Raw genomic sequence first — 57671 nt, forward strand, 5'->3', positions numbered from 1 at the left:
TGGAAATGAAAAAAATAAGCACTTTTAGTATTGGTTTTCTAATTTTAGTTATCATGACACTTGCAGGCTGTAGTAATGAAGGAGAAACAACAACAGGAGGAAGCGAGGACGACAGTAATACTCTTGTCATAGCACAAGCTGCTGACATTCCGTCAATCGATCCACAAAATTCTTTAAGCACTACAGGGGACCGTGTCCATCGTAATATGTTTAGCCGATTATTTATGTGGGATAACGAACTGGCATTGAAAGAGGACCTTGTGGACACGTACAAACAAATCGATGAAGAAACTTGGGAGTTTACATTAAAAGAAGCAACTTTTCATAATGGAGAGGTAGTTACGGCAGAAGATGTAAAATTTAGTTTGGAGCGCGTTATGACTGATGAAACTTTAAAGGAATATCCATACTTTAAACAATTGAAGGAAGTAAACGTAAAAGATGAGCAAACGGTGGAAATTACTACAGATGGACCAATGCCTACAATACTAAATCTTCTTGCGAAAAGTGGGTCCGATATACTTCCCAAAGCTTATTTTGAGGAAGTAGGAATAGAAGGATTTCAAGAGAAACCAATTGGGTCAGGACCTTATCAATTTGAAGATTGGATTCGTGATGATCGCGTAACACTGGTACCGTTTGAAGATTATTATGGGGATAAACCTAAATGGGATAAAGTTGAAGTACGTGCTATTCCAGAAAGTTCTACCAGAGTTGGTGAATTGCTGACAGGTGGGGTTGATGTTGCAACAGATATCCCACCGAACGAATGGGAGCGTGTAGAGTCAGAATCAGGCGTTGATTTGGTAAATGGTGAAACAACTAGAGTTAGTCTTTTAATGGTTCGCACAACGGAAGGGTATGTAACCTCTGATCCAAAAGTTCGGGAAGCGATTGATCTTGCTATCGATCAGCAGGCAATTGTAGATTCAGTTCTTCAGGGTACAGGAGTTCCGGTTCGTACCAGAGTTCCAGAAGGCGTATTTGGAACAAACCCGGATTTAACAAATACACGGGTTTATGATGTAGAAAGAGCAAAAGAACTTTTAGCAGAAGCTGGACATCCAGATGGCATTGATATTACTTTTACTTCATCGAGAGGTCGTTACCCATTGGATAGTGAAGTAGCACAACTAATTGTAAGTATGTTAAGTGAGGCAGGCATCAATGCAGAGCTGAAATTACTTGAATCAAGTTCGTTTTTAGATGAATACAATTCAAAGTCGAACGAAGAATTAATTATGATTGGCCTGGCAGATGGTTTGCTTGATGCATCTTATTCCTTAGTTCACTATACTGAGGAGCGAGCGGCCGGTCAGACGGATTACAAAAATGAAGAAGTCGAGGAACTATTTAACGCTGCAGGCCAAAATTTAGACGAAGAAGAGCGTAAAGAACAGTATCAATTAATTCAAGAAATCGTAGCTGAAGAGAGACCACATATTTTCCTTTACCAAAATGCCGTGAACTACGGGGTAAGTGAAAACATTACTTTTACACCACGTTTGGACGAAGCAATCCGCTTTGATGATCTAACGAAAAAATAATGACAGGGGGAGCCGCCTGGCAAACGTTGGCTCCCCAAAAGGAGACTTGATATGAAGAAGTATCTTGTGAAACGCCTACTACAGATCATCCCTGTCCTATTCATCATCTCGTTTGTTGTATTTGTACTTGTGTATATGGCAGGGGACCCCGTTGCTTTAATGCTGCCAGAAGATGCTTCGGAAAGTGATCGGGAAGCAATGCGAGCGGCGCTTGGACTGACTGACCCATTCTATATTCAGTACTTTCGCTTTGTGGGTGATTTAATTCAAGGTAATTTCGGTACATCTTTCCGTTATAACCAAGCTGCACTTCCATTGGTATTAGAAAGATTGCCAGCAACATTTGAGCTTGCTGCTGCTTCTATGGTAGTAGCAACGTTAATGGCGATTCCACTAGGGATTTATTCTGCACGTAAACAAAATTCGTTAGTAGATTTATTTATTACAGGGGGTTCTGTATTAGGGAAAGCAATGCCAAACTTTTGGCTGGGTATTCTCTTAATATTATTGTTCGCAGTCAACATCCAATTTTTCCCTGTATCTGGGAGAGGTACAATCGTACATATGATTCTTCCCGCTATTACTTTAGGAACGGGTATAGCAGCAGAAATGACAAGGCTTATTCGTTCCAATATGCTAGAGATTCTTAACCAGGACTATATTAGAACTGCAAGAAGTAAAGGTGTTTCTAGCAATATATTAGTTTATAAACATGCTTTCCGTAATTCCTTGATCCCTGTTGTGACGATAATGGGTTTACAAGTTTCACATTTAGTCAGCGGGGCACTCATAACTGAAAGTGTATTCTCTTGGCCAGGAATTGGTTTATTGCTTGTCCAAGCAGTAAATGGGAGAGATATGGCAGTAGTTCAAGCGGCGGTGTTTGTCATCGCATTGCTTGTTATCATTGTGAATTTAATAACGGATTTAATTTATAGATTACTGGACCCAAGAATAAATTATTCATAAGGAGGGGCATCATGCAAGGAAATGCTGAAGCAAAAACAGTAGGGGGAATTCGACCAACAGTGCGAAAAGTAAAGGCCTACGGAGGCTTAAAACGCTGGTGTCGTCTCCTCTTGCAAAGCAAAACAGGAACAGTTGGATTCTTTATAGTGCTAATCGTTGTGTTGGTAGCTATTTTTGCCGATCTTATAGTACCACATGATCCTGCGGAGAATAATTTATCGGGTATGCTGTTGCCACCATTTTGGATGGATGGTGGGTCTACTTCCTATTTACTTGGGACAGATAATCTTGGAAGGGACATTTTTAGCAGAATTATTGTAGGTACGAGGGTTTCCTTATTAGTAGGTATCTTTTCCGTGGTACTAGCAGGAATCATTGGCTTACTTGTGGGAGTAGCGGCAGGATATTACGGTAAGTGGGTAGATACTATTCTTATGAGGATTGTAGATTCATTTCTTGCCATACCAAGCATTCTATTTATTTTAGTAGTTTTAGCAGTCTTTGAACCTAGCATTATGACCTTGATAGTGGTCATTGGTCTAACCAATTGGGTATCTTATGCTCGTGTAGTAAGAAGTGAAGTATTGAGTGTTAAGGAAAGAGATTTTGTACGAGCCTCTCACTCTATAGGAACTAAAAACACTACGATTATTAAAAAGCATATTGTGCCAAACATCATTTCTTCCTTTATTGTTATTTCGGCATTAAGTGTAGCAACTACGATTATACTTGAGGCATCACTAAGCTTCCTTGGATTAGGGATTCAGCCACCTGACGTATCGTGGGGAGCCATGCTAACTGATGGACGGAATTATCTGGCTACCAATTGGTGGATCGCGACTTTTCCTGGAATTGCTATAACGATCACTGTACTGGGCATTATTTTCCTCGGTGACTGGTTACGGGATGTGCTAGATCCTCGAAACTACTTTAGTAAAAAGGGAGGAGCTTAGAATGACAGATAACTTATTGGAAGTTGAGAATTTGCATACCCATTTTTTCACCGAGAATGGTGTAATTCCATCTGTAAACGGCGTAACTTTTTCAATCAAAAAAGGGGAGATCATTGGTATCGTTGGAGAATCAGGATGTGGGAAGAGTGTTACATCTTTATCTATTCTTCAACTTATTAATAAGCCCGGAAAGATTGTGGAGGGGGAGATTAGGTTTCATGATAAGGACTTAACGACATTATCAGAAAAAGAGATACGTAAAATACGTGGGAATAAAATTTCCATGATCTTTCAGGAGCCACTAACTTCTCTAAACCCTGTGTTCACGATTGGCCATCAAATTTCCGAGGCAATTCGCCTTCACCAAAAAGTAGATAAGAAGGAAGCAAAGCAACGGAGTATTACTCTTTTAAGCAAAGTAGGAATGGCTAATCCAGAACGCCAGTATCATGCCTTTCCCCACCTGCTTAGTGGAGGGATGCGGCAACGTGTGATGATTGCTATGGCTCTCTCATGTAACCCTGAACTACTCATTGCTGATGAGCCGACCACAGCATTAGATGTCACCATTCAGAAGCAGATATTAAAGTTAATGAAAAATCTAAGTAGTGAACTTAACACGTCGATTATCTTAATAACCCATGATCTTGGTGTTATTGCAGAAATGGTGGATAGAGTTGTAGTTATGTATGGAGGAGAGATTGTCGAAGAAAATGACGTATATAGTCTATTTGAAAATCCGAAGCATCCGTACACAAAAGGTTTGTTGAACAGTACACCTAAAATACACCAACTTAAAGAAAAACTGCAATCAATTGAAGGGAATGTACCAACACCAGATCAACTACCGTCCGGCTGTAATTTTCAAAATCGGTGTCCATTTGCAATGGAGAAGTGCCGAGAAATATCGCCAGACCTAGTTGCTTCTAGTGATGGATCTTCTGTCCGTTGCTGGCTACACCAGGAAAAGGAAGTGGTAAATGTATGACACAACAGGTGCAAGTCAAACAAAGTACAATAAAAGCTCCATTACTTGAAGTGAAAGAGCTTTCAAAGCACTTTGTTGTATCTACTAATCTATTTGGGAAGCCGAAGGAAAGCGTCAAAGCGGTGAACGAGGTGAACCTATTACTGGAAAAGGGTGAAACACTTGGCATCGTTGGGGAATCTGGATGTGGAAAATCTACCATGGGAAATACCATTCTAAGGCTTATTGAGCCCACTGAAGGGAGCATTTTTTTTGAAGGGCAGGATGTGTTAAACATGACGCGAGCACAGCTGCAGGAAATGCGAAAAGAGGTTCAAATGATTTTTCAAGACCCGTTTTCTTCTTTAAACCCAAGGATGCGAGTATTTGATATTATTGCCGAACCGTTGCGGACCCATAAAGTAGCTAATGGGAAAGAATTACATCGGAGAGTTTATGAACTTTTAGATCTGGTAGGACTTGACCAATCACAGGCAGATCGTTTCCCCCACCAATTTAGTGGGGGCCAAAGACAGCGAATTGGGATTGCTCGGGCTATTGCTTTAAACCCAAAATTAATCGTTTGTGATGAACCCGTCTCTGCTTTAGATGTTTCAATCCAGGCACAAATACTGAATCTATTATTAGAGTTAAAGGAAAAGTTACAATTAACTTTAATATTTATTGGACACGGAATCCCTGCTGTTAAATATATCAGTGACCGGATTGCTGTGATGTATCTGGGGGAAATTGTGGAAATGGCTGACAAGGAAAGCCTATTTTCAAAGACGCGTCACCCATACACCCAAGGACTTATTTCTGCAGTTCCGATTCCGGACCCTTCTTTAAGAGAAGTTTCCGAGGATGTAATACTTGAAAAGGATTTGCCCGATCAGCGCAACTTACCAAAAGGGTGTAGTTTTTACTCGCGTTGCCCATTTGCGACAGAAAAATGTAAAGGGGAAAAGCCGAAATTGAAAGCAAACGAAGAAGGACATCTTGTAGCCTGTCATTATCCATTGCATGCATAAAAAGGGAGGAGAATAAAATATGAAAGTCGTCGTAGTTGGAACTGGGATTGTTGGATCAAGTGCAGCTTATTATCTTGTCAAAAATGGAGTAGAGGTTGTGATGGTAGACCGAATTGAGGACGGGAAAGCAACTTCCGCTGGTGCTGGAATCGTCTGTCCGTGGATCTCCCGTGTAGATGATCCAGATTGGTACCAAATCGCAAAACGTGGTGCCAGATTCTATCCTGATCTTATTGCACAATTAAAACAAGATGGTGAGTCGGAAACGGGATATAAAAAAGTAGGAGCACTCAGCGTCAGCTCAGACCCTACCAAACTGGACGAAGTTGAAAAACGAGTTAGAAAGAAACAAGAAGAAGCTCCTGAAGCCGGTGAAATTAGAAGGTTAGATGCAAAACAAGCTCAAGCAATGTTTCCTGCCCTTTCTGATGATTTGGAGGCTGTTTTTGTATCTGGTGCAGCTCGTATTGACGGTAGTTATTTACGTGATGCGCTAAAGCGCGCGACTCAAAAACACGGTGCACGCTTAATTGAAGGAGAGGCATCACTCCAGACATCGGCGAAAAAAATAATGGGTGTTACTGTAAATGGCGAGACTATCATAGCTGATAAAGTGCTTATCGCAGCAGGAGCCTGGGCGCCGGAACTATTAAAACCACTAGGACTTGAGCTGGCGATGGAGCCACAGCGTGGACAGATTGCCCATATTAATTTACCTCAACAGGATACGTCAGATTGGCCAGTTGTTTTACCACACACTAGTCATTATATGTTGGCATTTGATGATTCTCGTGTTGTTGCCGGTGCTACAAGAGAAACTGGATCTGGATTTGATTATAGATTAACAGCTGGAGGAGTGCACGAAGTATTGGGAGCCGCTTTAGATGTTGCTCCTGGTTTGAATGAAGGAACCTTAAAAGAAGTGCGTATTGGTTTTCGTCCGATGGGGCCAGATATTCTGCCATTAGTAGGAGCAGTGGACGCCATTACAGGGTTATACATGGCAAATGGGTTGGGAGCATCTGGATTAACGATGGGTCCTTATGTTGGCACATTGGCAGCAGAGTTAATGATGGACGAACAAATAGAAGTGGATATGAGCCCATATCAGCCAATGCGAGCAATTACAGTGAAAGAACCAATTTAACATGTACATGAGAGGCTGATAGAAATGGCGAACTATAAAAAAATAGGAACATTACAGGTGGAAGAGGGGTTATATGATTTCCTTCACGAGGAGGTCTTTGTAAACATTGACCTTCATTACAACAAATTTTGGGATGATTTTTCTGATCTAGTGAGTGAGCTAACACCTATCAATGATGAATTACTTAAGGAAAGGGACCAATTGCAATCAGCAATTAATAACTGGCATGTTGCCAACCCTACGTTTAGCCAACAGCAATATAAGCAATTTCTTGAGAGAATTGGATACTTAGAAGAGGAACCTGAAAAAGTGAAGGTTACCACTGATAACGTGGACGACGAGGTAACTGTTGCAGGGCCACAATTGGTTGTTCCTGTAAATAATGCTCGCTATGCCATTAACGCTGCCAACGCTCGATGGGGAAGTCTGTATGACGCATTATATGGGACAGACGTAATTTCAGAATCGGATGGTGCTGAAATAAGATCTAATTACAATCCTATACGAGGAGAAAAGGTAGTAGCGTTTGGTCGAAGCCTTTTAGATCAATTTCTTCCATTGGAGAAGGGAAGTCATCACAATGTAACGGACTATCATATTAGGGGAGAAGCCCTCATTTTTACACTGGAAAATGGAGGGAGCGCTTCATTAAAGGATCCCTCCTTATTCCGCGGGTATCTTGGAAATAAGGAGAATCCTACTTCTATTCTATTTAGACATCATGGTCTCCATATTGAATTGGTACGCGATGAAAAGGATCCAATCGGCAGTAGAGATAAGGCTAATGTAAAGGATATTATCTTAGAAGCCGCACTTACTACTATCATCGATTGCGAAGACTCCGTTGCAGCAGTTGATGCAGAGGATAAGCAGGAGGTCTATCGGAACTGGCTTGGTCTAATGAATGGTCACTTAAAAGCTTCCTTTAAAAAGAATGGCAGTACGATTGAACGGCATTTGCATGAGGATCGAGAATATATCGGGTTACGTAATGATAGGTTTATCCTTAAGGGGAGATCATTATTGTTTATACGGAATGTTGGTCACTTGATGACAACTGATGCGATATTAGACGAAACTGGTAAGCCAATTTACGAAGGTATACTAGATACCGTCGTCACCAGTCTTATTGCCCTGCACTCAATGAATGGAAAAGAGAAATATGCCAATTCAGAGTTAGGCTCTATATATATTGTTAAGCCTAAAATGCATGGTCCTAAGGAAGTAGCGTTTAGTAATACATTGTTTAACCGTATAGAAGATATACTTGGCCTAACACGGCATACGATTAAAATTGGCGTCATGGATGAGGAAAGGCGAACTTCCCTTAACTTAAAAGCATGTATTAAGCAAGTAAAAGAGCGTATTGTATTTGTAAATACAGGATTTTTGGATCGTACTGGCGATGAAATTCATACGTCTATGCTTGCTGGTCCGGTGCAAAGAAAGAATGACATGAAGCATACGGAGTGGATTAAAGCCTATGAATCATCGAATGTCTATGCTGCCCTTTCATGTGGGTTCCCGAAAATTGCACAGATTGGGAAGGGTATGTGGGCTGCGCCAGATCGAATGAAAGCAATGCTTGAAGAAAAAGTGGTTCATCCACTATCTGGTGCTACAACAGCGTGGGTCCCATCACCGACTGCTGCCATACTACATGCTCTTCACTACCACCAAGTGGATGTTTCCAAGGTTCAGGAACAGCTTCTAGCGAAGACAGAGCTATTTTCCTATCGTGACGAGCTCTTAAAAATACCTATTATGACTGAAAAATTGTTAGCTAAAGAAAGCATTCAACAGGAATTAAATAATAATGTTCAAGGGATACTTGGGTATGTTGTCCGCTGGGTGAATCAGGGAATTGGTTGCTCTAAAGTACTTGATGTTCACAATGTTGGTTTAATGGAAGATCGTGCTACACTTCGAATATCCAGTCAGCATATTGCAAATTGGCTGCATCATGGAGTTTGTACAAAAGAAGAGGTCTACGATACATTCAAGAATATGGCAAAAGTGGTCGATCAACAGAATCAGCTGGATGCTTCCTACGAGCCAATGGCAAATAACGAAGCAAATTCGATTGCCTTCCAGACCGCATGTAAGCTTGTCTTTGAAGGACATAAGCAGCCAAATGGCTATACAGAACCTATTTTGCATGAGGGAAGAAAAGCAAAAAAAGAAGAAATTATCTGATGATTAAATAGAGGGTGAAAATGTGAAATTTGTTCGATACAAGGATAAAAATCAAGTGTTTCAAGGTGTTTTGGAAAAAGACAAAATCATCCAAATCTCTGGGGACCCCTACAGCAATTGGGAGAAAACAAGTGGGGTTCATCTACGTAGTGAAGTGAAGCTACTTGCACCAATCCTACCAAATCAAATTATAGGTATTGGGGCGAATTATGTAGCAAGTGAAGAGGAATTACCTAGTGACCCTGTACAGCATCCAGTATTCTTTTTTAAGCCAGTATCTTCCGTTATTGGTCCTGATGAAAACATTGTTATACCGGAGCAGGTTGAAAATGTGAAATTTGAGGCAGAATTGGCTGTGGTTATTGGGAAAGAGATAAAGCAATTACAACCAGAAGATCCTGTGGAACCGTATGTATTTGGGTATACAATTGCAAACGATGTTACAGCACCGGTCATGTTTCATCCGGATGGCCACTGGACCATTGGAAAAGCCTTTGATACATTTACACCGATCGGTCCAATAGTAGAAACGAACCTTGACTTAAACAAGATTCGAATTGAAGCCACAGTGGGCGGTGTGGAGAAGCAAAATAGTCCAACACATTTAATGATTGTCACCATTGAAGAGATGATTCGTTACTTATCTCATGTGATGACATTACAGCCAGGAGACGTTATCTTAACGGGAAGCCCTGTTGGTGCAGAAATGGTTGGGGGAAATATAATGGTAGAGTGCACCATTGAAGGCATAGGGACATTACGTAATGAAACGAAGGTTAGTTATTAGATGAAAACTTGGTGTTTCTCTGTTATAAGAATTGGTACCGAGCCAGCATAGTAGATTCTAACTTTCGTGGATCAGTACCTAACCACAAAACTTGAATTTTTTCTATAATAAAAGGTTCTGAGTTCGGAACTTATTTTCCAGGTGCTATTTGCCGTATTACACGTGAAATAGCACCTTTTATTTTCTGAGAAATTCGCTATCAGTTAAATTCACTTGCTTCTTTCATTTAATAGCTCAGATAAATTTTTCTATCTTGATAAAAAGCCCTCTAAGGCTTGTTTATTTTGATCAAAATCTATATCTAATACAGCCCCGACATTGACACGTTGGTTTGTGAAAGATCCGTCAACTGGTAGTCTCAATGTCTCGACATCTTGATCTGAAGTTAGTAACCCTTTTCCAATTGAAAATAAGATATTATTACTAATATTTGTATCAACATAGCCTGTTGCTATACCTAGTGTCTTAGGTAATTTTACTATACTATTCACTGAAATTGCCTCATCTTTTAGTTTTGACAGAACTTCCTGCTGGCGTCTTACCCTTCCGAAATCACTTTCGCTATCTTTCCGAAAACGTACATAACCTAAAAGTTCCTCGCCGTGTAAGGTTTGTTCTCCTTTTTCTAGAGTCATTCCAATATTCTTTGACATTTTTTTTGCTACATTTATATTTAGACCTTCCGGTGCAATTAAATCTACTATTTTAGGGAACCCGTTAAAGTCTACAATCGCATAATAATTTATATCTGTATCAAAGTTTTGTTTAATTGTTTGTCTAAGTAGTTCGGGGCCGCCAAAAGAATAAGCTGCATTTAACTTATTCATTCCGTATCCTGGGATGTCTACATAAATATCGCGCATTAAAGATACTACTTTTACTTCATTCGTATTTTGATTATAGTAACCAATCATTAAGGTGTCTGAACGACCTTGCTCTCCCTCTCTTGCGTCTGATCCGATTAAAAGCACCTTTACTTCTCCAAACTTTACTTCCTCTCCTGAAAAGTCTGTATGCACTGCTTCGCTATCCGAGGAATTTTCCTTTTTTGCTGCAGATAAACCTTGATTAAACTGAATGATGCTATATGTAACTACTCCTCCAATTATTAGAATGAAAGTAAGCATACTAAGCTTTATTCTTCTCTTTAATTTTGATTTCTTTTTTAATCTCCCCATGTAAATGACACTCCTTGTATTAATTTATGTAAACTATATGATAATGTTGGCAAAATGTCAAAATACTAATTCTTTGGTAAATTAATATGTAATTAAATGCTTGCTTAATAGATTGACAAATTGTCAACTATGCTGTAAATTGCGATATAGATCAGGTATTCAAGACAGAATAGGTAGGTGGACATAAAAAGTGACTACAGAATTTGGTGGGTTTTTAAAAAAACAATTACAGATAAACGGTCTCACCATGCGTAAATTTAGTGAAATGACCAATATAGAAACTTCTAGCATTTCTAGAATTATTAATGGCAAGAGGAAAGCTAACATTCATCATTTAAGGGCTTTTTCTGAAGCCTTAGATATACCAATAGAGGAGCTTTTAAAGGTTGCTGGTTATGCTGATTATTCTATTTCGGATAATAATGAGGAAAAAGTAGAAAAGCATATCCAACAGTTAATAAAGGTTATAGAAACTTCCGATATGGACCACCATGAATTTTCAATTGATCGTTTGGAGAAACAGTTAAAAAATCACCGACAACACGCAATGACAGAAGAGGGGCAGGAAACGATAAAGGAGAAATTTAAAAGTAAGATAAAGCGTATTGGTGCTGCTGGACCGTTTATACGGCAATTAGAAGAGATGTATGAGCAGTTTACTTCTGGGAATGTAACAATAAAGCATCAACTCATAATGGGCGGAGCTCTACTATACTTTGTTTTAACATTGGATTTAATTCCTGACTATCTCTTTCCTATTGGATATATAGATGATGCTATTGCAGTTCAATTAACGGTAAGCATGCTGGCTAAACAAGGATAGGGTTTGACGTTTATGAACTCGAAAAAACATGTAATCGATTATACATTACTATTTATTATATTTTGTTTCTTCCTATTTAGTTTGATAGCAGTTTATAGTGGTTCTGGACAATATGAGTCGGCTGACTCTTTTTATTTTTTGAAACGACAAATATTTTGGTATATATTGGGCTTTGCTGTTTTAGCTGCTTTTGCGTTATTGGACTATGATCTAATAAAGCGATGGAGTTTTTATTTATATCTATTTAGTGTTCTATTACTTATTTATGTACATTTTTTTGGTGTGATTAAAAACGGTTCACAACGGTGGATTAACTTTGGTTTATTTGAATTACAGCCTTCTGAGTTTTTGAAGTTTTCTCTTGTTATATACCTTGCGACCCTTTTAAACAAGGTTGGTAACAAAAGGCTTTCATTTAAAAAGAGTATACCGATTATAATAAAAATTGGCATTGTTACCCTTGTTCCATTCATTTTGGTGTTAGTACAGCCAGATTTGGGTTCTGCCCTCATGGTAGGAGTGACTGCCGCTACTTTGGTGTTTATATCGGTGATTTCGAGCAAGATGGTTCTGCTTATTCTTCTTGGAGTAATCGCGCTAGTTTCTGTAATTGTATGTCTCTACTTTGTTGCACCAGAATTATTGATGCAAATCTTTAAACCCCATCAGCTATCTAGAATTTATGGTTGGTTAGACCCTGAACATTTTCCTTCCAACTCTGGATATCAGCTGAAACAAGCAAGAATGGGGATAGGATCAGGGCAGTTAACTGGAAATGGTTTTAATCAAGGAGTGCAAATTCAAAGCGGAAAGGTTCCTGAGGCACATACAGACTTTATTTTTGCGGTGATTGGTGAAGAATTCGGCTTCACTGGTGCTTGTATTTTAGTATTTCTCTATTTCTTTCTTATTTATCGAATTGTACTAGCTACTTTAAATGCAAAGAACCTTTTTGGAGCATACATAGGAATAGGAATTATAGCCTTAATAGCTTTTCAAGTATTTCAAAACATTGGAATGACAATCGGATTAATGCCAATAACAGGGCTTGCCTTGCCATTTATAAGCTATGGAGGTAGTGCATTGTTAACTAACATGGCAGCGATTGGTCTCATACTCAGTATTCAGATGCGAACTAGGAAACATAATTTGTTTGATAAAGGTTTTTCAAACAACTCCGATTAAGGCGTTGATGAAACGTTAAATGAATACTCTGTACACATGAATTGTTTTTGAATAGAAAAAAGTATATTATTAATCTTATATTGCATTAAACTTGAAGGACTTTATTTTTGTGAAATACATCACTTGTAAAATAGTAGAAATTTAGTAGTAAAGGAGCAGGACATTGAAAATAGGTATTGATAAAATTGGTTTTTACGCACCACACTTATATGTAGATATGAATAAACTAGCAATTGCAAGAGACGTGGAACCTGCTAAATTCACGATAGGCATTGGACAAGAAGAAATGGCGTTTGCTCCAATGACACAGGATACGGTAACACTTGCAGCCAATGCTGCCTTAAATATTTTAGATGAAGCGGATAAACAAAAGATTGACTTTGTCATTTTCGGTACAGAAACAGGTATCGACAGCTCAAAAGCATCAGCTGTTTATGTGCATGATCTGCTTGGGATAAATCCTGATGCACGTAGTATTGAAATGAAACAAGCCTGTTATGCAGCTACCGCAGCCATCCAGATGGCTAAAGGGCATATTGCGTTAAATCCAGAAAGCAAAGTATTAGTACTTGCATCGGACATTGCTCGATATGGACTTCGTACTGGTGGGGAAGCTACACAAGGAGCAGGAGCGGTTGCCATGTTAATCAGTGCTGACCCGAAAATACTTGCGCTTGAGGAGAAAAGTGCTTACCATACGAGTGATGTGATGGATTTTTGGCGCCCTACTTATACAGATAAAGCAATCGTTGATGGTAAACTATCAAATGAACAATACATTGAATTTTTTGCGAAGGTTTGGGAGCAATATAAAGTAAAAACAGACGCTTCCTTCTCTGATTTCGAAGCAATTTGCTTCCATCTACCATATACCAAGATGGGGCAAAAAGCATTAAAGCCACTTTTACCTGAGACTGATGAAGTTACACAAAACAGGTTGTTAGAAAATAATGAAGCAAGCAAAACGTATAATAAGCGTATTGGTAATATTTATACCGGCTCGCTTTACCTTAGCCTGCTATCTCTATTGGAAACAAAAGAGGATTTGGAAGAAGGGGCAAGAATCGGGTTATTCAGCTACGGTTCTGGTGCTGTAGGCGAATTCTTTTCAGGTATTTTGCAGCCAGGCTTTAAAGGTGCTCTGCAACCTACTAGGCATAAAGAAATACTTGATTCAAGAAAAGAGATTGATGTTGCCGAATATGAGGAACGATTTAATAACACACTTCCAACCGATGGCTCTACTCTAGAACTAGAGAAGGAAGATGATCCTTCATCAATTTACTTAGCTGGCATAAAAGATCATATGCGTCAGTATGTAAATGATAATAGGTAGTACTATACAGGTGCTTACTGTTTAATCAAATAAAATCCCAAGATACAACTCATGTATCTTGGGATTTTTGTTCTATAATATCTTATTAAAATGGATACTCTCGATTTTCTGCCTGTACACTAATCCATTGCGTGGTTGTGAATTCATCCATAATCCATTCGCCATTAAAGCGCCCGATGCCTGATTGCTTTGCACCACCAAATGGCATATGTGCTTCGTCATTAACGGACATATCATTAATATGAACCATGCCAGTTTCAATACGTTTGGCAACTTGCATGCCTCGATAGCGATCTTTTGTAAAGATAGACCCACTTAACCCAAAAGGAGAATCATTGGCAATTTTAATTGCCGTTTCTTCATCTGATGCACGAAGAAGGGAAGCCACAGGTCCAAACACTTCTTCTTTCGCTGCTGGCATATCGTTAGTAACTTCTGATAAAATAACTGGTTTTATAACATTTCCCTCTGTCTTAAATTCTGTGTGGAGCTTGGCACCTTGATCGATTGTACCTTCTACAAGCTCCTGTATATGCTCTATCTGTCCCTGGTTAATAATCGGACCGATTAACACATCGTCTTCTGCAGGATCTCCTGCCTTAAGTCTTTTGGCAGCTTGCGTGAATGCTGAGACAAAGTCATCGTAAATACTTTCGTCTATGATAATACGATTCAGTGATAGACAAATCTGTCCTTGGTGAAGGAAAGAACCGAAAACAGCTGCTTCGGCTGCTTTCTCAATATCTGCATCCTTCAGTACGAGCATTACATTATTTCCGCCAAGTTCAAGAGAGGTCTCTTTTAAATGTTTACTTGCAAGTTGAGCGATATGCTTTCCTACCTCTGTCGACCCTGTGAATGAGATGAGTTTAGGGACTGGATGCTCGACAAATTCATCTCCGATCTCAGAACCACGTCCAGCTACTACATGAATGACGCCATCTGGAAAGCCTGCTTCCTGTAGTAAATCAGCAATTAACAAACCTGATGTTACGGGTGTGTCGGAAGCTGGTTTTACTACTACCGTATTCCCTGTCGCTAGAGCTGGGGCAATCGTACGCATTGCCAAATGGAATGGGAAATTCCACGGACCAATTACCCCAATTACACCTTTGGCTGAGCGAAATGTGTAATTTTCTTTTCCTTCTGTATTAGAGGTCCCAGTTGTGCCTTGCATTCTTGTTGGGAAGGAAGCTGATTCACGGATAATTTGGATAGCTGACTGTATCTCAACTTCCGCTTTTACTTTGCTGCTTCCTGCTTCTTTGATAAGCCAATCCACAATATGTGCTTTATTGTCTTTTATTATTTCGATTAAGTGAAGTAAATATTCCTGCTTTGTAGCCGGCTCCATTGCCTCCCATTTTGGCTGGTAGGCAGCAGCAGCTTCATATGCTTGATTTAGATCTTCAGGATTTGCTGATTGAATGGTTCCTAAGGGTTCACCATTGTATGGATTATAATTTTCAACTTTTTTGCCAGAAGACCCTGTCGTCCATTTTCCATTAATAAATAGTTCCGTATATTGGTTTTGCATTTAGACTCAATCTCCTTTCCGTCGTTATATTGTAGTTTCCCTAGGAACGATACCTGCAAACACATAGAGCATGTCAGGATAGAGATAATGCTCTTTGTCTGGTCTGTCTCCTTTTCTAGAATCATAGGCTATCCATAGGAAATAGATTGGGGGAGACTCGTTATGGAAATCATAGAGCCATTACTAAAGATACTGCTTGTCAATATCATTCTAAGTGGAGATAATGCTGTCGTCATCGCGATGGCAAGTAGAAAATTACCAGATCACGTGAAGCGAAAGGCTGTTATCTGGGGAACGTTTGGGGCAATAGCATTTCGAATTTTATTCGTCTTTCTTGTGCTCTATCTTTTGAAACTGCCGTGGATACACTTGATTGGAGGATTGCTTCTTTTGTTCGTAGCTTATAAATTATTGGTGGACAAGCCGGATAATCAGCAAATAAAGGTTGGCAGCTCCTTGCAAGAAGCGATCACAATTATTATTTTTGCGGATATTTTAATGAGTCTGGACAACGTCCTAGCTATTGTAGCCATTTCCAATGGCCAGTTTTTGCTTATCATGATTGGTATAATGATTAGTATTCCAATTATTCTTATGGCCAGTGGTCTCATTATGAAAGCTATGGAACAATATCCAAGTATCGTATATGGAGGGACAGCATTACTGGCGTGGACTGCGGGAGAAATGATAATGAAGGAGGAAAGAGTGACCCTGTTATTGGACATCTTATCTTTTCCCAAATCTATATTTCTACTTGCTCTCATTTTTCTTGTTCTAATCATTGGTGGAATTCGTCGGAGAAATCAGATAACATGATAGAATAGAAGAAAAGGAGGTGTTTATGAGAATGATTGAAACGGATAGACTACTTCTAAGACCGTACACGGAAGGAGATTTAGATTTCTATGCAGGATTATGGGCTAATCCGAATATTGTGCGTTACATTGGAAAAGGAAAAACGAAAACATTTGCAGAAGCTAATGATAGTTTGGGACACTGGATTTCCGAGTACGAGTATGGGTTTGGATTGCAGGCTGTTAAACTAAAAGCAGAAGATAAGCTGATAGGCCATGCCGGTCTGGTGAGACAAACAATTGAAGGAAAGGAAGAAATAGAAATTGGATATTGGTTACTTCCAGATTTTTGGGGGAGAGGACTAGCTAAAGAAGCGGCTATTGCATTACGAGAATATGGATTAGAGGAAAAAGGTTTAAGCAAGTTAATTAGCTTGATTAATCCGAATAACCCCGCATCCATTTTCGTTGCTAAAAAGGCAGGGCTGATCTATGAGAAAACAGTAAGGCTTTCTGAAGGGGATACGTTAGTATATTCGATCAAGAATGCTTAGACAGTTCTCCTCTTCATGAGGTTCGTATATCTAGCGTTTTATATGACTCCATTTTGTTAGGAAAGGAGCAGGTTTAATTGTTAAATCGCATTCTGGATAAATTCGGGCTACAGGTTCAATCATTTCTTGAAGTAGATGATTCGCATAGCTCCACGGTATATAAATGTATTTTACATAATGGCGAAACTGTTTATTTAAAAATACCTTTTACAAGATTAAAGTACCAAAGAGAGTTAGAGGCTTATATTATTTTAACGGGCAAGGTCTCTGTCCCGGAATTGTTAGATTATTGGTCTGGTGATGAGGATTGCCCAGGAGCCCTTTTATTATCTGAATTACAAGGCAACCCATTAACACCCAATGTAACTAAACCAGCAGCCTATCGCGTTGGGGAACTTCATGCCTCCGTTCATGAAATTCAGCCGCCTGATGGTTTAAAGGGAATTGAAAATGAATTTGTGAACTGGTCTACTTTTATAGAAGAAAAGTTTTATAGTTTTGCAGAAGATGTAGAAAAAGTACTTGAGGAGCGTTTATACAATATAGCTATTAAGAAGTTTGAAAAAATGAAACGACAGCTTCCTAAACCAGACGGCCCAAGTTTTATACATATGGATTTTCGCCCAGCAAACATCATTGTGGCTGAGAATAATGATGCTGGCGTTATTGATTTGGAAAGTGTACGTTTTGGTTCAACAGAAGTTGATTTCACCAAGTTGCATCGTGATTTTTTGCGCTTCGATGTTGCGTTATATAAAGCCTATCAAGATGGCTACAACAGTGTGAGGCCGTTAATTGAATTAGAAGCAGTCCTGCCTTTTTATCAGTTCACAGATGCTTTTAATAGTATCGGTTGGTGTAAACGACGTGGAATTGAAAAGAATGCTTTATTTCTTGAAGAAAATATCGCGATTTTAAAAAGGCTTGTTCAGTAGTGTAAGAGTTTTTAAATAACTTAATTGTGTTACGATGAAAGGTGAAGGCAAGTATTACTTAGTGTTAGTTGCACTTCTAATTACATAGTAAGCACTATTAAACGATCCTAAAGTAATAGTTTTTAAAAGCAGGAGGCAGCACGATGTTTGAATTAACGTTATTGGAATGGATTTTGGTAATCTTTTGTGCGCTTTGTATTGGTTTTTCAAAGTCTGGATTGCCTAATTTAGTTATATTGGTTGTCACATTACTTATGTTTGTCTTCCCTGCAAGAGATTCTGTCGGTATTCTGTTGCCGATGCTCTTAGTGGGGGATTTTTTTGCAATTATTTATTATCGTAGAAATGTAAAATGGAACCATTTAAAAGGGTTAATTCCGTGGGTGTTAATTGGGATTGTTGCGGGTTACTTTGTACTTGAACATGTAAACGATGCACAATTGAAGCCGTTGATTGGGATTATTGTGCTTGTCATGATCACCCTGAATTTTGTGCGAGAGCGATTTGGTACGAAGTTTAATACTTTATTACCTAACTCACTGGGTTTCACGTTGCTGATGGGGATTTTGGGCGGTTTTACCACTATGGTAGGAAATGCTGCTGGAGCAATCATGACAATTTACTTATTAGTGAAGGGGCTACCTAAGAAGGAGTTTGTTGGAACGGGAGCGTGGTTCTTTCTGTTTGTTAACCTCATTAAGGTACCGTTCTATGTCCATTTGGAGCTCATTACAGTAGAATCAATTTCGTTTAATGCATGGTTAGTCCCTGCTATTATTCTAGGGGCATTTGTTGGTATTAAGGTACTACCAATTATTCCGCAAAAAGTTTTTACTATCCTTGTGCTCATTTTGGCGGCACTTGGGGGAATTAATCTACTTTTGAATTAGCTTTACTATTTCGATTAAAGCTTAATCTGAACCACCGAACTTATGACAGTATCTTCGGTGGTTCGGATTTTTTATATTTGCTTGAATGAACGGGGTACTACAGGGGTATACAAGTAAAAAGCTTGAAATCGAGGTGGTATTATGGATACGGAAGATCATGCGAAGATGATAATAAAGTATGCCGGTCGGAATTTGTTATCTGGTATATTATTTGGCTTAGGAATTGCTGCTTTTATTGATGAAACAGTATTTCATCAGTTACTGCGATGGCACCATTTTTATGATAAGTCTACGACAGATATTGGTCTTATTTCCGATGGGCTTTTCCACGCATTCAGTTGGTTCGCTACCATTGGTGGTCTTTTTATGTTTGCGGATCTGCGGCGTAGACGGGCTCTTTGGCTAAAGCGTTGGTGGGGCGGGTTGCTCCTGGGAGCAGGTGCTTTTCAATTATATGCTGGATTGATTCAACATAAGGTAATGGGACTGCATCAAATTCGTTATGTTGATAATGTCTGGATTTATGACATAGTTTGGAACGGTGTTGCAATCCTCATGATTTTGGCTGGATTGATCATTCTTTTCCAAACAAGAAAAAGAATGCATAAGAGGAAGGAGTCGAGTTCGGGTGCATAATGGAATACAAGGGGGGTGGACTATTATCGTCCTAGCTCTATCTATTGCTGGGATTGCTGTTTATTGTCTAGCAGGCTTTCTTTCCAACCGAAAAAGCCATTTACAACCATGGCCAATGTCCAGATATATTCTCTGGACTTTAGGAGTAATTGTAGCCACCTGTGCAGTCATAGGGCCTTTAGCAGAATGGGCCCACACAAATTTTACTGCACATATGCTGGGACATCTCCTACTCGGAATGCTTGCGCCACTTTTATTGGTACTCTCTGCACCAGTGACTTTAGTGCTTCGAGCGCTTCCTGTCAGGCAGGCGCGTTTCATTGCCAATTTCTTAAAAAGTTTCCCTGTATCGGTGCTTAGCAATCCGATTATTGCTTCTATATTAAATATAGGAGGACTATGGCTGCTCTACACAACAAATTTATATCACTTCATGCACCATAATCTTCTCGTTTATTTGCTTATTCATTTTCATGTATTTGCAGCTGGATATTTATTTACAGTAGCGATGATTTATATCGACCCGACACCTCATCGCTTTTCTTATTTATATCGTAGCATTGTCCTCGTGTTTGCTTTAGGAGCACATGCGATTCTGTCTAAATATATATACGCACATCCTCCAATTGGAGTCCCCACTCACGAGGCAGAGGCAGGAGGAATATTAATGTATTATGGTGGGGATGCGATTGATTTGGTGTTGATTTTTATTCTCATGTTACATTGGTACCGTTTTGCTGCACCACGCCAAGCGTTGGCAAAGTTCGAAACTGTCTAGGCATTAGAAATGATTTTGCCCCTGTGGATAATACCCGCCATAGTAAGTGGAGGAATTGTCGCTTCTAGAATAGGTCTGTTTTACTTGGTTTTGCACACATTCATCGGTAGGACCAATAATAATGGTTTCATTGTTAAGTGGAGAAAGTGTTTTGCGTAACTGATCAGCATTCAGGCAATACGTATGTGCCAGTACTTCAACTGGTGTCTTTGTCAGAATGTCAGATCCAAAAATATACTCAGGATACGGGGCGTCAAATATGGCCAACAAATGTGTTTGGTCTGTTGTTGCTTCCTCCCAGTGCCACCATCCTTGAGGAATGTTCGCCACTTGTCCAGGTCTTATGGTAATGTTGCTGACCTCATTATTAAATGGGTTAATAAAGGATACACGTGCTGCACCGGAAATACAATAAACGAGTTCGGCGGCGTTCTGGTGATAGTGTGGTTCTACAACTCGCCTATCACTTAAGTAAATATCTAGTAGCGAAACATTTCCTAAAGTATTCAACACATCTCTTCCTAATCGGTTAATGTAATTCTGTCTATTCCTTGTAAATAATCGATTTTTATTCAAATCGGCAAAATATGTGTCATTCTCACTTGTGTAATCCATGTATGAGACTGTCATACGATCACAACTCCCCGTCTTCGTTTTTTCCTCACAGTTTATGCCTCATAAATTGAAGTCGTGACAAACGCGGAATTTTCCCTTCAAATCTTTTTCCAGAAATTTTCATGCATATTTTTTTGCTAATGTGGTAAAATAAGAACAGATGTTCTGAACAAGTGTTCCGGAAAGGATGTTCTCAATGAATGGAGTATTCAAGCGTTCGATGGAAACAAAACAAAAGATTGTAGTGTTCTATATGGATGGAAATCAACAGATTACGCAACGTTTTATTCGTGTGCTAAAAATGGATGATACACTAGTTCTTGCATATTGTTATTATCGAAAAAGCGTACGCACGTTTAAACGCGAAAACATCCTTTCCGCTGGACTAATCAAGAAAGTGGGGGCATAACAATGAGTGTCAATGACAGAGGTACGATAAAATGGACAGCGATGATGCTGCCAGAGCATATAGAATTACTAAAAAAGATGTGGGCAGAGGAGGAGTTTAAAGAAAAACCGATGCTTTCCGAGTACCAGATGGAAGAGATTAATTTACAGCTTCAACTGGCATTGGCGAACGATTTGACTATTGAGTTGGAATATTTCAGAGACCATGACTACCAGAAAGTAAAAGGCAAGCTACTGGGTGTTGATGTCTTAAATAGGTTTGTGAAAATTAATGAGGAGTATTTGCCGCTTGATCATTTGACGGGAGCCTGGATTGATTAACAGTTTCAGTTTCTGGTTGTGAAACGAGAAGGGTAATTCTATACTGATAGTATTATAGCTAAGGGGGAAGCTACATGCAAATCGGTGTAATGAGCTACAATATTAGGTGCCTGACAAGTGAGGATGGAACGCCACATACATGGGCGGAAAGACTACCAGAAGTAATTAAGGTAATCAAGGATAAAAATCCAGATTTTATAGGAATCCAAGAAGCAGTACCACAGCAAATGAGCGATCTAGAAGTAAATCTGTCCGACTATCAGTGGATCGGGGAGGGGAGAGATGGTGGTGAGAAAGGAGAACGATCTGCGATTTTTTTCCGAAAAGCTGCTTTTAAAGCAATCGATACAGCTACATACTGGTTATCAGAGAACCCGGAGGAGCCTGGATCCAAAGGGTGGGGTAGTTCCTGTGCGCGAATTGTGTCATGGGGAAAATTCCGTAGTCTAGATAATGGAGAGGAACTTTATATCCTAAATACACATTTTGATCATATAGCTTCCAAAGCACGAGAGAAGGCTGCAGCATTACTGGGGGAAAGGTCAGATTTGAGTGAAGGATTGCCTACAGTATTAACAGGTGACTTTAATGCGAATCATGAAAGTACTCCTTTCCAAATTCTAAAGGAGAGTGGCTATTTAAACCTATGGGAAACCGCAGCGGAACGAAAAAATGACACACTGGGAACGTTCAATAATTTTCACGATCCTACAGGTGGAGGGAAGGAATTCCGAATTGATGGGATATTGGCAAAAGGAGAGGTCACAGCTCGTTTTATAGAGGTCGTTAATACAAGAAATGGAGATCAATTCCCAAGTGATCATTATCCGCTATATGCTGTGTTAGAGGCAGGAGGAAATGCTTAACATGGTAAGGAGCAGCTACTATGCTGCTCCTTTACGTTTTTATAAAGTCTTATTTTTATATAGCCCTTATTACCTTCCCAAATTATTTACTCGGGATCATCCTCTTAGTACGATATTGTTTACAAATCCCGTCAGATAGGAATAGTATTAAATTAGCAACATAGACTGACATTTAAACAAGGCATTGCAGCAGAGAAAGGAGCACTAATTATGCTAGACTACTTCCTATCATTGCACCCAGTTGCCCAAGCAGGGATTGCGACATTATTTACTTGGGCTATGACCGCACTTGGGGCTGCACTCGTATTTACAACTAAAAATTTTAATCAAAAATTAATGGACAGTATGCTCGGATTCGCGGGCGGGGTTATGATTGCGGCCAGTTTTTGGTCTTTACTTTCACCGGCGCTAGACTTGGCAGAAGAAAATGGCTCCATTACCTGGGTACCCGCAGCAGTTGGATTTATGCTCGGTGGTATTTTTCTATGGGGAATTGATAAAATTTTGCCACATTTACATCCCACCTCTCCAATGAGTGAGGCCGAGGGATATCAGCCCAAAAAGAAAAAGCGTAGTACGTTACTTGTTTTGGCGATAACCTTGCACAATATTCCAGAAGGATTAGCGGTTGGGGTTGCCTTTGGGGCTGTGGCTGCAGAATTTCCATCTGCTTCAATTACAGGAGCCATTGTTCTTGCGTTAGGTATTGGGATACAGAACTTTCCTGAAGGGCTAGCCGTCTCCATGCCACTACGAAGAGAAGGTATGTCCCGCCGGAAGAGCTTTATGTACGGGCAGTTTTCCGGGATGGTTGAGCCAATTGCCGGGATTATCGGGGCGATGGCTGTTACCTTTATCCAGCCGCTTCTTCCTTATGCATTAAGCTTTGCAGCAGGAGCGATGATTTTTGTTGTAGCAGAAGAGGTAATTCCTGGTTCGCAGGAAGAAGGAAATAAAGATCTTGCAGTGATGAGTTTAATGATTGGGTTCACCATCATGATGATACTTGATGTTGCCCTTGGATAAGGCAAAGAGGAGCTTGGGTAACCAAGCTCCTTTTGCTGTGGATTGAATGAATTACTCAAATAACTCATCATTAGATTCTTCATAAGGATATGCATATAAGTCTATATCAAATTCAGCTTCAATAATGGATGCAAATCTAATAATATCTCTATCCAAATATATAGCAGGAGTATCTCCATCTTCTATTTCCGCAACAATAAAGATTTTACACTCAACAGAATAATTCATTTTAATCTCATTAATTAGAAATACTTTATTTTGCAGTTGGGCTAAGATTTTTTGTAATTGGTCATTTACATCAAGAGATTCTTGGTAGCCAGTATCTAATTCCCAACAAGTTTCTTGTCTAACCAAAACAGTAGGAAGATGGGTAATGGTATCTCCTTTTGTATAAGTAGTAGAGGGTGTAATGTCTAATTTTACTGTCACATAATCTAAGGGAAATGTATCCCCAAATAGACTAAAATACACTCTTACCTTTGTTCTCTCCACAAACACACCTCCGAAAAGTATAAAAATTCCTATTAATCGAAATTGCTATGCTAGATTAAGGGTGATATTTTCACAATATTTATACTTTATTTTATCATAGCTCCTTGGAAATGGTTATAACTAATTAAATTTACTAAGTCCATTGCCTGTAGTCAGGTCTCCTCCATATAAACAATCATCTTCTACTATGCTACGCACCAATGTATAACTTTCTCATTTTACTAGTTAAAAAAGGCTAACTCTCATAATTTTACAGAAAGTGTGGATACTGAATAGTAAAAAGGAAGAATGGTGAAAAAATGCATATAAATGAATCCTATCAACCTGGAGAGGTTGTTTATATTATTATCCGCAATCCCCATGCCCAAGACGTGGCACATGTGCAACAGGCTGCTGTAGTTAAGAATCCAGATCAAAACGGTGAACTTGCACTATTTATACACGAGACTTATTTTCCATTAACAGAGGAGTTTGCGGTATACAAAAGTGCTGAAGAAGCAGAGGAAGCATATCAGATTGCTTTTGGACTACCGGAAACAGAGGATTATTATGGTTAAGCCTTTTGTGCCGCAACTTGTATACGTAGAGCCACGAGCTATGGAATATCCGCTTGCCAAGGAGTTAATTGGAAAGTTTGAAAAGATGGATATTGAGATAAGGGAAACAACATCTCATAACCAAATTCGTAATTTACCTGGAGAGAATCATTTTCAAAAATACCGGACAGCAAAGTCAACGCTCGTACTCGGTATCCGTAAAACACTTAAATTTGATACATCGAAGCCATCTGCAGAGTATGCAATTCCATTTGCAACAGGCTGTATGGGCCACTGTCATTATTGCTATTTGCAAACAACAATGGGAAGCAAGCCTTATATCCGGTCGTATGTAAATGTTGACGAGATTTTTGATGCCGCAGAGGAATATATGCAGGAAAGGGCACCTGAATTCACCCGGTTTGAAGCATCCTGTACCTCTGATATCGTGGGGATTGATCATCTGACCCACACATTAAAAAGGGCAATTGAATACTTCGGGAAATCGGAGCATGGCAAGCTCCGTTTTGTTACGAAATTTGCGCATGTCGATCATTTACTAGATGCAGAGCATAAAGGTAGAACACGCTTCCGTTTTAGTGTAAACGATGATTACATTATTAAATATTTCGAGCCAGGTACGTCCCGACTGAAAGAACGGATTGAGGCAGCAGTAAAGATTGCCGAAGCTGGATACCCACTCGGTTTTATTGTTGCTCCAATTTATTTGCATGAGGGTTGGAAAGAAGGCTATAAAGAGATGTTTGAAAGGCTGGAAGCGGCCTTGCCAGCAAAAGCAACGAAGGATTTAACTTTTGAATTAATTCAGCATCGCTTTACCAAGCCGGCCAAGCGAGTAATTCAGGAAAATTACCCGATGACAAAGCTTGAACTTGATGAATCAAAACGAAAGTGGAAATGGGGAAGATACGGAATTGGTAAATACGTCTATCAAAATGAAGAACAAGAAGACATCAAAGATACGCTTGGTGGCTATATCAACCACTACTTCCCTGATGCCAAAATAGAATATTTCACATAAAAAAAAGAAGCCTGCCAGCCTTACTGGCGGGTTTCATTTATTCTTGTATTCTTGGCAATTCAATGCCTTTTTCGCTCAGGTTATCAAGACATTCTTTTAAGTAGACAGGGGAATGCTCAGGATAGAGTGGTCTTTCTAGTTCGTCTACATGCTCATTTGCGTAAAGGCTATTTTCATTATGTGCTTCAGAAATCTTTCCTCTATAAAAAGGATCTTCCCATAAAGGATCGACCCGATATCCTCGTTTTTGCATCTCCCTCATAATTAATTGATGGTAGATAAACAGACGATATGGTGAATAATCGAATACATAATTTACTGTAGAATGTGGCTTTCCCCAACCATTACCTCTAAGAGCACAGCATTCGCGATGCTGTCCAAGCAGTTGTTGCCTAGGCAGGTGGGAAATTAAATTTTCGTGCCAAAGTCGCATGGTGATTCCTCCTGGTGTGGTCTTTGTTACTTGTAGTTTAACGATAGACAAAGATGATGGCAACTAGATCGTTTCCCATGAGACTCATTATTTGTTGTAATCCTCACACCGCTATACTTAATTAGAGAACAAAGCTTGAAAATAGTTATACGTACGAAGTTGTTCTTCATTGGATACACGCGGAATGAAGGGGCCCCCTATTCGATGAATAAATTGTTCATAAAGCTCCATCATTTTCAATTGCTGTAAGGCCATTTCTACGTGAACATTTCGCACGTTTTGGTTTTGCATCATTAAGGCAGAAGTGAAATTCGTATTGGCCATGTCTTTAGCTGACGTATGTGCCTCCCTGGCAATCCAGTGGTCAGCCTGACTAATTCCGAAATGCCCAATGGAATTTTGTTCGAGCAAGGTCATATTGATTGGAGCAAGTTCTACATAAGAAGTATGATTAGGATCAATTAATTTAAGCATAACGCGCACGTGATCAGACATCACATTGTATTGTAGGGCAAGAATTCTTTTAAGATCATGGCTTGTGGCTATTTCCTGATACGTTCGTAATTTTTGTAGCATTCCCTCATGTGCCATTAAATGATCTGACATGAGTCCAACGTCTACAGCTGGTAAATGTTCCATATGCTCACCTCACAGAATAGGTTAGTTCCCTATAAATTATGGTGGGGGAGTAAAGTTTGTTCATCCCATTGTTTAGAAAGATTACAAACTTGGGTAGAAACTATACTATGAGGTGAAAATGATGTTAACTACTATATCTTGGATCGCATTATCCATTGGAATAATATGTTCCGCTATTATTATAGTGGATGTTATCAGGCATCCTCAGCACATGAAAGTAATGAACTTGGTGTGGCCGATAAACGGATGGTTTTTTGGGCCATTCGCACTTTGGGCTTACTTTAAGTGGGGACGTCTAAATGCAAAAGACTCAGAGCGTGAAGATCGACGGAATACGCCTGCAAAGGTCTTTGTGTCGACAAGTCATTGTGCTGGGGGATGCACAGTAGGGGATGCAGCAGGTGTGCCGTTTGTGGCACTAACTGGTTTCGCGATAGTAGGTTCCACTTTGTTTGCACATTATTTGGTTGAATTTATCCTAGCATATTTAGTCGGAATTATATTCCAATATTATGCGATATATCCAATGAACAAAGATCTTGGTAAAAAAGGTGCGCTTAAGTCAGCGATAAAAGCAGATTCCGCTGCACTTATTGCATTCGAAATCGGCATGTTTGGCTGGATGGCAATCGTTCATTTTGTTCTTTTTGCGGTGCCACCAAAACCTGATACTGCTGTATATTGGTTTATGATGCAAATTGCCATGATACTCGGTTTTCTTACAAGCTATCCAGCCAACTGGATACTTGTTAAAAAAGGAATTAAAGAAGTAATGTAGATTAAAATGTCCCAATTATTGGGGCATTTTTCCTTTCTAGGCAGGATTTTATGGTGAAAACAAGAAATATATAGATGAGGAGGGTATCCCATGGAAATTATCTTTATGTTTGTAGCGGGATTCATTGTCTTTCTTATCGCTATTATCACTATTTTTAGAAGTGCGGTATTCAGAATGAAAGAACCAGCAAAGCAAAATGAGGAGAGAATTAGTAGACTGGAGAAACGTTTAGAGAAACTAGAAAATAAATGATCGTTTAGGAAGCATGGCAACATACATAGGAGAATAGAATGCGGATGATTGAATTAAAAGATGTAGACGTTAAAATAGGTGACCAGGTTATTTTAAATAATGTTTCCATAAGTTTAAAGGAAAAGGAATGTGTTGCTGTTATTGGAGAGAACGGGACAGGAAAAAGCCTGCTCTTAAAGCTTTTAGCAGGCGTTGTTTCTCCAACTAAGGGCCAGGTGAGAAGGGATATTAAAGAATATGGTTATGCCCCGGAAATCCCCCCAAAATCACTCCATTTCACTGCCAAGGAATACTTAACACATATGGGGAGAATAGAGGGAATGAGTAGGGAAGAGCTTGAAAATCGCGTCACACTTCTTTTTAAGCAATTTAATTTCAATTTCCATTTCCATCAAGATTACATTTATAAACTTTCTAAAGGCAACAAACAAAAAATAAATCTTATGCAAAGTTTGCTTAGGGAGCCGTCTATCCTTTTACTCGATGAGCCACTTTCTGGACTGGATCCTCATTCGCAGGAAAATTTATTACAGTATCTGAAACAATTGAAGGAAAAAAAGACTACAATTATTTTCACTTGCCATGAGGGCGTATTAAAAGAAAATTTGGCGGATCGTATTCTTCTTATCGAAAATAAAGAGGTGAAAGAAGGGGAGATGAAAACAGAAAAATCGTATCGTACGGTTCAGTTTTCGGGAAACCTTGATGAAATTTCTCCTCTAATTAATAAGACAGTAGATATGCAAACTCTACGTAGACTCCAAGATGGAATCTTTGAGGTAAATGTAGAAGCTAACAACAGTGATAAACTACTTTTAACAATTATTAACCAGGGTGGAAAGATTAAATTTCTATCAAAGAAAAGCCGGATATAGGTGGACAAACAGAAAGCCAGGTGAGATTTTGAAAGCACTCGTTTCCTATATGTTAAAAGACTATTTAAGGTCCTACTTATATGTACCGCCCGTCAGTTTATTTTGCTTGTGGACATTTGTAGCATATACATATGTTCCCAATCCCATTTTCAGTAGCTATGCTGTTTCATGCGCAGTTCTATATTTTGCCGCCGCCTGGTTAACGATAACCTTGGTGAATAGAGAGGATGCAACCCAGTTTCATATAACAGCTGTACATGCTAGAAGTTTTAATACTGTGTTTCTTAGCAAGGTAATTGGTGTTCTTATTATGATAAGCTTTCTTATCATGTTGGCTGTTCTATATCCAATTTTGATTGGTGCTTTCCATCGTTCTGTTACATTGTGGGACGTTTTGATAGCAATTACTGCACATTTCCTTATTTCTTTCTTGGGCGTCGCCGTTTCGCTATATTTCACAAAAATATGGAGCAGAAGGAAACTTAGTACTTGGCTATTACTTGTGTTGATTTTAGTAATTTCACTTGTTAAGGGTGGCGTGGTAGACAGTCTTCCAAGTGGATTTTCTTTTGTTACATGGGTTTTTCCTCCTTCCTTTGCAATAATAGACGTGCTTTCCCAGGATACCGTAACAGCGAATGGTCAGCTGTTTTTCACTTTTATCTACATACTTGGTTATGCATCTTTGTTAACTGTAATTTTTTTGGTTTTAGTACGAAAAAAGAACGCCTTTCTAACATGAAAGGCGTTCTTCTCTTAATATCTGTAGATATCCGGGCGACGATCAGAAAAAATCGGAATACGCTGTCGAACATCATCTACCTGCTCTACATCCAATTCACTGTATAGGATGGTTTCTTCATCGTCAGCTTCTTCCAGGATTTCTCCCCAAGGCCCAACAATCATTGAATGACCACCAAATTGATTGTTAGGATCAGCACCAACTCGGTTGCAGGCTACAACATAGCATTGATTCTCAATAGCTCTACTGATAAGCAGGGCTTTCCAATGGTCTATTCGTTTTGCAGGCCACTCCGCAACCACATATAACACCTTCGTATTATCAAGCATATGTGTTCGGATCCATTCTGGAAAACGAATATCATAGCAAATAACGCCAGCAGATTTTATTCCGGCCAATTCGAAAATACCGTTCTCACTACCTTCAACCAAATGCTTTTCCTCTTCCATCAATCTAAATAGATGAGCTTTTGCATATTCCTTTACAAGTTCACCATTTGAATTGATAACGAACATGGAATTGGTTACGCCTCGTTCTGTGCGCTTGGCAACAGACCCTGCTACAAGATGCACGTCATATTTCTGGGCAAGTCTAGAAAGGAAAGAGAGGGAACGTTCTCCGTTAGAGTCGGCAATCTCTTCTAAACGGGTAAGATCATAGCCAGTTGTCCAAAGCTCGGGTAAAACGACCACATCTACTTTCTTTTCTTTTAAACTTGCAAACTTTCTTTCTACCTTTTCTTCATTTGCTACCGGGTCTCCAAACGTAATGTCTATCTGCAACAAGGCAACAGACAGTATCATAAAATCAACTCCTTCATAAAAGCAAGGGTAAGCTAACAGCCTGATCCTAATTTAAGTGCTCGTTGTTATTGGTGCTTATTATCCCATCGCCTTATTTTCCTGTCAATTAACCTGATCCTTTGGTAAGTACAGCTTTACAAACGATGCAGAATTGGCTAACATAGATAATTAGAATTTTAGAATTATTAGAGGTGAGAAAACCGTGCAAAGCTTTCCAGTATCAGATACGTTGAAACGCCTGCCAGAGCAGTTTTTTGCCAAATTGGTAAAAAAAGTACAAGCATTAAGCAGTGAGGGGCATGATGTGATTAATCTTGGCCAGGGGAATCCTGATTTGCCAACGCCAAACCATATAGTAGAAGAATTAAAGACAGCAGCGGATAACCCTGTCTATCATAAATATTCCCCGTTTACAGGCCATGCTTTTCTTAAAGAAGCGGTGGCAACCTTTTACAAGCGGGAATACGATGTCGATATTTATCCAGAATCAGAGGTAGCGATTCTATTTGGTGCCAAAACAGGACTGGTTGAAATTAGCCAATGCTTGTTAAATGCAGGAGATACAGCATTACTACCTGACCCTGGCTATCCAGATTACATGTCCGGAATTGCCATGGCCAATGCAAATTCAGTTTTTATGCCATTGTTAGAAAAAAATAATTTTTTACCAAATTATCAACAACTAAATCAAGCTGACCTTGAAGCAGCAAAGTTACTATTTTTAAACTATCCAAACAATCCGACTGCCGGTGTTGCAAACAAGGAATTTTTTGATGAAACAATTGAAGTGGCAAAACAGAATGAAATCTGTGTAGTACATGACTTTGCATATGGGGCTATTGGCTTTGATGGAAAGAAACCGCAAAGTTTTATGCAATCTGCTGGAGCAAAGGATATTGGGGTAGAAATGTATACCTTGTCTAAAACGTATAATATGGCTGGTTGGCGTGTTGGATTTGCTGTTGGAAACACTTCCGTGATAAAAAGCCTTAATCTAATTCAGGATCACTTATACGTTAGCTTGTTTGGCGCTGTGCAACAAGCAGCAGAGAAGGCTTTACTTGGTGATCAAACGGCTGTAGATGAATTGGTAGCTACCTATGAGAGTAGACGAAATGTGTTTGTAGAAAAATTGCAGGAAATTGGGTGGAACGTTCAAGCGCCCCGCGGTACATTCTTTGCATGGCTTCCTGTCCCAGAAGGATATACATCAGAGGAATTTGCTGACCTCCTTTTGGAAAAAGCACACGTTGTTGTAGCACCAGGTAATGGTTTTGGTGAAGCGGGAGAGGGATTTGTACGAGCTGGATTGCTAGCTGATGAAGATCGACTTGCTGAAGCCGCAGCTCGAATTGGAAAGCTAGGAATATTTTAAACTAGCTATTGACAAAGTGGAGTTCGGAGACTATGATAATCATTATGCTAACAATATGAATATTTCTTATCTAGAGTGACGGAGGGAAAGGCCCGTAGATGTCACAGCAACCTTCCATTTGGAGTGGTGCTACTTCCTTCAGAATGATTCATTCTGAAAGATAAGTGTGAGATACTTGTAATCGACACCCTCTTTCATGATGAAAGGGGGTTTTTTGATGGATTGGATTTACAGGCGGAATTGGAGTGAACGTGATGATTAAGGTAGAAAAGGTAAGCAAGATCTATGAAACAAAGTCCGGCCAAGTCGTTGGTGTGGATAATGTTTCACTGGAAGTACCTAAGGGAGAAATATACGGCATTGTAGGATATAGTGGTGCAGGAAAAAGTAGCCTAATTCGCTGTATGAATATACTAGAACGGCCAACTTCAGGAAAAGTAATGGTGGACGGTGTTAATCTTTTAGAGCTTTCCCCAAAGAAGTTACGAGAAGCACGACAGTCAATCGGCATGATCTTTCAAGGCTTCTATCTAGCCTCAGCTAAAACCGTATTCGATAATATTGCATTTGCCTTAAAAGCGGCTGGGGTAGCTCCATCACAAAGGAAGAAGCGGGTAGAGGAGCTACTTGAATTAGTTGGCTTAACAGATAAAATAAATCATTACCCTGCACAACTAAGTGGTGGACAGAAACAGCGTGTTAGTATTGCGCGAGCGCTTGCGAACAATCCTAAAGTCCTACTATGCGATGAAGCAACCTCGGCATTGGATCCGAGCACAACAAAATCCATTTTGCAGTTATTAAAGAAAATCAACCAAGAGCTTGGAATCACCATCGTTTTAATAACCCATGAAATGGAAGTAGTGAAGGAAATTTGCGATACATGTGCTGTTATGCAGGATGGAAGAATTATTGAGCAAGGACCATCTTATAACATCTTTGCAAATCCACAGGAGAAACTGACAAAGCAGTTCATTGATACCATTTTGAACTTTGATTTACCAGCAAAGTTGCTTGAAGCCTGTAAAGGTACCATTCTCCAATTGCAGTTTCGCGGTAACTTAGCGAGTGACGCCGTAGTGTCAGATATGTTGCAAAAGTTTCAGGTCAGTGGCAATATCCTTCACGGCAAGGTGGAGTACATAAAAGAGACGCCTTTAGGCATTTTTATTATGGAATTGCTAGGAGAAACGGAAGAGGTAGCGGCCGCTAAGCAATATTTAGAAGAGCGGTTAAAGCAAGTGGAGGTGATCCAGCATGCTCGATAGAATAATAGAAATCCTTCCTGAGTTGAACACGGCTTTCTTTGAAACATTGTTAATGGTGGGTATAGGCTTACTCGTCGCCTTAATTCTTGGGCTCCCTATCGGTATATTGCTGTATGTAACAGACAAAGGACTATTCTGGGAAAGCCGGGTCGCAAAAGGAATAATTGGTATCATTGTGAATTTAGTTCGTTCTGTACCATTTATTATTTTGCTTGTCTTTCTATTCCCTGTTACAGATCTTATCGTCGGACGTATTACTGGTCCACTTGCAGCTTCTGTTTCTCTATCCGTTGCGGCCATTCCTTTTTACGCCCGGATTGTAGAATCTGCTGCTAGAGAAATTGATAAAGGGGTAATCGAAGCTGCTATTGCCGTAGGGGCATCTCCATGGTTAATTATCAAGGATATTATTCTCCCGGAAACAAAGCCTGGACTTATCAGTGGGTTGACGATCACCGCAATTAGTTTGATAGGATATTCTGCCATGGCTGGAACCATTGGAGGTGGCGGGATTGGTGATTTAGCCATTCGCTATGGCTATTACCGGTATGACGACACGGTAATGATTACAACAGTTATTGTATTAATTGTGTTGGTACAGCTTATTCAATATCTTGGTGATTTTATTGCCAAGACTGTAAATAAAAAATAAAAACAAGTTGGAGGAACAACTATGAAAAAGTCACTTATATCAATTACGGCATTATTATGTATTCTTTTACTTGCAGCGTGTGGGAACGATGACTCTGGAGCAGGGGATAATGAGGGTGAATCAAAGTCCATTAAATTTGGGGCTACTGTAGGGCCGTACAGTGATATGGTAACAAAAGCTCTTGCGCCATTATTAGAAGAAAAGGGCTATGAAGTAGAGAACCAAGAGTTTACCGATTATGTACAGCCAAACAATGCTTTATCAAGAGGAGACATTGATGCGAACTTGTTTCAGCATACGATCTATCTAGAAGCCTTTGCAGAAGAAAACGAAATGGATCTCTCCTCTGTGATTGCTGTTCCTACAGCACCAATGGGTTTATATTCAAATACTTTTGCAAATACGGATGAAATTGCTGAGGGAAGTACTATTGCTATTGCAAATGATCCTACCAATCTTTCTAGAACATTATTAATGTTGCAAGATCAGGGGTTAATCACTATAAGTGAAGAAGTGGACCCATTAAAAGCTTCTATTAAGGACATTGTGGAGAATCCAAAGAATCTTGAATTCGTTGAAGTGGAAGCAGGACAGCTGCCACGTTTAGTGGATAGTGAGGATGCTGCTGCAGTTCCAGGAAACTTTGCCCTTGCTGCCGACATGGATCTGCTGGATGCGCTGGCTCTGGAAGAAATGCCAGATAATTACCGGAATGTTGTTGCAGTTAATACAGATGATCTTGATGCGCAGTTTGCCAAAGACATTAAAGAAGTTATCGAATCAGATGAATTTGAACAAATTATTGATGAGGAATTTCAAGGCTTTGGGAAACCGGGCTGGATGACTGAAGAATAATCACTTTTAAGCCCTATTGTGCTGAAGCATGATAGGGCTTTTATTACATAATTAACTTTCAGGGGATTTGCAATGGTAACAAGTATAAGGAAGTGTTAGGAGAAATAGTCTGCTATGTGCTATCCTCGTATTATAATTTTGGGAAATAATTCGTGATACTCGAAGCCTAACGTTCATAAATTTAGGGAATATAGGAAGGCTAGAGAAGCAGTGCGATATAGAGAATGGAGGTCAGCAGGTGAAAGGAATTATTTCATTTACTTACCGTACACCAAAGGGTGCAGATACTGTTCTATACTCAGATGAAATGCGTGCGGCAAAAGCATTGTTATTAGCAGAAGACATGGAAAGAACAGGAAGAGCTAATAATATACAATTCATTGATACTCATGAATATAGCTGGAATTTAAAAGAATTACGCAAGCAGTTGGAAGAGATAAAAACAGAGCCACATGATGTGAAAATATACTTTGACGGTGGCTATGACCTAAAAACGAGAAAATCGGGCCTTGGTTGTGCCATTTATTATGAACAAAATGAAAAAGCTTATCGTCTTCGAAGGAATGCACTTGTAGAAGAGCTTGAATCAAATAATGAGGCGGAATACGCTGCCCTTCACTTGGCTGTAAAGGAAGTGGAGGAGCTAGGTGTGCACCATATGCCTATAACCATTATTGGGGATTCCCAGGTCGTTATAAATCAACTTAGTGAGGACTGGCCTGTCTATGAGAAAGAGCTAGCTAATTGGGCGAACCGTATCGAGGACATACTAGAAAAACTAGGCTTAGAGGTAGAATTTGAACTAGTTTCTCGTAAAATAAATCGGGAGGCAGACCAGCTCGCTACCCAAGCACTAAAAGAAGTTAATATCTCTAGTCTAAAAGAAATAGACGGGTAGAGAACCGAAAAAAGGCAAATCCTATGGGTAAACTAGGGTTTGCTTTTTATAATCTGTTTCAAGTGAGGAGTTGGTAAAGGGTAATAATTAAATGTAAAAATTACTAAGCTAAATAGAAATTCTATTTTCCACGCATTGCTAATTCTCCGTAGGAGGAGAGGGACCTTCACTTCCATTTTATTTAGCACACTTACTTCATGTATAGAACTTGTACAGTATTTAAGGATAAACTTATTAAGTAATTTATCAACGTTAGAAGGTGTCTATATGGTCAAACTATTAATCATCGGTCCACCAAGTATTTCTACTCACAAATTGTACAGCAGGGTGTCGAGAGAAGCTGATATTAACCTGATAGGAATTGTAGATAACGAGAGCGAGATAAAGGATATAATCTCAGATGATCAACCCGACCTTATTTTAGTTCACTATGCCGAGGAGAGGCTGTACTTAGCTGAAACAATAAAGAACTCCTTCCCAGAAATGAAGCTAATGTTTGTATTATCCTCGAGTAGAAAGGATGCTATTTTTTATGGATTAAAAATAGGTGTGGTGTCCTTTATACTTAATAATGTAACACCACATTGTCTCGTTCGGTCAATTAGTAATGTGTGCGAAGATCAACATGTCGTATCAGGAGAACTTGTAAGAACATTACTAGTCAATATCCGGACGGAGGATTTTTTTGAAAAGCAACTTTTTAATCATAAGCTTGGAAAGCATTTTTCTTTGTCACGCAGAGACAACGAAATTGCCTTTTTGGTTTATAAGAATAAAAAAAACATAGAGATCGCAGAGTATCTAAAGCTAAAAGAAAAAACAGTACGTGACTATGTCAGTAAGATATATCGTAAGTTTGGGGTTAGAAAAAGAACGGAGCTTATACAAATCCTTACAGAAATCATGCAAATAGAAGAAAAAATGTTGGAGAAGTAAGGTTGTTTCTCCTAGCTCTGATCATTTGAAACGAAAAATGAAACAATGGTACCTTTCGCTTGTTCGCTTTTAATAGTTATTCCTTCGCCAAACAACTGTCTTAGTCGTCTATCTGTATTGTATATTCCCACACTTTTTCTCTCTCTAGGGTTATGTTTTGTGAGGCGTACCTGTTGTTCAGAGTTCATGCCAACGCCATCATCCATTATAGAAATCCTTGTGAAACCCTTATATGCTTTTATGCTAATTGTTACGGTACCACCTTCAGACTGTTTTAAAATGCCATGGTTTATTGCATTTTCAACCAATGTTTGGATGGAAAGAGGAGGCAATTGCACTTTAATCCTTGCATCCACATCCCATTTTATATTAACACGATCACCAAACCTCACTTTTTCTATTTCAATGTAGGAATGGACAAGTGCTAATTCCTCTTCTAGGCTAACGAGAGTTTCGGTATTTTTAAATGCAAAACTAGTTTGGATAAATTGAATGAAGTGGTCTAAGACATACCGCATTTTTTCTTGATCTATTTCCATTAAGTACATAATGGAATTTAAGGTGTTAAACAAAAAATGAGGTTTGATTTGTGCTTGAAGCCAAGCCGCTTCCATTCGCATATGCTCCGCAATGGAGGTTTTTAGCTTTACAAGTACATCCACACGAGACCTTAATTCTAGTGGATCCACAGGTTTTACAATGTAATCATTGGCTCCGGAAGCAAAGCCAGTAGACAAATCCTCTGAGCTATTTCTTGCTGTTAGTAATAGAATTGGCAACTCAGAAAGCGTGTATTGCTCTCTAACTTTTTTCGTTAATTCATAACCAGACATATATGGCATCATGACATCACTAATGAGCAAGTGAAATGTATCGGTTTTTAATTTTTCCAACGCCTCTGCTCCACTAACAGCAGTTGTTATTTCATATTGTTCTGAAGCTAATATGTTTTTTAGCACCCGCAAGTTGATTGTTTCATCATCCACCACGAGTAGCTTTGGTGCTTCTGAGTAAAGGATAGGATGAGTCGTTTCTATGGCTTTTGAAACAGCAGCTTCCAGATGGGAAATAACTGGGAGGTTAGGTGTTTCAACAACAGAATGTTCCTCCTTTGCTAATAGCAAAGAAAAGGAAAATACCGATCCTTTATGCAAGGCAGAATGAACCTCAATCTCCCCACCATGCAACTTAACTAATTGATGGCTGATGGTTAGGCCTAAGCCAACTCCACCCCTAACTTCGTCGACATCCTCCTCTATACCCTGCTCATATGGCTTGAAGATGGAATGGATCCGCTCCTCTTTCATGCCAATTCCAGTATCCGCAACAGATATAACCACTTTGTTATCCATGTAATTGGTAGAAATGGTAATAGTTCCTTTGTCCGTATACTTAATCGCATTATGAAGTAAGTTGACGAGAATCTGAATCAGCCTGTTTTCATCAGCTAGTACTGGTTGAACATCGCCCTGAACATCAGTTTGTATCTGGACTGGTCTATCTTCAAGGAGATGCTGAAGCATGTCAACAACTCCTGCGGTAACTGCTTGTAAAGGAAGTGGTTTCAACTGTAAGGTTACCTTATTCTCTTTAATTCGCCCCAAATCCAGCAAGTCGTTGATCATAGAAGACATCCGCTTTCCAACCGTTATAAGTAGTTCCATATTTTGATAGTCTTCTTGATTCAATTTATTTTCTTTACTATGCAACACAGAATGCGCAATATTAATCATGCTGTGTAATGGATTACGTAGTTCATGTGAAGTATTAGCAAGGAATGCGTCTTTCCGCTTGTCCACTTGGATAAGTTCTTCGGAAAGACCCTGTATACGATGTACGTTTCGTAAAAAACGTTTTAACCAGAAAGCGGAGAAGAGAAATATTGTAATTAAAAGATCAACAGGATAGAAAAATCGTTCAATCGTTGAGTTGCTATAAATGATGGCCCATATCACATTGTTTGTAATAGCAGCAGCACTTAACAACAAGTACAAAACATCTTCCATTCGATTCCTGGCTGCTTTAAAAAATTGTATGGTAATAAAGCAGGTAGTAGTAAGTAAGACAATACCTAAAAGAAAGCGCAGACTTAGTATGTAGGTGACCGGTGCTAAAAGAATGAACCCTACATACAACAAATAAGCGGATAAAAACCATTTGAGCATTTTGTTAGCATATTCTGGCAAAAAATGCTTGAAGAATAGAAGCATAAACGAAGCAATACTTGTATATACCAGGAAGAGCATTTTTACACTGCTTTCATAGGTGATAGGGATAAGTTTTAGAAGGAATTTATCTACATCTAAAAATACCATGAGCATTGCATTTATAAGTAACAGAAAAAAGTACAGTAAGCTTTTTGGTCTTTTTCCAACAAAGTACAAGAAAGCAATAAAAATAGCAACAGCACCAAGTACAGTCAGAACAATGATCTGACTAATAACCGAAAACCTAGTCTCTTTGTTTATTGCCGAAGCATATCCAAATTTCACAACTCCTACTTCTGATGATCGTATTGGATAGTTTCCATGGGCAACGTGCACGATAACATCTATCGTTTCTTTATTCGATCGAAAAGATACAGTATAGGGGACCTTTTGGGCAATATAATCAGAAGGGTTCACAGATGGGTTACCAGAACCACTAATTTCCTCTCCATCAATAAACAGTTTAGTTGCAGATTGAATAACAGGCATACGAAGCCCATAATCAGTCGTTGTATCAGAAGGGGGGAGAAGGATTCGTAAATGATACGTGCCTACTGTATAAGTGGACCCAATCGGAATGTTATTCCATCCATTAGGAAAAGTATTATATGTTTTACCATCTTGAGCCTGCTGTAATGCACTTTGATCCAATAACACATCCGGATAAAACGTCCATTCCCCCACTACTGGGGTTGTTTGTATTTCTCCCAATTGGCCTTGTCTTAAGTCAAGCACACCCTCTTGTGCTTCAGGGTGGTGAGTAGTTGAATAGATACTGCCCCATAACAGACGAAAGACCGTTAATACAAGTAGAAAGAAAAGAATTATAATCAGTATCATGGAAGGCTTTTTCATATGTAAGCTCCGTCTATATGAATTTATTAGAATAGGGAAATATTAACTTATGGTTATGATAATATAATAATAGCAAGAAGCAATAAACATAGCTATATGGAATTTAGTAGTAAAAGGATAATTCTCTGTGGGGAAAAGATGGTTTGAATGTGGCATTTTACCTATGTAGTCTCATCTTACTAATAAAATCAGAAAATGATGCCCCCTCCTTCCCTTATTTTTCGATAGTAGGAGTAAAGACAGGTATTTGGAGGGGTATAAGTGACTAAAAAAAGCAGGGAAGCATTTGAAGAGATAGTGAGACAAAATGAACGCAGAATACACTTTCATATTCATCGATTAAATCTATCCGATCCACATAAGGAGTATTTTCAGGAAGGGCTTTGTGCAATGTGGAATGCCTATGAGACCTACGAGCCTGATAAAGGACCGATGGCAACTTACTTTAACTATACGATACGTAATAGGCTGGTTGATTTAGCTAGAAAACAGGGAAGAGAGAGTCGAAATCAGCAGAGTGCATGTAAAGAAATAAAAAAACATGCAAATAATGGTAATCGTGTAAAACGAGTAGAAGCTTCTAGTGAGATACTTTCCAATTTGGAAGAGGAGATAATAGGAAATCATGTATGGGGAATTTTAAAGCAGGAACTCACTGACAACCAGTGGAAATGGATTTACTATTACATTATTAGTTGTATGAAAATAAAAGAAATTGCAATTCAAGAAGAAACCTCGGAAGAAGCTGTAAAAAGCTGGGGTAAGCAAGTAAGAAAAAAATTACGTAATAAAGATTTCCAAAAACGATTAAAATTGTATGGCTAGCGTCACGCCTCCAAAGTCGAAAAAATATATTTTCAATAAATAAAAAAGCAAGCCATCAGCCGGCTTGCTTTTATCTATGTCATGAAGTTTTTATCCGCGTCTTCCGCCTCTGCCACCACGTTTAGTATCGGTGTTGCGTTTAAGCGTGGATAAATTCTCTTCACTTGATTTTAAGAATTTAGCCACCTTGTCTTCAAAGCTTTCCTTAGGTTTAAATCCACCCTTTGGACGGAAATCCTTCGAATTACGATCTCTACCTTGGCGAGATGGGCGCTGACCTTCTGGCTTATCAACAGCTTTCTTAATAGATAAAGCTACTTTACCTTCTTTTTCACTGATGATTTTTACTTCTACTTCATCGCCAACAGTTAAGTGATCATTCACATCTTTTACATAACTGTCTGCTACTTCACTAATGTGTACCAGACCGGTTTTTCCACCAGGTAATTCAACAAATGCTCCAAAATTAGTAATCCCTGTTACTTTACCTTTGACTTTACTGCCTATTTCAATTGACAAAAAAGTTCCCCCTTATGATTTATAAGCAACTCATTATAACAAATATCTACGTTTTTATCAAATAACGAAAAAAGTATAAAATAGTACCTTGCATTAATTAGTAGTTAGTTGTATATTAAGTATATCGAGGTACTGTTCAATAAACAGTAGTGAAGAAAGAGGTGTGACTGGGAAGTGAATATACAATTTAAAAAAGGAGTCCTTGAGCTTTGTGTACTTGCCTTATTGGATAAACAAGATCGATATGGTTATGAATTAGTTCAAAGGATTTCTGACAATATTGCTATATCGGAGGGTTCCGTGTATCCGTTATTACGCAGACTTACCAAAGAAGCTTATTTTACAACCTATTTACAGGAGTCGAAAGAGGGACCTTCTCGCAAATATTACCATTTAACAGACCAGGGAAGGGATTATCTCCATCAATTAAATGAAGAATGGAAAGCATTTACTGAAGGTGTAAACGAATTATTAAGGGAGGTTGTTAGCGATGAGTAAAGAAGCTTTTATGAGAAAGTTAGAAAGGGCCTTAGTAAAGTTGCCTGTTGCTGAACGTCAGGACATACTAGAAGATTTTCATGAGCATTTCCATGTCGGAATGCAGGAAGGGAAAGACGAAGCTGAAATTGCAGCCGCTCTTGGCTCTCCTAATCAAATTGCTAAAGAACTATTGGCAACGTATTATTTAGATAGGGCTGGAGAAGAATCGAATGTTGGAAATGTCTTTAGAGCAGTTTGGGCAGTAATAGGGTTGGGATTTTTTAATCTCGTTGTAGTGCTTGGACCGTTTATTGCAGTGTTAGGATGTATTGTAGGGGGATGGACTGTAGGTGTTGCATTTATTGTGTCACCCATTCTTGTTCTACTTAATGTCATCATCTATCCAGATACTTTTAGGCTATTTGATTTATTCGCTTCTATTGGGCTTACCGGAGTTGGTTTATTCATTTCAATTGGAATGTTCTATGCAACGCGATTTATTGTGAAATTATTTATCCGCTATTTATCTTATAATATCAAATTAGTGAAAGGTGGTTTAAAGCATGCCTAATTTTAAAAAGATCAGTATTATAGCATTAATTCTGTTGGGAGTCGGGGTTATTGGTAGTGTGGTAACCTTTGCATCAAGTGATCGATCTGCAATCTCAGAATCAGAGAAATTTTCTGGTCAAGATGTGGAAAAGGTGGATGTTCAACTAAATAACCAAAAACTGTACGTGAAACCAAGCAAGTCTGATGAGATTATTGTAGAGCTTGAAGGAAAAGGAAATAATCCAGAAAAAGAACGTTTACAGGCTGAATTAGAAGGTGATACCTTACTTGTGAAAACGAGAGAGCGTGATAGAAAAATGTTCCGTTTTTTTGACTGGGGAGACAGCATGATCCTATCCATATACTTACCAGAAAAAGAATATACTGCCTTCAAGGTTGATATAAATAATGGAAGTATCAATGCGGAAAATATACAGGCAAAGGACTTTATCGCCAGCACGGATAACGGAAAAATTATGATCGAAGATATCCTTTCCGAGCGCGTTGACGTTGAATCTAATAACGGTAAAATTGAACTCGATAACGTGGAAGGCGAGTTGAACGGTAAAACAAACAATGGGGCGATCTCACTTGTTACAGAAAGTTTAGACCGTCCTATTCATCTAGCATCTGATAACGGGAAAATTAATGTTAAATCAAGTCAGGAGCCGACTAATGTAACATTTGATGTCCGAGTAGATAATGGGAGCATTGATATTTTTGGTGACTCAGATTGGGATACAGTTGTCGGAGGTGGAGAAAACCGAGTTAAATTAACAACACATAATGGGAGTATTACAGTAGATCGCTAAGTTCCTGTTTAGCTTTTAACATGTTTAATTATCTTCCATTTCGGAAATACGTTCTGTAAGGAGCGTGGTAAACATGAGTAAAAACGGATCTTCAGATAAAGTTAAAGGAGCAATAAGTAAAGCAAAAGGTGAGACAAAAGATCAGGTAGGTAATTTAACAGATAATAAAAAAATGCAAGCAGAAGGAAAAAAAGATAAAGCAAAAGGTGAATTTCAGGATACTGCTGGTGAAGCAAAGCAGAACAGTAACAATCGTTATGAAAGATAACGTACGGAAAGGGCGGAGTCGATGAGGCTTCGCCTTTTCATTAGTTTAAAATAATATGCTTCGTAGTCGAAAGTATTAAATAAGAGCTTTTCAAATAAATTGCTATAATAATAAGGTATATTCAGGTACATTTTGTTAGTATTATAAGTAAATAGGATCGAAGAGAAATAAAGAAGATGAGGGAACTTCATATGAGAGAGGAAACACGTACAGCACCTAATATAAAAGACGCTAGTTACGCAATGCATGAAAAGAAAGCAATTGCGTATTTTCAACATCTTACAGCCCATTTGGAAGGGAAGAAACATCTTACAGCATTAAAAGAAGATTTTAATATCTGGAAGAGACGACATGTTAAACGGTTTTCCTTTACCTCTAAATATTTTGATGAGAAAAAAAGCAAGCACCTACCACATTATCATCACTACATTCAGTGGCTTGATAAAAGAGGGAAGCTTTATGACTATTTGGACCGTAGCATTTCCTACATTTATATGCGAGACATTGGAAGAGCCTTGTATGACAAAGAAACACAAGAAAAAGTCAGTCGTTCTGTAGAAAGCATCCGCCAGCAGATATTGGGTGAAAAGGACAACAACCAGCTGAACGCATTCAACATGGTTGAAATCTACCGTTGGGCTCAAAAAGAGAATGTGGAATCAAGTTTAATCTGGGTAATAGATAAATTAAAGGATATAACCGCAACCATTCCTAAAGAGCTTGATCCAACGGAAACAAGAAGGAAACTGATTAAAATTATCGGTGGTGTCGTCATACAGGAGCTGGATGAATTGGATACAAGTGTTCTTCCTGCCACACGTGCAAAACGATTAGACCGTGCCATTCGACTTGGCTATGCGTATGGACTGACTTACCCATTTATTGATGACATATTGGACTCGAGTTTACTTACAAACGAAGAAAAGAAAGACTATGCTACAATTATACGCCAGACACTGTTAACAGGGGTGGTACCAGCATTATCTGTCTGGCTTAAACAGACTTACTCGTTTATGGAATTTGTCCATACCGAATTAAAAGACGCCTTTGAATATATAAGAACACAACATTCTAAGGAAGCTTGGGGAAATTTTCTGGAACAATCCTTTGTTTTCTTTCAGTCACAGGAACATGATCGAGAAAAAGATTTAGCTGTAGAAACCTATACAAACAGTGACCTGTATGTCCCAATTATTCTTAAATCAGCGTCCTCCCGTTTGATTGTGCGTTCATTAATAGACGCTAACGAGGATCAGCAAATAAATGAGCAAACATTTTATTATGGTATTTATAACCAGTTGTCAGATGATTTTGCTGATATGTTTAATGACATGGAGGCGGGGTCAGTCACTCCCTATACGTACTATCTTAAGTATCATGAAAAGCGAAAAGACTTGATTAACCCTTTCGAATTGTATTGGACAGTCATCTCATATCTCATCCACCATGTGTATCAATCAGATGATAAAACACGAGAAGTTATCCTTTCCAGAGCAATTAATGGCTTAAAGCGGTTTAAGAAAAAGTGGGGAGAACAAAAGTATGAAGAAATAATGAAGCTTTTTGGTGTTGAGCACGAATTTAATGATGAAATTCAGCTTATGGTCAGGAAAGCAACAGATGTGGAGTTTTTTGATAAACTTCTGCGTGATCAAATGATAGACGACTTTAAAAATCAAAAGAAGGAAAAGAAAGCATTCACTGATTCAGTAAGAAAAATACGTGATACGATTAATAGTATGTTACCACTCACACCATCTAGATCAAATTCCTTATTTGATGATCCCATTACAGAGGCCGCGAATTATAGCCTGGAAAGTGGAGGCAAAAGACTACGTCCTGTGATGACATGGGTAATGGCAGTGGAAGAGTATAATATGGATCCTGCTACAATTGCGCCTCTTTTAAAGTCTCTTGAATATATGCATACCGCCTCGCTAATTTATGATGATTTGCCAGCACAAGATAATGCTTCTTTACGCAGGGGCCGACCCACTCTTCACGAAGTGTATAACACAGCAAATGCTGAGTTAGCAGGAATTTTTCTAACCCAACAAGCAGTTGCCAATCAAGCATCGCTTGCTGGATTTGATCAAACTGCAATTCTTCAACTTATATACTATTCCTCCATAGTTGCTACCGATATGTGCAGGGGGCAGGCGATAGACCTTAGTTCTAGAGGGAAAACACTGACAGTTGATGAACTGACAGAGATGTGTTTTTATAAAACTGGAATTGGCTTCGAAGCCTCTTTAATCATGCCGGCTATACTGGCTGGTAAAGATGAGTTGGAAAAAGAAAAATTAAAGTTTTTCGCTAAGTATGCAGGCATAGCCTTTCAAATTAAAGACGACATTTTAGATGTCGAAGGTGAGAGTACCCAAACCGGCAAAAATACAAGGCAAGACTTGGCAAATCATAATGCTACATTTGTCTCTGTTCTAGGGCTTAATGAAGCCAAAAAACTGATGTGGGATCATTACTGTAATGCAGCGGAAGCGCTACAGGGTATTAAGCAAAACAGTACTTTTTTGAAGCAACTATTAGATTATGTAATTAACCGAGAAAATTAATGATGAAAGGACTTCTCCAGAAGATTGGAGAAGTCCTTTTTTATGCTAGGAAAGATCTCCGAAATTTAGTATAGATAGGAAGGAAATTCTAAACGGGCTATCGAAGTATAAATATAGAAAAATAAGTTTTATTTGAAGTTGAGCTGTGACATCGGAAGTAGCTCTAATAGCAAAGGAAAATAAAATAGTAAAACGAGTTTCAAGGAGGGCTCTTTAAAATGAAGATAGCTGAAAAAAAGTCAATTTCCCAGGAACAGTCAGAGACAGTTGGTAAAGCTATTCGTTACATGAAAGAAAACCTGGATGACACAATAACACTGAATGATTTAGCGGAATTTGTAGGGTACAGCTCCTTTCATTTTTCTAGAATGTTTAAACATGTTACAGGCATATCTCCGCGTTACTATCTGTCAGCTTTGCGTATTGAACAGGGGAAAAAGCTACTTGCAAACCCCTCCGTATCCCCATCAGTTATTAAGACCTTATTATCTCTCGGATTTCAAAGCATAGGTTCTTTCAGCAGCAGGTTTAAGCAATTTGTTGGCTTAACACCTAAGGAATTCAATAAGAGAGTGAAAGAACTACATCAATTCTTAAATGAGTATGATGGGGAGGCGGAACAGGTACATGGCCAGGCACTTATCAATACGTCAAATCTTATGGTCCGTATTAAAATTCCAAAAAGTTTCAATGGGTATATTTTTATTGGACTCTTTCCAAGGCCGATCCCCGATCAGGTACCTATTCTAGGGAAGGTTATTACACATAAACAAGAATATTGTGTATTTGAAAGTATTCCTGAAGGAGTTTATTATGTTTTAACTGCTGCAATAGAGAAGAGTTTTAACCCACTTGATTATTTTCTTTTAGAAAATGCTTTAAGAGGAAAGTACGAACTTCCAATTAGCTTTGAAGAAAAAATAAGTAGAGAACTTGAGATTACGCTAAGACCTCCACTGCCAAATGATCCACCGATCCTGATTAATCTACCAAAGTTATTATTTGATAAAATTAAAAACAAAGCAAACTAGGAGAAGTTTTGAAGCACTTTTCAGCTTACAATACTTATATAACAAACTAGGAGGAAAAAGGAATGCTAAATAGAATCTGCTTAATCACTATAAAAGTGAGCGACTTAGAAAGAGCACTTCGTTTTTATACAGAGGTACTCGATTTCAAGATTTCGAAACGTTACGGTGAAACGATTGTTACACTTGAGCAAAATAGTGTGCCGCTTGTTATTGAGGAAATAATAGATCAGAAAGTAGCTGGTTCTGGAGTGTTATTTGCGATACGGACCGAAGACTTAGATGGAGATGTTACCGCATTACGAGCTAAAGGGGTAAACTTTCAATTTGAAAAGTCTGAAGCCTGTCCGCCAGGGAAGTATAATGTAATAGAAGATCCCTTTGGCAATCAGATTGAACTATTGGAGTTTGTATCATGATTTTGGAAGTAACAATTCAATTACGCGTTTCTAATTATAAAGAGGGACTACAGTATTATAGTTCAATATTCCAAAAAGGACCTGATTTTGTGCCTCATGAGGGTTTTGCAGAGTGGGAAGTTATTCCGGGGTGCTGGCTTCAGGTCGCCGAAGGGGAGCCCGCAGGAGAAAACGGACCATTACGACTGGGTATCCCAAATTTGGATATAGAGAGAAATAGACTGGTGAAAGAATGTAAAGTTGATAAATTTGAGATATATACCAGAAATGAAGTTCCAGTTAAATGGGCTACATTTTCTGATCCGTGGGGAAATAAAATTGGATTATTTGAATACATAGACAAGGCAGAAGAAGCGAAGTTACAACGTAGGTGGCGTTTATTAGAACGGAATCTTTAGGTTGCACTATCAGAGAATCAAATTGTCTATTTATCTTTAAAGTTAAGCGCGTCCTAATTCTTGCATAAATAATTGTAAAGTTAATGTTATCCATTTTGAGTAAGATTCAAAATGGATATTTTTTATGATCCTTTAGCTCATAAGCGTATATTGTAGTCACTTCTCGACTAAAAAATTAACTGTAAGACAATTTATTTCATTGACATAAATTTATTCAGCACGTATTATAATAAAATAATCATTAATCCCGACTAAATTAATCGGAAAAGGGTGTATTAAATGTCAACATATGTTCAACCAGTAAATGAAGTGAAGGATCCTATAAAAAAAGAAGATTCAAATTTAAATAAGCCACAAACACCACAAATCATTGGTGGGTTGGTTGTTAGTGCAATTCTCTTAGTCTATTTATTATTTAGCCAGGAAGCCGTGCAGCCGTTATTACTTGTCATTGGTATCTTGCTTGGCTATACATTATTTCATGCGCGTTTTGGTTTTACCTCTGCATTTCGCAGACTAGCATCAGTTGGAAACGGGCAAGCCTTACGGGCGCATATGCTTATGTTGGCAGTAGCTGTTACCTTGTTTGCACCTATTTTAGCCTTCGGACTTTCTTTCTTTGGCGGAGAAGTATCTGGTTATGTGTCTCCAGTAGGTATTAGTTTACTTGTGGGTGCCTTTTTATTTGGTATAGGTATGCAGCTTGGTGGTGGATGTGCCTCAGGAACCTTGTATGCTGTAGGGGGCGGTAGATCGGTTATGTTTGTAACATTACTGTTCTTTATTGTCGGTTCCACGGTTGGCGCATATCACCTTCCTTTCTGGACAGAGGATCTACCTTCGTTTGAGCCAGTCTCCTTGGCAACTTCCACTGGGTTGGGTTATGGTGGCGCATGGGCAGTATCCATTCTACTTTTTGGTGTAATTGCTTGGATTACATTAGTAATTGAAAGAAGAAGGAAGGCTCCGAAAATGGCTCCCCTACCTTCAACAAGTGGCTGGAAAAGAATATTTAGAGGCTCTTGGCCATTATTTGCTGCGGCTATTGTTCTTGCAGTACTTAATGCTTTAACCCTTATGACACGTGGTACACCTTGGGGCGTTACCTCCGCATTTGCGCTATGGGGTTCAAAGGTTGCGCAGTTTTTTGGTGTTGATGTTGCAAGTTGGGGTTATTGGCAAGGTAATGTCGAAGCCTTAAATGCATCGATCTTTACAGATTCTACTACTGTACTTAATTTAGGCGTTATTTTAGGTGCCTTTTTGGCATCAGCTGCTGGAGGATTATTTAAGTTTTCCAAACTGAACCTTAAAAATGTCGCTGCAGCAATTATTGGTGGTATGTTGATGGGATATGGTGCACGTCTTGCTTTTGGGTGTAATATTGGAGCTTACTTTGGTGGCATTGCATCCTTTAGTCTCCATGGTTATATTTGGGGAATTCTAGCACTTGGAGGCACATTTGTAGCCTTGTATTTACGTCCATTATTCGGACTATCTGTTCCCAAATCGAAGGATTCCTTCTGTTAGTATTGAGAAGTCAATGATACGGTAATAAAACAAGCACCATGCCTGTAATTTTGGCATGGTGCTTGTTTACATTTAATCATTATTTTTCCCTAGCCCACACTCTGTTTTGATTCATAGTCTCTGGAAACTTTTCGCCGGCTTTTAACTCTATAAATTGAGGATCATTGACATTACTTCCTGTTTCCCCAATTTCACGGTAGATACCATTGTTTGGCACCTTTTGGCCTGAACGGAAATGGCTGTATTCACCCATAACTACGCCTCCTTGTTAACGTTTTTTCTTAGTATATCAAGTTATACAGTCATCATACATTTATCGCAGTGCAACCGTCCGTAAGACTCCCACTTCAAAACATATAGTAAAACGGAGATGTTTAAGTGGGAGTAAACGGACGCTAACAACCCGATTCGTTCAACTAACAATCAGTGTGGGAAGAATGAAAACCCCCACTGATTGAAGTTTCACTTTATATAAGCATTTTAACGACTGAGGGCGATCGTTGCTTTTTTAAGATACAGAGGCAGTCATTTCCAGCGCATCAAGTGGCACACGGGTTGTCTGAAGACGATAGATCATATTATCCTCCTGCCACCTCACGTCCACTGATACTTCATTTCCGCCTTGAGGGTAATCTATATAGACAATCCCTTTTTCCTCGGGAGCAGGAAGCATATGGGTCTCAAGGTACTCCACTATTTTCTTTGCAATACCAGCATGATCCATCTCATCCTGAGTTAGAGAACTAATACTCAATAACCAATTGCCTTCTTCCCAGCTAAAATACTGATGTCCTGTTGCTCCTTCACCATATCCTGTGATCTCATGGCCTAAATTAACTGCGCCTTCTTCAAACGATCCTACTTTTTTTCCGTTAGAGAATTCCTCAATGGCTTGTATAGCTTCTTCTGAAGAGGCGTATTGTTTACCGGAAAAACTGCCAACTTTTTCCGCCTCCGCGTTATAGGATACTTTGTACTCTTTCTCCTTATTTATCTCAATAGAAGGACTCACTTCCCTCTTTGGAAATGCAGTGGGCAACTTAACATTAGATTCGGACATTTTGAGCTCATTTTCATAGGAACTTGATTTTTCCTTATTAACTTTTGTATTAGAGGTGGAACTATCTTCTGCGGATGGGGATGATTCTCTATCTTTTGACGTTTCAGTGGGTTGCTCTTGATCACCACTACATGCGGTAATGAAAAGTGCGAGCACACCTGTAACGAAAAATACTCGTAATTTCATTAACAATGTCAGTCCTTTCTGGATGTTTCTTGAAATCTTTTCCCTATAGGGTGAAATCTAAACAGACGATAAGCAATTGTTATCGAGAAGGATTTCTAATAAGTATTATATTTATACAGAAAGAATCTGTAGAATAAAGTGGGGGAGGGAAGCTGATGGCGATTCATTTTCATGACGAGCGAAATAAAAATAGTTACACAACAAGGATAGCAGACAAACAATGGGTTACATTGATAAAACAGTTATTAAATGGCCAATGGATTCAGCAGGCAGCAGATATTGGTTGTGGGGGAGGAATTTATAGCAAAGCTCTCTGTACACTTGGTATACCGAAAGTGATTGGAGTGGATTATTCTGAACCAATGCTAGCGGCAGCACGTGAAAATTGTCGTGACTACCCACAGATTCAATTTTTACATGGGGATGCCACTGCACTAAACATAGCTCCTAATAAGATGGACTTGGTGCTTGAAAGGGCATTAATTCACCACCTATCTGAATTGAGGATCAGTTTTACTGAAGTAAATAGAGTGTTGAAAAAAGGTGGAGTGTTTATTATTCAGGACCGTACTATGGAAGATGTCTTTAGAGAAGGAAATGAAGAGCATATAAGAGGATGGTTTTTTGCGAGATTTCCTCATCTTAAGGAAATAGAAAATGCTAGACGCTTTGCATCAAGTGAAGTGAGAACCGCGCTTGAGGAAACAGGCTTCAAAATTGTTGAGGAGAGAAAGCTTTTGGAGACAAGGCGAGTTTATAAATCGAAAGAAGCCTTGGGGGAAGATCTCAGGCAGCGGACGGGTCGCTCTATTCTCTATGAACTTTCTGATTCGCAGCTTCAAGTGTTAGTAGATTATATTAGCAGCCGTTTACCTATGCAAAAAGAGATAAGGGAAAAAGATTATTGGACAGTGTGGAAAGCGGTAAAAGTCTGATCGAAACTAAGCCTTTTTGTTAACTATGTAGCTAAACTCACTTTTAGTGAGTTTAGAGGAACTTAGTTATTAGTTAATTTTTTCTCAAGCAATTCTTTGTTAAATAGTATCTTTTCATCATCTGGTCTGTAATTCCTTGCCTTTTCATTATGTTCATATGCTTTGTCGAATTGCTGAAGATTATAATAGCATACACATAGTTGTAGATGGGGGTACCACGTCGCATACACGGGGTAAGTGAAGCTCCATCTGTTTGGGTCATCTTCTAGTTCAATTGCAGTTTTATACCAATAGACCGCCTGGTTATATTCTCTTTTTTTCTGATAGTGATAGCCAATACGACTGCAGGATTCGGGGCGAGGTGTTTTAGAAAAACGAAAGGATTCGTAAAGGGAAGCAATTTCCTTATCTGGCTCATCCAAATAACGATAACAGTCTGCGCGATTAATACAGGCATAGACTTTATCTTCAATCCATCCTTGTTCCGTTTCAATATTTTTCGTATAGCTTTCAATTGCCTGCTCATAATGGCCATTTTCCCGCAGCTCATTACCATAATAGAAATGGTCCCTAGCAGTAAATGTTTCTTTGTTTTCAATCCTTTTTTTATATATGGAAAGAGTTCGGCCAGCAGCATGATGCTCCTTTTTATGGGTCACGCCTACGTCAGAGGTGATAATTTTCCCGTGTACATTTAAATAATTGTGTGCATCTCCTTCCCAACGATATTGGCGTTCCGTTTTTAATAAGCGATGCGTTCTATATTTTAAGGTCACATTTCCATACGTGTCCATACCAGCATTGTAATACATAGAAACAGAATCAACTGATGGATCAAGTTCTTCTTTTAGCTTTTTTAGTTTCTTTTGATCTTCCTCCAAGACTACATCATCAGCGTCTAAATAAAGAATATAGTCCTTTGTAGCATACTTAAATGACTCATTCCGTGCATCTTTAAAGCTCCCCGTCCATTCAAAAAAATATATTCTATCCGTGTATTTTTTCGCTATCTCTAGTGTTCGATCTGTTGAGCCTGTATCCACAATATTTATCTCATCGACAATATCTTTAACGGTGTCAAGACACCTTCCTAATAGTTTTTCTTCATTCTTAACGATCATACATAGACTAATGCTTACCATACCCTTCACTCCTTTTCACTTCCTGAACATTTCACATGTACTAATATATTATAAATTCTTTTATAAAGATTGGATTAACATCTTCTTTTTAAGAAAGAGTGCGTACATTTTTTGGGTAAAACCCAATACAATATTGAAAACTTTAAAACGTGAGAAAAAGAAGGTACTTTGAGTAAAGTACCTTCTTGAGTAAACTTAAGGTCCAGTAGGTCCAGTCGGCCCGGTAGGCCCAGTTGGCCCGGTAGGTCCCGTAGCACCCGTGATGCCGGTAGCTCCAGTAACGCCGGTAGGTCCTGTAGCACCCGTGATGCCGGTAGCGCCTGTGACGCCGGTAGGTCCTGTAGCGCCTGTGACGCCGGTAGGTCCCGTAGCACCTGTAGCGCCTGTGACGCCAGTAGGTCCCGTAGCACCTGTGATGCCTGTAGCGCCTGTGACGCCGGTAGGTCCCGTAGCACCTGTGACGCCGGTAGGTCCAGTAACACCCGTAGGCCCAGTAGGTCCGGTAGGTCCCGTAGCACCCGTGACACCGGTAACGCCGGTAACACCCGTAGGTCCTGTAGCCCCTGTGACACCGGTAGGTCCAGTAACACCCGTAGGTCCTGTAGCCCCTGTGACACCGGTAGCGCCGGTAGCACCCGTAGGTCCTGTAGCCCCTGTGACACCGGTAGCCCCAGTAACACCCGTAGGTCCTGTAGCCCCTGTGACACCGGTAGGTCCAGTAACACCCGTAGGTCCTGTAGCCCCTGTGATGCCCGTAGCGCCTGTGACGCCAGTAGGGCCAGTAACGCCAGTAGCACCAGTAGGGCCAGTAACGCCAGTAGAACCAGTAGCGCCGGTAACACCCGTAGGTCCCGTAGCGCCTGTGACGCCGGTAGGTCCCGTAGCGCCAGTAGCACCAGTAGGTCCTGTAGCCCCTGTGACACCAGTAGGTCCTATTGGCCCGGTTGGCCCTGTAGGTCCTGGGGTTCCATCTCCACCTTCACCATCAAAATCAAGTAGAGCTACGTCATCAACTAAGACAGTAGAAGTAAGAAAGCTTCCAGAAGGCTTGCTGATTTCGACCCTAGCTTGTGTTGCGGTTTCAGGTGCCTCTGCAGTAACATGGTAAATTTCCTGCCAGTTGCTACTTGAAGCATCCGGTAAACTTCCTCTAACAATTTCTACATCCAGCCCCAAACCTACTTCCAAATTCGACTCATTTAAGAAATATACACGAAGAATAAGTCGGGGACTGGCAAGCGTGCCGAATCTACCTAAGGAAACGAGAAGCTGAAAACTATCACCAGCAGTAATTGGTACCACCTGGCTAAGACTCGATGCAGCTACACCGCTTCTTAGTACAGCTGCATAACTTCCAGAGTGGGGATTCGAAGTTGTAACATAACTATTTTGGGCACTCCATTCTTGTAGAGTACCAGATTCAAACCCACCATTTAATAACAAATTCGTAACAGCCATTTTAATCCTCCTTTTTCAATAGTAAGGTTCCAATTAAGGAACTCTATATATCCTATGTGCGATAGAAAATAGTGAGTGAGTCAAACTATCTGATATGAGCGCACATTTATACTTAATAGAGTTACCTTAGACGATTGATCCATCAAGCAGGGGAGAGATGTAACCTAAGAATTGTTCCGCACGTTTTTGGTTGTTATGATTTGAATGAACTAGTTGATAGCCATTTCTAGCAATACGTACTCTCTCCTCTTCATTGGCGAGATAGTAGGCCGTTTTTTCCGTAATGTTTTCAGTAGTGCATGCCACAAAGTTCTCTCCATCTACGAAACCTAATGCTTCCACGTCTTCATTCGTTTCCGCGAGCAATAGTGTGTTACAGGCGGGTGCTTCGAAAAATTTTAATACGGCGACACCACCAACATTACTCCGACTGCCGCATGTATAAAAAATCTTGGACCGATTCAGCTCTTTAGCGTATTTTTTATTAACCATTAAATGGTTTGACTGTCTTACTAAATGGCCGGGATGTGGATGAAAGACAAAACGAGGATCATCGCGCATCTCATTAAAAACAGCATCACGGAACGCATACCTACCTTTTGAGGGAACTTTTATTGGTAATTGGTGCTTTCCTTGGTTAGTTTTATCCACATAAACTAGCCCCATAAGCAGTGCGTCAATCGTTTTGTCTAGCTTCCAATCCTTCATTACGTCTGGATTGATTGCCCAGGGTAGCCATCGTAATTTATCTTCATATTCAGGGAAAACACGTAGAAAGGGATGCATCGTAGCAGAAAAGACTAAATCGATCTTGTTTTCCTCAATATACTTTTTTCTTTCTTCTGGTCTCCAATGAAGATCTATCACATAGCAACCTTTTGGTATCTCCACATCTCTTAAACCATTAATTTTTGGTGATAGTCCATAATTCCACGCTATATCATAGTGAAAAATAAAATCTGGTTTTACTTGAATATTTTGTATAATATCCCTAATGTCTCCATCGTCATGCCAATAATGGACCTCCGCTACGTTTTCGAAGGCTTTAATGGTATCCATTTTAGGTTTATGCTTCGGGTACATCCAAAATGGTTTAACCAACACGAGTATAATTGGTTTCTTTTGCAACTTGCTTCCTCCTTTCTTATAAATGCCAGTGCACCGTATTATCAGGAATGTTCACCTCAGGGACCGCAGATTTTATATCCATTACAATAGATTTTTCTTTCAAAATGTTCTTAAGCTGTGCCCAATTAAACACCTGATGAGGGACAGTGATAATCACGATATCTGCTTTTTCCAATTTAGGAAATGGTGTGTTGCTTATTCCATACATATCCTTGACCATACTAGAATCAATATGTGGATCACATAATTGTACGGATAATCCTAGGTGAAGAAGTTTTTCTAATATGGAAAGAGCCTTGGAGTTTCGCATATCCCCGATGTTTTCTTTAAAGGTCGCTCCAAGAATCGTTATTTTTAAGTTGTTAAAAGGAAGCTGATTCTTAATGATCTGTTGCATTACTGTATTCGTTATATGGTCGACCATCGACTCGTTCACTTCTCTTGCGGCAGTTAGAAAGTTTGGCTCATAACCAGCTAACTTTGACTTATAAATGAGATAATAGGGGTCAACCCCAATACAGTGCCCACCTACGAGTCCCGGGGTGAAAGATAAAAAATTCCACTTCGTCCCAGCTGCTTCTAAAACATCCTTAGTTGGTACGTTCAGTTGGTTAAATATATGTGACAGCTCATTCATAAAAGCGATGTTAATGTCACGTTGGGTGTTTTCTACTACTTTTGCTGCTTCAGCTACTTTAATAGAACTGGCTTTGTACACGTTTGCTTCGATGACACCTTGATAGAGATGATAAAGCCACTCGGTTACATAGACACTCTGACCTGCTACTACTTTTGGAATCGTTTTAAACGTATGCTCCTTATCACCTGGGTTAATTCTTTCTGGAGAATAACCAATAAAGAAATCCTTACCTACCTTTAATTTGGATGTGTTTTCTAAGATTGGGCAACAAATTTCCTCCGTGGCTCCCGGATATACGGTTGATTCGTAAACGACAACAGTTTCTGGAGTAAGGTTCTCTCCTATTAACTGGGAAGCTGCCTCCAAGTATGAAAAATCTGGTTCATTGGAAGCTGAAATTGGAGTTGGCACGGCGACCACAATACATGCACAATTACGAAGATTTTTGGCATCTGTAGTGAACTCGATCTGTGCTTGGGCTAAGGCTTCTGCAGAAAATTGTTTGGACGGATCCTTTCCGCTTTTTAATTTGGCTATCTTTTTATCATCTACGTCGAACCCTATTACACGATGCTTTTCTGAAAATCCTACTGCAACAGGGAGTCCAACATATCCTAGGCCTACCACACCAATCATTTCCGTTTCATTTAATAAGATCTCTTTTCTGACCTTGCCATGGGAAAGGGGGTGAACCAAATAACGTAGAAGCTGATTAACTAATTTGTCTCCGGTAAGTTCTGTATTGGTCTTGAGATTAGAATGATTGCGGATTACAAATTCAATCGTAGAGTTGCTTCCTCTCATTACTGATTGTAAACCCAACTCTTCAGCGGGGGGGATACCTTCCATTTTGTCATGAATTAAAAACAATTGATTAATCTTCAGGCTACTCGACTGAATTTTTTCAAGTAGCTCAAAATTGGACTGCTTGGCCGATTGCCTACCAAATAAAAACAGAATGATAGAAACAACACCGTGTTGGTCATCGAATTCTGTAATTTCAAATCCAGTTTTGGCTAATTTTTGAGATACATATTGTGACAATTGACTAGTTTCACTAATCATTATTAATGGTTCTAAATTTGTTGTCATAAACATTATCCTTTCAGCAAATCTAATATTTGTATATGCCGTAGGACAAGGGAGAGTTCGGGAGAGATAGCGAAAAGAGGCTCTTTCATATTAAATGGATGAGTTGGCTGATAGGCATGTGCGAGTGCATAATTCTTCTACTCCGTGGCGGTTGCCGTTCAATGCGGTATAAACCTTGAATACGATGTTAGGAAGTTGTTTGATTAACTATAATGTAAAGGAAGATGCTTATGATCCCAATAACTGACCCAAAACGGCAATTTGCTGCCTTGGAAGCAGATATCTTTAAAAAAATGAAGAATGTCCTAAAGAAGGGTAACTTTATTTCTGGAGAAAATGTAAAAGAGCTGGAAACAGTTATAGCGAATAGACTAGGAGTTAAAGAGGCTATTGCTGTTGGCAATGGAACGGATGCGCTCGTGCTTACATTGCATGCATATGGAATTGGACCAGGAGACGAAGTGATTACTACACCGTTTAGTTTTTTTGCAACTGCTGAAGCGATAAGTAGAGTTGGTGCAACGCCAGTCTTCGCAGATATTGACCAAATTACTTTTACTCTTGATCCAATAAAGGTAAGTGAGAAAATTTCTAAGAGAACGAAAGCCATTTTACCAGTTCACCTTTTCGGTCAATCAGCAGATATGCAAGAATTAAATAATTTAGCAAAACAACATGGCCTCCATGTAATCGAAGATGCTTGCCAGGCTTTTGGAGCGGTCTATCAAGGGAGAGAGGTCGGTAGTTTAGGAGATGTTGCATGTTTTTCGTTTTTTCCTACGAAAAATTTATCGACAATAGGCGATGGAGGAATGGTGACAACCTCTGACACAGAAGTAGCAAAGCGAATTCGCGAGTTAAAAACACATGGCAGTAACCGAAAATACTATCATAACGAAATTGGCTATAACAGCAGGCTGGATGAAATCCATGCAGCTATTTTATTATGCTGTTTGCAACATATAGATGACTGGAATGAGAAGCGTAGGGAGTGGGCTGTTCGCTATCAGCAAAGGTTACAAACCTTAACCTGTATCAAGCTTCCAATTGCTAAAGCGGATCGCCAGCATGTTTATCATTTATACGCTATCGGAACAGATAAGCGCGATAGTTTAATAGAACAACTAACCTCAAAGAAAATCCAAACCGGTATTTATTATCCGCAATGTATTCATTTACAAAAGGCTTACGAACATCTATCTTACCGTGAAGGTGATTTTCCAATAGCAGAGAAATTGTCAAGGCGGTTACTTGCGTTGCCGTTATTTCCATTTATGACAGAAACAGAACAAGATGACGTTATAGCTGCATTAGAGGAATTTCAGGTGATGCACTCATGCTAAAAATCGGCATTATTGGCTGTGGATATATAGCAGGAAAGCATGTATCGACTATCTCAAGAATAAATGGTCTGCAACTTAATGCAGTAAGTGACATTAATCATGAAAGCATGGATAGGATATTGGTAGATTACTATAGACAACTCGATAAGAAACGAACAGTCTCTCG

60 protein-coding genes, 1 pseudogene and 1 riboswitch (1 of these 62 running past the window's edge) are annotated in these 57671 nt (G+C 39.2%); of the genes and pseudogenes, 46 read left to right on the forward strand and 15 right to left on the reverse strand.

Annotation, left to right across the window (positions count from 1 at the left end; genetic code table 11):
- The 8 genes from K3T81_RS17375 to K3T81_RS17410 all read left to right on the forward strand — a co-directional run.
- Positions 1-1547 (forward strand): ABC transporter substrate-binding protein (locus K3T81_RS17375; RefSeq protein WP_238021249.1); only part of this gene is annotated, 1547 nt, incomplete at its 5' end.
- 51 nt (positions 1548-1598) lie between these two features.
- On the forward strand, positions 1599-2516 hold the full coding sequence (locus K3T81_RS17380; RefSeq protein WP_036573695.1) for an ABC transporter permease: 918 nt from the start codon (positions 1599-1601) through the stop codon (positions 2514-2516).
- Positions 2517-2527: 11 nt separating this feature from the next.
- Positions 2528-3469, forward strand: a complete 942-nt coding sequence (locus tag K3T81_RS17385) for an ABC transporter permease (protein WP_238021251.1) — start codon at positions 2528-2530, stop codon at positions 3467-3469.
- 1 nt (position 3470) lies between these two features.
- On the forward strand, positions 3471-4457 hold the full coding sequence (locus tag K3T81_RS17390; RefSeq protein ID WP_238021258.1) for an ABC transporter ATP-binding protein: 987 nt from the start codon (positions 3471-3473) through the stop codon (positions 4455-4457).
- Positions 4454-5467: an ABC transporter ATP-binding protein gene (locus tag K3T81_RS17395; RefSeq protein ID WP_238021267.1), complete on the forward strand. Its 1014-nt coding sequence runs from the start codon at positions 4454-4456 to the stop codon at positions 5465-5467. The genes K3T81_RS17390 and K3T81_RS17395 overlap by 4 nt, the downstream gene beginning before the upstream one ends.
- Before the next feature lie 19 nt (positions 5468-5486).
- Entirely contained in the window at positions 5487-6614 is a 1128-nt protein-coding gene (locus K3T81_RS17400; protein WP_238021279.1) for an NAD(P)/FAD-dependent oxidoreductase, read from the forward strand.
- A 24-nt stretch (positions 6615-6638) separates the two neighbouring features.
- On the forward strand, positions 6639-8810 hold the full coding sequence (locus K3T81_RS17405; protein WP_238021287.1) for a malate synthase G: 2172 nt from the start codon (positions 6639-6641) through the stop codon (positions 8808-8810).
- Positions 8811-8832: 22 nt separating this feature from the next.
- Positions 8833-9597: a fumarylacetoacetate hydrolase family protein gene (locus K3T81_RS17410; protein WP_238021289.1), complete on the forward strand. Its 765-nt coding sequence runs from the start codon at positions 8833-8835 to the stop codon at positions 9595-9597.
- Positions 9598-9845: 248 nt separating this feature from the next.
- Here K3T81_RS17410 and K3T81_RS17415 read toward each other — a convergent pair whose 3' ends face one another.
- A complete protein-coding gene (locus K3T81_RS17415; protein WP_238021297.1) occupies positions 9846-10775 on the reverse strand; it encodes an LCP family protein in 930 nt (309 codons plus the stop codon).
- Between the two features lie 190 nt (positions 10776-10965).
- Between K3T81_RS17415 and K3T81_RS19605 the strand changes: the two genes are divergently transcribed.
- The 3 genes from K3T81_RS19605 to K3T81_RS17430 all read left to right on the forward strand — a co-directional run bounded on the left by K3T81_RS19605 (position 10966) and on the right by K3T81_RS17430 (position 14119).
- Positions 10966-11598 (forward strand): DUF1232 domain-containing protein, encoded by a 633-nt coding sequence (locus tag K3T81_RS19605; RefSeq protein WP_238021306.1) that lies wholly within the window; start codon positions 10966-10968, stop codon positions 11596-11598.
- Between the two features lie 12 nt (positions 11599-11610).
- The gene (gene rodA, locus K3T81_RS17425; RefSeq protein WP_238021315.1) at positions 11611-12783 is read left to right on the forward strand and encodes a rod shape-determining protein RodA; all 1173 of its coding nucleotides are present in this window, start codon (positions 11611-11613) and stop codon (positions 12781-12783) included.
- A 163-nt stretch (positions 12784-12946) separates the two neighbouring features.
- A complete protein-coding gene (locus K3T81_RS17430; RefSeq protein ID WP_106896406.1) occupies positions 12947-14119 on the forward strand; it encodes a hydroxymethylglutaryl-CoA synthase in 1173 nt (390 codons plus the stop codon).
- Between the two features lie 85 nt (positions 14120-14204).
- Here the strand turns inward: K3T81_RS17430 and K3T81_RS17435 are convergent, their stop codons facing one another.
- A complete protein-coding gene (locus K3T81_RS17435; protein WP_238021330.1) occupies positions 14205-15656 on the reverse strand; it encodes an aldehyde dehydrogenase family protein in 1452 nt (483 codons plus the stop codon).
- Positions 15657-15818: 162 nt separating this feature from the next.
- Between K3T81_RS17435 and K3T81_RS17440 the strand changes: the two genes are divergently transcribed.
- The 6 genes from K3T81_RS17440 (at position 15819) to K3T81_RS17465 (ending at position 20243) form a co-directional block, all read left to right on the forward strand.
- Positions 15819-16472, forward strand: a complete 654-nt coding sequence (locus tag K3T81_RS17440; protein ID WP_238021337.1) for a YjbE family putative metal transport protein — start codon at positions 15819-15821, stop codon at positions 16470-16472.
- A 31-nt stretch (positions 16473-16503) separates the two neighbouring features.
- Positions 16504-17004, forward strand: coding sequence for a GNAT family N-acetyltransferase (locus K3T81_RS17445; RefSeq protein ID WP_238021777.1), 501 nt, complete (start codon positions 16504-16506; stop codon positions 17002-17004).
- Between the two features lie 77 nt (positions 17005-17081).
- Complete coding sequence (locus K3T81_RS17450) at positions 17082-17939, forward strand: aminoglycoside phosphotransferase family protein (RefSeq protein WP_238021344.1); 858 nt, start codon at positions 17082-17084, stop codon at positions 17937-17939.
- A gap of 143 nt (positions 17940-18082) precedes the next feature.
- Positions 18083-18829, forward strand: a complete 747-nt coding sequence (locus tag K3T81_RS17455; RefSeq protein WP_036573665.1) for a sulfite exporter TauE/SafE family protein — start codon at positions 18083-18085, stop codon at positions 18827-18829.
- 141 nt (positions 18830-18970) lie between these two features.
- Complete coding sequence (locus K3T81_RS17460) at positions 18971-19465, forward strand: DUF2243 domain-containing protein (RefSeq protein WP_238021357.1); 495 nt, start codon at positions 18971-18973, stop codon at positions 19463-19465.
- The gene (locus K3T81_RS17465) at positions 19458-20243 is read left to right on the forward strand and encodes a cytochrome c oxidase assembly protein (protein ID WP_238021365.1); all 786 of its coding nucleotides are present in this window, start codon (positions 19458-19460) and stop codon (positions 20241-20243) included. The genes K3T81_RS17460 and K3T81_RS17465 overlap by 8 nt, the downstream gene beginning before the upstream one ends.
- 3 nt (positions 20244-20246) lie before the next feature.
- Here K3T81_RS17465 and K3T81_RS17470 read toward each other — a convergent pair whose 3' ends face one another.
- Complete coding sequence (locus K3T81_RS17470) at positions 20247-20873, reverse strand: cupin domain-containing protein (protein WP_238021374.1); 627 nt, start codon at positions 20871-20873, stop codon at positions 20247-20249.
- Positions 20874-21054: 181 nt separating this feature from the next.
- On the opposite strand from K3T81_RS17470, the gene K3T81_RS17475 reads away from it, so the two are divergent.
- The 4 genes from K3T81_RS17475 (at position 21055) to K3T81_RS17490 (ending at position 23479) form a co-directional block, all read left to right on the forward strand.
- Positions 21055-21267, forward strand: a complete 213-nt coding sequence (locus tag K3T81_RS17475) for a hypothetical protein (protein ID WP_238021376.1) — start codon at positions 21055-21057, stop codon at positions 21265-21267.
- Between the two features lie 2 nt (positions 21268-21269).
- Complete coding sequence (locus tag K3T81_RS17480; protein ID WP_238021383.1) at positions 21270-21587, forward strand: YolD-like family protein; 318 nt, start codon at positions 21270-21272, stop codon at positions 21585-21587.
- Positions 21588-21661: 74 nt separating this feature from the next.
- A complete protein-coding gene (locus K3T81_RS17485; RefSeq protein ID WP_238021392.1) occupies positions 21662-22453 on the forward strand; it encodes an endonuclease/exonuclease/phosphatase family protein in 792 nt (263 codons plus the stop codon).
- A 210-nt stretch (positions 22454-22663) separates the two neighbouring features.
- Positions 22664-23479, forward strand: coding sequence for a ZIP family metal transporter (locus K3T81_RS17490; protein ID WP_058950375.1), 816 nt, complete (start codon positions 22664-22666; stop codon positions 23477-23479).
- 51 nt (positions 23480-23530) lie between these two features.
- Here K3T81_RS17490 and K3T81_RS17495 read toward each other — a convergent pair whose 3' ends face one another.
- Entirely contained in the window at positions 23531-23971 is a 441-nt protein-coding gene (locus tag K3T81_RS17495) for a DUF4279 domain-containing protein (protein ID WP_238021408.1), read from the reverse strand.
- 299 nt (positions 23972-24270) lie between these two features.
- On the opposite strand from K3T81_RS17495, the gene K3T81_RS17500 reads away from it, so the two are divergent.
- Positions 24271-24528, forward strand: coding sequence for a transcriptional regulator SplA domain-containing protein (locus tag K3T81_RS17500; protein WP_238021413.1), 258 nt, complete (start codon positions 24271-24273; stop codon positions 24526-24528).
- The gene (gene splB, locus K3T81_RS17505; RefSeq protein WP_036573652.1) at positions 24521-25549 is read left to right on the forward strand and encodes a spore photoproduct lyase; all 1029 of its coding nucleotides are present in this window, start codon (positions 24521-24523) and stop codon (positions 25547-25549) included. The genes K3T81_RS17500 and splB overlap by 8 nt, the downstream gene beginning before the upstream one ends.
- 37 nt (positions 25550-25586) lie before the next feature.
- Here splB and K3T81_RS17510 read toward each other — a convergent pair whose 3' ends face one another.
- Together K3T81_RS17510 and K3T81_RS17515 are read right to left on the reverse strand one after the other, a co-directional pair.
- Positions 25587-25982 carry a TIGR02328 family protein gene (locus tag K3T81_RS17510; protein ID WP_238021420.1) on the reverse strand — a complete coding sequence of 132 codons (396 nt, stop codon included), beginning with the start codon at positions 25980-25982 and terminating at the stop codon, positions 25587-25589.
- A 117-nt stretch (positions 25983-26099) separates the two neighbouring features.
- The gene (locus K3T81_RS17515; RefSeq protein WP_058950373.1) at positions 26100-26621 is read right to left on the reverse strand and encodes a hypothetical protein; all 522 of its coding nucleotides are present in this window, start codon (positions 26619-26621) and stop codon (positions 26100-26102) included.
- Positions 26622-26742: 121 nt separating this feature from the next.
- Here K3T81_RS17515 and K3T81_RS17520 point away from each other — a divergent pair, with 121 nt between their 5' ends.
- From K3T81_RS17520 to K3T81_RS17535, 4 genes are all read left to right on the forward strand, one after another.
- On the forward strand, positions 26743-27399 hold the full coding sequence (locus K3T81_RS17520; protein ID WP_238021427.1) for a DUF4396 domain-containing protein: 657 nt from the start codon (positions 26743-26745) through the stop codon (positions 27397-27399).
- 90 nt (positions 27400-27489) lie between these two features.
- Positions 27490-27651 (forward strand): hypothetical protein, encoded by a 162-nt coding sequence (locus K3T81_RS17525; protein ID WP_238021434.1) that lies wholly within the window; start codon positions 27490-27492, stop codon positions 27649-27651.
- A 44-nt stretch (positions 27652-27695) separates the two neighbouring features.
- A complete protein-coding gene (locus K3T81_RS17530) occupies positions 27696-28526 on the forward strand; it encodes an ATP-binding cassette domain-containing protein (protein ID WP_238021442.1) in 831 nt (276 codons plus the stop codon).
- Between the two features lie 211 nt (positions 28527-28737).
- The gene (locus tag K3T81_RS17535; RefSeq protein ID WP_238021450.1) at positions 28738-29268 is read left to right on the forward strand and encodes a hypothetical protein; all 531 of its coding nucleotides are present in this window, start codon (positions 28738-28740) and stop codon (positions 29266-29268) included.
- A 14-nt stretch (positions 29269-29282) separates the two neighbouring features.
- Here the strand turns inward: K3T81_RS17535 and K3T81_RS17540 are convergent, their stop codons facing one another.
- On the reverse strand, positions 29283-30071 hold the full coding sequence (locus tag K3T81_RS17540; protein ID WP_238021459.1) for a carbon-nitrogen family hydrolase: 789 nt from the start codon (positions 30069-30071) through the stop codon (positions 29283-29285).
- A gap of 202 nt (positions 30072-30273) precedes the next feature.
- On the opposite strand from K3T81_RS17540, the gene K3T81_RS17545 reads away from it, so the two are divergent.
- The 6 genes from K3T81_RS17545 (at position 30274) to K3T81_RS17570 (ending at position 36055) form a co-directional block, all read left to right on the forward strand.
- Positions 30274-31446 carry a pyridoxal phosphate-dependent aminotransferase gene (locus K3T81_RS17545; protein WP_238021473.1) on the forward strand — a complete coding sequence of 391 codons (1173 nt, stop codon included), beginning with the start codon at positions 30274-30276 and terminating at the stop codon, positions 31444-31446.
- Positions 31447-31509: 63 nt separating this feature from the next.
- A riboswitch (SAM riboswitch) is annotated at positions 31510-31613 on the forward strand.
- A gap of 87 nt (positions 31614-31700) precedes the next feature.
- Positions 31701-32714 carry a methionine ABC transporter ATP-binding protein gene (locus K3T81_RS17550; RefSeq protein ID WP_238021481.1) on the forward strand — a complete coding sequence of 338 codons (1014 nt, stop codon included), beginning with the start codon at positions 31701-31703 and terminating at the stop codon, positions 32712-32714.
- Positions 32704-33366 (forward strand): methionine ABC transporter permease, encoded by a 663-nt coding sequence (locus K3T81_RS17555; RefSeq protein WP_238021490.1) that lies wholly within the window; start codon positions 32704-32706, stop codon positions 33364-33366. Before K3T81_RS17550 ends, K3T81_RS17555 begins: the two co-directional genes overlap by 11 nt.
- Positions 33367-33387: 21 nt before the next feature.
- Positions 33388-34221: a MetQ/NlpA family ABC transporter substrate-binding protein gene (locus K3T81_RS17560; RefSeq protein ID WP_238021506.1), complete on the forward strand. Its 834-nt coding sequence runs from the start codon at positions 33388-33390 to the stop codon at positions 34219-34221.
- Between the two features lie 238 nt (positions 34222-34459).
- A complete protein-coding gene (locus K3T81_RS17565; protein WP_238021514.1) occupies positions 34460-35119 on the forward strand; it encodes a reverse transcriptase-like protein in 660 nt (219 codons plus the stop codon).
- Positions 35120-35386: 267 nt separating this feature from the next.
- The gene (locus K3T81_RS17570; protein ID WP_238021523.1) at positions 35387-36055 is read left to right on the forward strand and encodes a LuxR C-terminal-related transcriptional regulator; all 669 of its coding nucleotides are present in this window, start codon (positions 35387-35389) and stop codon (positions 36053-36055) included.
- An 11-nt stretch (positions 36056-36066) separates the two neighbouring features.
- On the opposite strand, the gene K3T81_RS17575 is transcribed toward K3T81_RS17570, so the two are convergent.
- Positions 36067-39117 (reverse strand): hybrid sensor histidine kinase/response regulator, encoded by a 3051-nt coding sequence (locus K3T81_RS17575; protein WP_238021537.1) that lies wholly within the window; start codon positions 39115-39117, stop codon positions 36067-36069.
- A 261-nt stretch (positions 39118-39378) separates the two neighbouring features.
- On the opposite strand from K3T81_RS17575, the gene K3T81_RS17580 reads away from it, so the two are divergent.
- Positions 39379-39942 carry a sigma-70 family RNA polymerase sigma factor gene (locus tag K3T81_RS17580; protein WP_238021544.1) on the forward strand — a complete coding sequence of 188 codons (564 nt, stop codon included), beginning with the start codon at positions 39379-39381 and terminating at the stop codon, positions 39940-39942.
- Positions 39943-40032: 90 nt separating this feature from the next.
- On the opposite strand, the gene K3T81_RS17585 is transcribed toward K3T81_RS17580, so the two are convergent.
- Positions 40033-40461: a S1 domain-containing RNA-binding protein gene (locus K3T81_RS17585; protein WP_106896433.1), complete on the reverse strand. Its 429-nt coding sequence runs from the start codon at positions 40459-40461 to the stop codon at positions 40033-40035.
- 174 nt (positions 40462-40635) lie between these two features.
- On the opposite strand from K3T81_RS17585, the gene K3T81_RS17590 reads away from it, so the two are divergent.
- The 9 genes from K3T81_RS17590 to K3T81_RS17630 all read left to right on the forward strand — a co-directional run bounded on the left by K3T81_RS17590 (position 40636) and on the right by K3T81_RS17630 (position 48521).
- The gene (locus K3T81_RS17590) at positions 40636-40959 is read left to right on the forward strand and encodes a PadR family transcriptional regulator (protein ID WP_238021551.1); all 324 of its coding nucleotides are present in this window, start codon (positions 40636-40638) and stop codon (positions 40957-40959) included.
- Positions 40952-41512, forward strand: coding sequence for an HAAS signaling domain-containing protein (locus K3T81_RS17595; RefSeq protein WP_238021566.1), 561 nt, complete (start codon positions 40952-40954; stop codon positions 41510-41512). Before K3T81_RS17590 ends, K3T81_RS17595 begins: the two co-directional genes overlap by 8 nt.
- Positions 41505-42305, forward strand: coding sequence for a DUF4097 family beta strand repeat-containing protein (locus K3T81_RS17600; protein WP_238021582.1), 801 nt, complete (start codon positions 41505-41507; stop codon positions 42303-42305). Before K3T81_RS17595 ends, K3T81_RS17600 begins: the two co-directional genes overlap by 8 nt.
- 73 nt (positions 42306-42378) lie before the next feature.
- On the forward strand, positions 42379-42573 hold the full coding sequence (locus tag K3T81_RS17605) for a CsbD family protein (protein ID WP_106896436.1): 195 nt from the start codon (positions 42379-42381) through the stop codon (positions 42571-42573).
- 191 nt (positions 42574-42764) lie between these two features.
- Entirely contained in the window at positions 42765-45146 is a 2382-nt protein-coding gene (locus K3T81_RS17610) for a polyprenyl synthetase family protein (protein WP_238021591.1), read from the forward strand.
- Positions 45147-45364: 218 nt separating this feature from the next.
- Positions 45365-46177, forward strand: coding sequence for a helix-turn-helix domain-containing protein (locus K3T81_RS17615; RefSeq protein ID WP_238021600.1), 813 nt, complete (start codon positions 45365-45367; stop codon positions 46175-46177).
- Between the two features lie 62 nt (positions 46178-46239).
- Entirely contained in the window at positions 46240-46593 is a 354-nt protein-coding gene (locus K3T81_RS17620; RefSeq protein ID WP_238021609.1) for a VOC family protein, read from the forward strand.
- Positions 46590-46991: a VOC family protein gene (locus K3T81_RS17625; protein WP_238021612.1), complete on the forward strand. Its 402-nt coding sequence runs from the start codon at positions 46590-46592 to the stop codon at positions 46989-46991. The genes K3T81_RS17620 and K3T81_RS17625 overlap by 4 nt, the downstream gene beginning before the upstream one ends.
- A 279-nt stretch (positions 46992-47270) precedes the next feature.
- A complete protein-coding gene (locus K3T81_RS17630) occupies positions 47271-48521 on the forward strand; it encodes a YeeE/YedE family protein (RefSeq protein ID WP_238021620.1) in 1251 nt (416 codons plus the stop codon).
- Positions 48522-48600: 79 nt separating this feature from the next.
- Here the strand turns inward: K3T81_RS17630 and K3T81_RS17635 are convergent, their stop codons facing one another.
- Together K3T81_RS17635 and K3T81_RS17640 are read right to left on the reverse strand one after the other, a co-directional pair.
- Positions 48601-48774: a YjzC family protein gene (locus tag K3T81_RS17635; RefSeq protein WP_238021636.1), complete on the reverse strand. Its 174-nt coding sequence runs from the start codon at positions 48772-48774 to the stop codon at positions 48601-48603.
- Positions 48775-49029: 255 nt separating this feature from the next.
- The gene (locus K3T81_RS17640) at positions 49030-49767 is read right to left on the reverse strand and encodes a hypothetical protein (protein ID WP_238021637.1); all 738 of its coding nucleotides are present in this window, start codon (positions 49765-49767) and stop codon (positions 49030-49032) included.
- 155 nt (positions 49768-49922) lie between these two features.
- Between K3T81_RS17640 and K3T81_RS17645 the strand changes: the two genes are divergently transcribed.
- Complete coding sequence (locus K3T81_RS17645) at positions 49923-50702, forward strand: class I SAM-dependent methyltransferase (protein ID WP_238021653.1); 780 nt, start codon at positions 49923-49925, stop codon at positions 50700-50702.
- Between the two features lie 62 nt (positions 50703-50764).
- Here the strand turns inward: K3T81_RS17645 and K3T81_RS17650 are convergent, their stop codons facing one another.
- The 4 genes and pseudogenes from K3T81_RS17650 to K3T81_RS17665 all read right to left on the reverse strand — a co-directional run bounded on the left by K3T81_RS17650 (position 50765) and on the right by K3T81_RS17665 (position 56162).
- The gene (locus K3T81_RS17650) at positions 50765-51844 is read right to left on the reverse strand and encodes a glycosyltransferase (RefSeq protein ID WP_238021662.1); all 1080 of its coding nucleotides are present in this window, start codon (positions 51842-51844) and stop codon (positions 50765-50767) included.
- A gap of 201 nt (positions 51845-52045) precedes the next feature.
- Positions 52046-53302, reverse strand: a pseudogene (locus tag K3T81_RS17655) (NTTRR-F1 domain); the annotation flags it as partial.
- 126 nt (positions 53303-53428) lie between these two features.
- Complete coding sequence (locus K3T81_RS17660; RefSeq protein WP_106896443.1) at positions 53429-54430, reverse strand: glycosyltransferase; 1002 nt, start codon at positions 54428-54430, stop codon at positions 53429-53431.
- 16 nt (positions 54431-54446) lie between these two features.
- Positions 54447-56162: a nucleotide sugar dehydrogenase gene (locus K3T81_RS17665; RefSeq protein WP_338044679.1), complete on the reverse strand. Its 1716-nt coding sequence runs from the start codon at positions 56160-56162 to the stop codon at positions 54447-54449.
- A 230-nt stretch (positions 56163-56392) separates the two neighbouring features.
- On the opposite strand from K3T81_RS17665, the gene K3T81_RS17670 reads away from it, so the two are divergent.
- Both K3T81_RS17670 and K3T81_RS17675 read left to right on the forward strand, forming a co-directional pair.
- Positions 56393-57505, forward strand: a complete 1113-nt coding sequence (locus K3T81_RS17670; protein ID WP_106896444.1) for a DegT/DnrJ/EryC1/StrS family aminotransferase — start codon at positions 56393-56395, stop codon at positions 57503-57505.
- Positions 57499-57671: the start of a Gfo/Idh/MocA family protein gene (locus K3T81_RS17675; protein WP_238021670.1), read on the forward strand. The gene runs 886 nt beyond the window's last position; 173 of the gene's 1059 nt are visible here — the first part of the coding sequence; its start codon is at positions 57499-57501; its stop codon lies beyond the right edge, outside the window. Before K3T81_RS17670 ends, K3T81_RS17675 begins: the two co-directional genes overlap by 7 nt.

The organism is Oceanobacillus jordanicus, assembly GCF_022095695.1.
GTDB lineage: Bacteria > Bacillota > Bacilli > Bacillales > Amphibacillaceae > Oceanobacillus_B > Oceanobacillus_B jordanicus.

Bases quoted from the DNA above. Each gene is read 5' to 3' on its own strand.
- K3T81_RS17415 (WP_238021297.1), bottom strand. From the start codon at position 10,775: ATGGGGAGATTAAAAAAGAAATCAAAATTAAAGAGAAGAATAAAGCTT.
- K3T81_RS17400 (WP_238021279.1), top strand. From the start codon at position 5,487: ATGAAAGTCGTCGTAGTTGGAACTGGGATTGTTGGATCAAGTGCAGCT.
- K3T81_RS17530 (WP_238021442.1), top strand. From the start codon at position 27,696: ATGATTGAATTAAAAGATGTAGACGTTAAAATAGGTGACCAGGTTATT.
- K3T81_RS17405 (WP_238021287.1), top strand. From the start codon at position 6,639: ATGGCGAACTATAAAAAAATAGGAACATTACAGGTGGAAGAGGGGTTA.
- K3T81_RS17510 (WP_238021420.1), bottom strand. From the start codon at position 25,982: ATGCGACTTTGGCACGAAAATTTAATTTCCCACCTGCCTAGGCAACAA.
- K3T81_RS17485 (WP_238021392.1), top strand. From the start codon at position 21,662: ATGCAAATCGGTGTAATGAGCTACAATATTAGGTGCCTGACAAGTGAG.
- K3T81_RS17610 (WP_238021591.1), top strand. From the start codon at position 42,765: ATGAGAGAGGAAACACGTACAGCACCTAATATAAAAGACGCTAGTTAC.
- K3T81_RS17550 (WP_238021481.1), top strand. From the start codon at position 31,701: ATGATTAAGGTAGAAAAGGTAAGCAAGATCTATGAAACAAAGTCCGGC.
- K3T81_RS17645 (WP_238021653.1), top strand. From the start codon at position 49,923: ATGGCGATTCATTTTCATGACGAGCGAAATAAAAATAGTTACACAACA.
- K3T81_RS17560 (WP_238021506.1), top strand. From the start codon at position 33,388: ATGAAAAAGTCACTTATATCAATTACGGCATTATTATGTATTCTTTTA.
- K3T81_RS17500 (WP_238021413.1), top strand. From the start codon at position 24,271: ATGCATATAAATGAATCCTATCAACCTGGAGAGGTTGTTTATATTATT.
- K3T81_RS17625 (WP_238021612.1), top strand. From the start codon at position 46,590: ATGATTTTGGAAGTAACAATTCAATTACGCGTTTCTAATTATAAAGAG.
- K3T81_RS17650 (WP_238021662.1), bottom strand. From the start codon at position 51,844: ATGGTAAGCATTAGTCTATGTATGATCGTTAAGAATGAAGAAAAACTA.
- splB (WP_036573652.1), top strand. From the start codon at position 24,521: ATGGTTAAGCCTTTTGTGCCGCAACTTGTATACGTAGAGCCACGAGCT.
- K3T81_RS17455 (WP_036573665.1), top strand. From the start codon at position 18,083: ATGTTTGAATTAACGTTATTGGAATGGATTTTGGTAATCTTTTGTGCG.
- K3T81_RS17640 (WP_238021637.1), bottom strand. From the start codon at position 49,767: ATGAAATTACGAGTATTTTTCGTTACAGGTGTGCTCGCACTTTTCATT.
- K3T81_RS17515 (WP_058950373.1), bottom strand. From the start codon at position 26,621: ATGGAACATTTACCAGCTGTAGACGTTGGACTCATGTCAGATCATTTA.
- K3T81_RS17460 (WP_238021357.1), top strand. From the start codon at position 18,971: ATGGATACGGAAGATCATGCGAAGATGATAATAAAGTATGCCGGTCGG.
- K3T81_RS17480 (WP_238021383.1), top strand. From the start codon at position 21,270: ATGAGTGTCAATGACAGAGGTACGATAAAATGGACAGCGATGATGCTG.
- rodA (WP_238021315.1), top strand. From the start codon at position 11,611: ATGAACTCGAAAAAACATGTAATCGATTATACATTACTATTTATTATA.
- K3T81_RS17595 (WP_238021566.1), top strand. From the start codon at position 40,952: ATGAGTAAAGAAGCTTTTATGAGAAAGTTAGAAAGGGCCTTAGTAAAG.
- K3T81_RS17555 (WP_238021490.1), top strand. From the start codon at position 32,704: ATGCTCGATAGAATAATAGAAATCCTTCCTGAGTTGAACACGGCTTTC.
- K3T81_RS17670 (WP_106896444.1), top strand. From the start codon at position 56,393: ATGATCCCAATAACTGACCCAAAACGGCAATTTGCTGCCTTGGAAGCA.
- K3T81_RS17445 (WP_238021777.1), top strand. From the start codon at position 16,504: ATGATTGAAACGGATAGACTACTTCTAAGACCGTACACGGAAGGAGAT.
- K3T81_RS17385 (WP_238021251.1), top strand. From the start codon at position 2,528: ATGCAAGGAAATGCTGAAGCAAAAACAGTAGGGGGAATTCGACCAACA.
- K3T81_RS17605 (WP_106896436.1), top strand. From the start codon at position 42,379: ATGAGTAAAAACGGATCTTCAGATAAAGTTAAAGGAGCAATAAGTAAA.
- K3T81_RS17490 (WP_058950375.1), top strand. From the start codon at position 22,664: ATGCTAGACTACTTCCTATCATTGCACCCAGTTGCCCAAGCAGGGATT.
- K3T81_RS17520 (WP_238021427.1), top strand. From the start codon at position 26,743: ATGTTAACTACTATATCTTGGATCGCATTATCCATTGGAATAATATGT.
- K3T81_RS17475 (WP_238021376.1), top strand. From the start codon at position 21,055: ATGAATGGAGTATTCAAGCGTTCGATGGAAACAAAACAAAAGATTGTA.
- K3T81_RS17540 (WP_238021459.1), bottom strand. From the start codon at position 30,071: ATGATACTGTCTGTTGCCTTGTTGCAGATAGACATTACGTTTGGAGAC.
- K3T81_RS17600 (WP_238021582.1), top strand. From the start codon at position 41,505: ATGCCTAATTTTAAAAAGATCAGTATTATAGCATTAATTCTGTTGGGA.
- K3T81_RS17395 (WP_238021267.1), top strand. From the start codon at position 4,454: ATGACACAACAGGTGCAAGTCAAACAAAGTACAATAAAAGCTCCATTA.
- K3T81_RS17440 (WP_238021337.1), top strand. From the start codon at position 15,819: ATGGAAATCATAGAGCCATTACTAAAGATACTGCTTGTCAATATCATT.
- K3T81_RS17615 (WP_238021600.1), top strand. From the start codon at position 45,365: ATGAAGATAGCTGAAAAAAAGTCAATTTCCCAGGAACAGTCAGAGACA.
- K3T81_RS17525 (WP_238021434.1), top strand. From the start codon at position 27,490: ATGGAAATTATCTTTATGTTTGTAGCGGGATTCATTGTCTTTCTTATC.
- K3T81_RS17635 (WP_238021636.1), bottom strand. From the start codon at position 48,774: ATGGGTGAATACAGCCATTTCCGTTCAGGCCAAAAGGTGCCAAACAAT.
- K3T81_RS17665 (WP_338044679.1), bottom strand. From the start codon at position 56,162: ATGACAACAAATTTAGAACCATTAATAATGATTAGTGAAACTAGTCAA.
- K3T81_RS17380 (WP_036573695.1), top strand. From the start codon at position 1,599: ATGAAGAAGTATCTTGTGAAACGCCTACTACAGATCATCCCTGTCCTA.
- K3T81_RS17570 (WP_238021523.1), top strand. From the start codon at position 35,387: ATGGTCAAACTATTAATCATCGGTCCACCAAGTATTTCTACTCACAAA.
- K3T81_RS17435 (WP_238021330.1), bottom strand. From the start codon at position 15,656: ATGCAAAACCAATATACGGAACTATTTATTAATGGAAAATGGACGACA.
- K3T81_RS17630 (WP_238021620.1), top strand. From the start codon at position 47,271: ATGTCAACATATGTTCAACCAGTAAATGAAGTGAAGGATCCTATAAAA.
- K3T81_RS17575 (WP_238021537.1), bottom strand. From the start codon at position 39,117: ATGAAAAAGCCTTCCATGATACTGATTATAATTCTTTTCTTTCTACTT.
- K3T81_RS17620 (WP_238021609.1), top strand. From the start codon at position 46,240: ATGCTAAATAGAATCTGCTTAATCACTATAAAAGTGAGCGACTTAGAA.
- K3T81_RS17390 (WP_238021258.1), top strand. From the start codon at position 3,471: ATGACAGATAACTTATTGGAAGTTGAGAATTTGCATACCCATTTTTTC.
- K3T81_RS17470 (WP_238021374.1), bottom strand. From the start codon at position 20,873: ATGACAGTCTCATACATGGATTACACAAGTGAGAATGACACATATTTT.